Genomic DNA, 47,977 nt, shown 5'->3' with positions numbered 1-47,977 from the left:
TAACCTAATGTGGTTTGAGGCTCTAACACAGTGTGTTGGAGCCTCACCCGTTTAAGCCGTAGTTTCGGAAGACAGGATCCGAGACTCAATGCTAGGCTCTGGAAATGCGCCGACTCGTTTACTGTGTTGCTTCCACCCTCGACGGATTCATCGCCGGCCCAGACGGTGGCGATCCCACAGGCCCCGATGGCTTCTGGCCTGTTTCAGCCGACTACCTTCAATATCTGGTGGCTACCTACCCTGAGATTCTACCTACAGGGGCGAGAACTGCTCTCGGCGTGGAAGCTGCAGGAACGCACTTTGATACTGTCCTCGAGGGAAGCCGAAGCTACCGCATTGGACTAGAGGTTGGAGTGGTGGACGCCTTTGAACACCTTCGGCATATTGTCTTCTCCAACAGCCTGCCGGCATCGGAGCAGGTAGAGATCGTCGATGCTGATCCGCTCGAGACCGTACGGAAACTCAAAGCGGATGAAGGCAAGGACCTGTGGCTGGTAGGAGGGTCAAGCATCGCCGGAACCCTGTACCCAGAAATTGACAGCCTTATCCTCAAACTGGCTCCGCTGACTATTGGGTCCGGTATTCCGCTGTTTGGCAAAGAATTCGAGCCGACCTCATGGACATTGCGAGATACGCACCAGACTGAGAGCGGTGCACTGTTCCTTACCTACGACCGGCAGCCATCACAGTAGCGGGATCGACATACCCCTAATTTCTCGCATGCTCAAGGACTGACCGCGTAGCGTAGGAGATATGGACACGCTCTTCTACGCACATCGCGGCAGCTCCCACAAATTCTCTGAAAACACCCGTGCCGCCTATCTTCAAGCCATCGATGAAGGTGCTGACGGAATTGAATGCGACGTCCACCTGAGCAAGGACGGGATCGTCGTCTGCCACCACGACCCCACCGTAGACCGCACCTCAGATTCAACGGGGCTGGTCGCCTCCCGAACACTCGAAGAACTCAAAGCCTTGGATTTCACCAATGTAGTTCCATCGGTGATCCCCGAACAATATGGCAGGGACAACGAGCAGCTGCTGAGCCTAGCGGAACTGCTCCACCTCATCGACACTCGAGGCGTGAGCATCGGGCTCGCGGTGGAAATCAAACATCCAAGCCCCTTTGGCCACCTGCTGGAAGACGGCGTCCTGAAGGTACTGCATGACTTCAACTTCGACCCGCAGACGGGCCTGGCGGGAAGAAATGCTCAGATCTCGGTCACGCTGATGAGCTTCGAACCTGAATCGCTGCGCTACCTTGCACGCACGGTCAATAAGGACCTACTGTGCCAACTGATCACCGAAGTTGATGGAGAATGGGTAGAGGAACTTCTCTCCACTGGTCAAGTGGGGAGAGCGGCGGTCTACGAGGTCTTGTATCGATCGGTGGCCGAAGGCATAGAGCTGATCAATGCCGGAGGAGCCGGAATCATCGGACCCGGTGTTGCCTGGACCCGCGCCAATGAGCATCTAGTGCGACAGTGGCTGGGACAGGGGCTCAAGGCACGAATCTGGACCGTTGACCGCCCGGCCGACGCGCTATACCTGACAAAGCTCGGCGTTGGTCAGCTGACCAGCAACCGGCCGGCAGAATTACGTAGAGAACTGGAACTGAACTAACTATCATGAGCACCTCAACCGCGACCCAGGACAACCTGTACCTGGAGGACACCTACCGCTTCACTGCGGAAGCCACCGTGATCGCCGCCGGCACCGACGAGGACGGAGCATGGGTGGCAGTGAGCCCCAACATCTTCCATCCCCGCGGCGGCGGACAGCTTGAAGACAAGGGAACCATCAACGGCGAAGAAGTCAACGTCGGCCGCAACGAGGACGGACTGGTGATCCTGCACGGCGCCGCAGATCTGGCAGTCGGGGATGCAGCCTCCTGCGCAGTGGATGAAGAGTCACGCCTACTCAACGCGGCCCTGCACACCGCAGGTCACATCCTTGGCTTCGCAGGGGAAGACCGCGGATGGCAGCACAAGGGTCACTCGCACTTCCCGGGCCAGTCGCGCCTGGACTTCGACCCAGCCAGCGTCGACCTGCCGCTGGGAGATGACGCTGAACGCGCCGCAGCCAAGGCTTGGCTGCAGGAGCGAGTGAACGAACTGATCGCCAACGGCGGAGCGGTCAGCGCCGTCATGGACGAGCGGGGAGTCCGCACGGTCACCATCGAGGGAGTCAACGCAGAGCCCTGCGGCGGCACCCACGTCAACAACGTGAATCAGCTGGCCGACGTCGTCATCGGCGAAGCCAAGGTCAAGCGTGGAGTGTACAAGGTAAGGTACGATGCCCGCCACGCAGGCTAAATGGCTGACTCCGGCAACCAAGATGGGCCTGTCCATCGCCATTGCCACGGGTCTTTATGGAATCTCCTTCGGAGCGCTGTCCATCGCCGCGGGCCTGAATCTCTGGCAGACGGTCGCACTGAGTGCGCTGATGTTCACCGGCGGATCCCAGTTTGCCTTCATCGGCGTGATCTCCGGCGGAGGAGCTGCCTCGGCGGCGTTCTCCGCCGCCTCGCTGCTGGGCATCCGCAATGCCGTTTACGGGATGCAGATCAAGCAGACCCTGCGGCCCACCCCAAGGTGGGTTCCGTGGATGGCGCAGGTAACCATCGACGAGTCCACCGCGGTGAGCCTGGGGCAGTCGGACATAGCAGAGAAGAAGCGCGGCTTCTTCACCGCTGGCGTTGGCGTTTACGTGCTGTGGAACCTGTTCACGCTCGTCGGCGCACTGCTCGGCGAACGGATGGGAGACCCCGCCGCCTGGGGCCTGGACGGGGCGGCGGTGGCGGCGTTCATCGGGCTGCTGTGGCCAAGGCTCAAAGCGACCGAACCGGTACTCATTGCCTTGGCTGCGGCGGTGGTCACCGCCATCGCCGTACCGTTGACGGCGCCGGGCCTGCCGATCTTGATCACCGCAGCCTGTGCGGCGTTGTACGCGGTATTCACCGCCAAGCGAGCGCCGTCCGCCACGGAACACGGGGACTTGCAAAGCGTGAATGTGGATGAAAGGGAGAAGCCATGAGTGAACTCAGTTGGTGGATCCTCGCAGCCTGCCTTACGGCCTACGCTGTGAAGCTCTGCGGCTACTTCGTTCCACGCAAGGTTCTGGACTCGCCCACGATGTCTCATGTGGCTGCCACGCTGACCATTGCACTGCTTGCTTCCCTGGTCACCGTCAACGCGGTGACCAGCGGGCAGCAGCTGGTGATCGATGCGCGCATCGGAGCCTTGGGCGCAGCCATTGTTGCCCTGATTTTCAAGGCGCCATATCTGGTGGTGGTGATCGTCGGAGCATTGGCCGCCATCGCGTTGCGCGCGACCGGCCTTGCCGCCTGAACCGCGGCTGCATCCCGTCTCCTTCGAGGCGGGATGCAGATTTTTAAGCGGCCTTAGTGGGTCGGTCGGGTGGTACGCCAGAATCCGTTGATGGCGATGACAAGAATCGTCAACAGACAAATGACTGCCACCGCCGCAAAGATTCCTGCAACGCTGGCCAGTGCACCGATTTGTGACACCGCAAAAGATGCAATGGTGAGAATCAGAAGAAGCAATACGAGGATCTTCTGCCGCCTGAGGACGCGCTGTTCGTGAGTCATTGTGTTGATCCTTCCTTTGAGAGCAGTACCTGATTCTGCCTGGCGGGGGCGGCCGTGCACGACGAAGCGATCAGCTGCTCCTGCCTGTTTTCACCATAGCCCCGCCCGGAAGTTTCGGATAGGGCGCAACACATTGGAAAAACCAGATCGACGGTGGGAAAGTTGAAGCATGATCGTAGCTTTTTCTGTAGCACCCAGCAATGACAACCCAGATGGCTCGGTGCATGACGCTGTGGCCGAAGCAGTGAAGATCGTCCGCGAATCCGGCCTGCCCAACCGCACCAGCTCCATGTTCACCGAGATTGAAGGTGAATGGGATGAAGTTATGGACGTGGTCAAACGTGCCACATTCGCCGCCGGAAAGTTTGGCTCGCGCGTTGCCTTGGTCCTGAAGGCAGATATCCGCCCGGGCTACACCGGCGAGATCGACGGTAAAATCGAGCGCCTTGAAAAGGCCATCGAAGAGTCGGAATAGTATCCCAGTGGCGGTGTGAAAACACCACGTCCAGAAAGATCACCTGCGTTGGCATGCTGGCCAGCAGGTGATTTTTCTGTATTACGAGGGTAAATCGGATTACGGCGTGCTGGTATCCAGCGAAATGATCTCGAGGCGTACATTCTCACTCTCTAAAGGCTGAGCCCTTGGGTAACCTGCGTAGCTATGCCACAGTTGGTCGTGAACAAGGAGCCAAGCCTCGAGATTTCAGAGATGACGCAGTGAGGGGACGCATATGGTTTCCGACGCCAAAATTGTCCATGACACGATCCATGCAAGCCAGCTGGTCAATGTTCCAATAAGCGAAATTTGGGATGCCTACGAAGATACGTCTCGGCGTGCCATCTGGGGTGTTCCCGACGGTGACTCGATCATTTATGAAGAATCAAGATTCTATGAAGGCGGACAGGACCGCTATCGCTGCGGCCCCGCCGACTCGCTACGCTATTGCGTTCAATTAGAGTATGTGAAGATTGTTCGGGGGGAGCTCATCGTTTATACAGAAACGGTCAGGGACGGCGGGTGCACGCTATCTTCATCCTTGGTGACTTGGGATTTCACGCAACGTGAAGGCGGCATCGCAGTTTCTATAACCTGCCAAGTTGTTTCATTCATTGGACGCGAAATGATTGATGGGAATCGCAATGGTCATGAAACGACGCTGGAGCAGCTGGTGTCGTACCTTGGTGAGGGTACCTAGGTGCAATTTTCCCATGGAACGAAGAACTCGAGATCTGCTGAAAGTTGTGGCCTTGAAAATAGATGATTTCATCTTCGCTCCCGCAGTGCGTGGAACGTTCTTTCGTGCGGTAGATCCGAACTATCGCACATATGCATTATCTGGCTCTAGAGCGGCCGGGCGATATTCCCGCGCGGAACAGCCGACGCTTTACCTAAGCTCGTCCCTAGCAGGGGTTGAGGCCGCAATGACCGCGCACAAAAATGCACGATCGGCTGAGCTCCAAACGCTCCAGATGGATGTTGCAGCGTCGAGAATTATTGACCTGCGTGATGTACAAGCATTGTCGAAGATTGGCATTGATCTCGAGGATGCCATCGCACCTTGGCAGGATGTTGTTGCCCGGGGTGGAATTCCCAGTTCGTGGTTGGTCCGAGATCGGCTGATCGATGTGGGCGCCAACGGGATTATTGATCCATCCCGAACCAAACCCGGTCTGTGGCATCTGGTGCTATTTCGCTGGAATGAGCATGATGCACCGACAGTCCGCCTGACGCACCCGGAATGACCGATTAGAAGTGTCCATAATTTGCTGCAGATGACTGTGAAACAGCGGAGTTTACAGCTTCGAAAACTTCACACTTTGGTCAAACATCAGCCGTCTAGATTTCCTATCAATTTAGGGCATCAGCTGAGTGGTGGCGAACCGCTGGTGCCTCTTTTAGTTTTGAATCAGGTGCTGCCAGCAGGTTCGTTCTTTGAGGGTGGGCGGCGGCAATATTGGCGAATCTTTGGGCTGTGGTTTACAACCTGCCACGACGATTTTAACCAGTGATTTTGCGGCCGAACTGCCCAAGGAGCTACTTACTCCAGCAACGCCCAGGATCGCCAGCTGAATATGCAGCAAGTATTCGTTGTCCAGGTCTGCTCGGACCACTTCGGCGTCCCTAGCGAGGGCGAGTATTCGCTGCGCACCGCGGATGGTCTGCGCGTGCAGCTCACCGAATCTGCATGAACCGTCCAAGGGTTCAACCAGCAGTTGCGCGAACGCCGCATCGCATCCTTGGGCTTCTGCAAGATCGTATAAGTAGGCCTCGAAAGCTCCCCATGGATCGGTTTCGCCCATTGCTTCCAGATTCTTAACTCTGATGGCCCACTGGCTGAAACGTTCTCCGAAAAGTTCGTCGATTAGTGCGTCAAGAGTGGGGAACCGCCGATAGACGGTGCCCACGCCCAGTCCGGCTTCGGACGCAATCTGCTCGAGGGTTACTTCCATGCCTTGGCGGGCAAAAAGCTGGCTCGCGGTGTCAAGAATGATCTGCTTGTTCTTTGCTGCGTCTGCGCGCAACGGACGCTGGGCGGTGGACTGCTGACGGTTGGCGTTGATCACCACTCAAGCGTAGAGTATGTGGAATATTTCTTCCACATAGATCTGGCTCATCCCAGAATCACTGAAAGTCAAAGGTGTGAATTTATGCCACAGGCAGCCATCTATCGCCGGTTCGGAGACAGCAGTGTCCTCGAAATCGTGGACCAGCCATGGCCGGAGCCAGGGCCCGGCATGGTCCGAGTTCGTGTTGACTACACGAGCGTCAATCCGGTGGATATCAAGTACCGTTCGGGCGTACTGAGGGAGGCTGCAGAACTTGAACAGCCTGCCATCACAGGAATGGATCTGTCCGGCGTCATTGACGCCGTGGGGGAGTACGTGGACGGCCTGAATGTTGGAGACCGTGTGGCGGGCATGGCGCCTGGCGGCTCCGCCGCAGAGTATGTCAGCACTTACGCGGCTGCCTTGACCAAGGTGCCGGTATCTCTGGAATTGAAGCTGGCTTCCACCATCGGCGTAGGAGGTAGCACTGCGGTGCGTGCGCTGGGCCTGGCCAATGTGGGCGATGGCGATCTGATCTTCGTCGACGGAGCTACCGGTGGAGTTGGTACGTTCCTGACTCAGCTGGCGCTGGCAAACGGTGCGAAGGTCGTGGCCACTGCCTCGGCGCGCAACCAGGAGTATCTGGCCTCCCTAGGTGCAACCGCGATCGACTATGCGGGGGACTGGGAGGCCGAGGCTCTCGCCGCGGCAGGCGGCGAAACCTACGCCGCCGCATTTGATCTGTCCACCGGGGGAAAATTCGAAGCGTTGCAGCGCCTGACCGGGGATGCATCCAAGGTAGTGACCCTGGTTGATCCGGCAGTGGCGCAGGGCGGCGGCATCCTCGTGTTGGGAACCGAACCAGGCTTCGAAGGGGCCTTGGATCAGGTTGTCGAGGCCGTCGACTCTGGAAAAGTCAGCGTTCCGATCGCCGCAGAATTTGAACTGGCCGACATCGCCAAGGCCCAGGACATGGTGGCTGAAGGCCACGTTCGAGGCAAGGTCCTCGTGCGAATCTCCAAGTAGCGTTTCCCGGATGGCGGCGTGGACTGCACTATTTTCTGGCGCAGCCCACGCCGTTGCGGTTCGGGGTTGATCTGTGCAGATTCTGATCTTCCTGCCGTTGACCCCAATGAGGTTACGTTCACCGCTAGCATTCTGAATAGAGACATGGAGCGAGGAGAACAATGCGGATCTTGGTACCGGGCGCAACTGGCATGGTTGGGCGTCTCGTCGTGGAACAAGCACTAGAGCGCGGCCACGAGGTGATTGCGGTCGCCCGCAATACGCAAGGGCTGAGCATCCAGCACCAGGACCTGCGCATCGAAACCGCCAGCATTCTGAACCTCGAAGCCATTAGCCCGCTGCTCTCCGGCGTTGATTCGGTCATCAGCTGCGTCGGGATTGGAACATCCAAGGAACCTACGACCCTGTACTCCCAAGGAACGCGAAATCTCATTGCGGGCATGAACGAGCACGACGTGAGCCGGCTTATCGTGATTTCTTCGGAGGTTGTCGATCAGTGGTCAACGAAGGGCTGGTTGAAACGCTGCGTTGTATTTCCGCTGCTGCAGAAATTTCTGGGCGCCACCTACGATGACATGCGGCGTATGGACGTCGTGCTCTGGGAGAGCGGCGTGCGGTGGACCTCGGTGAGATCGCCCCGCATCACCGCTGCGGTTCCCAAAAACGGCTACCGCTTCAGCGCCGAAGGTCCGCTGAAGAATGGATGGCAGATCACCGCCCCTGACATGGCCAACGCGCTGTTGGACCTCGCCGAGCGTGATGATGTGGACCGGCGGCAGGTTTATGTAGCCAATTAGCGGCTAGCTCAATTGCCGTGCCAAAATCCGAGCAAAATTGAGCTCGCCGCACTACACAGCGAAGCATCCTGCTGATAGGCAGCGAACCATCGTCAAGGAGGTGGGAAAAATCATGGAAGCAAAGGTTGCACTCGTTACCGGAGGATCCTCGGGCATCGGCGAAATCGCAGCGAAGCAGCTCAAGGAAGCTGGATTCACCGTCTACGCAGCGGCCCGACGCGTAGAGAGAATGGAAGCACTTTCGCATTCGGGAATTAGGACCCTTGAACTAGATGTCACCGATCAAGAGTCGGCTCGGGATGTTGTCGCGACAATTTTGGATGAACAGGGGCGCATCGATGTGTTGGTCAACAATGCGGGGTATGGATCCTATGGCGCCTTGGAAGAAGTGCCACTGAGCGAAGCTCAATCGCAGCTCGACGTTAATGTTCTGGGCCTGGCCCGGATGACGCAGCTAGTGCTGCCTCATATGCGCAGGCAGGGGACGGGAACCATTATCAACATCAGTTCAATGGGAGGCAGATTCTCGACTCCACTGGGCTCCTGGTACCACGCCAGCAAGTACGCCGTGGAAGGACTCAGCGACGCAATGCGATTGGAACTCAGGCAGTTCGGTATCGACGTAGTTCTGATAGAGCCGGGTGGCATTCGCAGCGAATGGGGGACTATCGCAGCCAAGCATCTGAGGCAGACATCTGGCGATGGTCCATACAGCAAGCTTGCCGCTGGCATGGCGTCCACTCTGGATGCCAGTTCCAAGCCTGGCTATAGGTTGGCCTCGGAACCGGAGGTCGTTGCGCGAACCATCGTCAAGGCGGCCAGCGCCGACAAACCTCGTACCCGCTATGCGGTGGGAATCGGTTCCGCCCCAATGATCGCCTTGAGCAAAATCCTCCCCAATCGCCTCTTTGACCGGCTCATTTCTCAAGCGACAAGAATCTAGTTCCAGCGGTGCGATGATTCGTGCTGCTGCGTTGATTGGATTGGGACGACGTCATCACGAAATTGCCGGGAGCTGAAACATAAGGCTGTCGAGAAAAACTCACTGCCTTTGTTCAGAGAACGGACGTAATCTGAAATTGGATAACCTGTGTCCATCGGAAACGAGGGGCGAAGGAGGAGCGGTTCCGGCCGTGTCCTAATCCGATTCTCGTTTCTCTTTAAACCAGAACTTTGCCATGACTGAAACCGGTGCCAACGCTGGTGGGAGGAGCTAAATGGCAACAGCAGGCTATCGAGAATAGTGAGGAGAATCAGGAATCATGATCCATCATTTGGCAGACCATGAAAGTCCGGCAGTCGACGCCTACCTGAACTCAGCTCTCGGTTTGGAAGTACCTGAGCTGGAGGCCGGTCGTGAACACGCACACAATGCGGGATTGCCGCGTATCGAAATCAGCACCGCACAGGGAAAGTTTCTGCAGTTGCTGGTAGAAATCAGCGGCGCCAGCAGCGTTCTGGAAGTTGGAACACTTGGCGGCTACTCCACCAGTTGGCTCGCTCGAGGAGTGGGCGCGAACGGACACGTCGTCAGCTGTGAAGTTGAGCCGCTGCACGCATCGGTGGCGAGGGAGAACCTGCAGCGGGCAGGCCTCTCAAGCCGTGTCGAAATCCGGTTGGGGGAGGCGGTGGGAACCCTCGATGCACTCGTTGATTCTCGGACAAAGCCCTTCGACCTGATCTTTATCGACGCAGATAAACGCAACAACGTGGCTTATCTGCAACGCGCATTAAAGCTTTCCAGGCCGGGGACTGTGTTAGTCGTGGACAACGTCATTCGGGCAGGAAAAATTCTTGACGATCCGTCGCAGCATGGGCTGCAGGAAGCAGATATCCGAGGGACTCAGGAAGCGCTGCTCTGGCTGCGCGATTCGCAACAGGTTTCGGCAACCGCGCTGCAAACCGTCGGCTCAAAGGGGTGGGATGGCTTCGCCCTAGCTAGAGTCCTGTAATTAGTAGTGGGAAGTTCTGTGCGAACTTTCAAGTAAATCCTCTCCCGGGTCTGACTCACCGTCAGCGAAGGGAGGGGATTTTATGATGAGCAAGTAGGCCGCGGCTCCGCATAAGAGTCCAACTGGGATTCCCAACCAACCGGCATAGTCGCCGCCGCGTAGCAAACCACCGATGGTTGGACCGAGGACCATCGGAAAGACATAGTGGTAGGTCCCGGAATCGGTTGGACCCCACGCGCGGTCAAGTTTGGCCAGCACGCTGAATCCGATGACCAACAATAGGCTGCCGAGCAGGATCACCCAGAAGCTTGGAGACAGACTGACGACGATGGTGAGACCAGCGATGACGGAAGCTGTGAGGCTCGCAAAGATTTGGTTTCGAAGCAACCCGAAGCTTCCTTTCACTCAGTCTTTTGCAGGTAATTGATTTATTTTTTCAAAGAACGGGTAAGGCCGCAATCGTACTTTAGTAGGAGGGGTGGGGCGTTGGCGGTGCCAGTTACCGCCCTGCCGTAGGCTAGTTAAGTGCCTGAATTGAACGACTATCGGATCCGCGTGGCGAGCCTCGAGGATGTACGCCCGGCCCTCGAAATGAAACTGGAAGCGTGGCGACAAGCCTATAAGAACTTCCGAGACGAGGACTTCTTCCTCTTCCACGAACAGCAGCTGGAAGCGCAAGTTGCGTGGTGGGAACGGGGACTGGCCTCCGGCGCCCAGTTCATCATCGCCGAGAACACCTCTGGCGAGATTATCGGCCTTGCCGGTGGGACGCCGAGCATTGATGAAGACCAAGACGCGGGCGTCGACATCGAACTGGGCATGCTGTACATCCTCGAAGACCACTATGGCAGCGGTCTTGGAGGGCATTTATTGGATGTGGTGCTTGGCCAGCGCCCTGCTTTGTTGTGGGTGCTTGAAGGCAACGACCGGGCCATTGCGTTCTATCGCAAGCACGGTTTCGAATTCGATGGAACCAGTGAAGAACTCACCGGTTCCTGGCGGGGCCTGACCGAGCTGCGGATGGTGCGCCGCAATGGCTAAAGACACCAAAACTTCGCTGGTGGGAAGCTATCCGATTGATACCGGTACTGCCGAGATAGAAGCCGATCCCTATGGAGCGAACCGTTATATCCTCAAGGTCAACGGCGTGCCTTCCTCACACGTTGACCTAGACGACCCCACGTACCTTGACTTCGAATATATGCGCTGGATGGAACCCATCTTCGCCATTGGCTTCCCGGCCGAAGATTTCGATGGCCGGGCGCGCAAGCTGCGTGTGCTGCACCTAGGCGGCGGCGGATGCTCCATGGCACGGTGGGTGGCCGCGACATATGAAAATGCGCGTCAGGTAGTGGTGGAGCTGGATGCAAAGCTCGCCGAGCTGGTGCGCACCAACTTCGAGGTACCCCGCGCACCGCTGGTCCGTTTGCGTGTTGGGGACGCGGGCCAGGTGCTTCCGACGCTGAGCGATGACAGCCGTGACGTCGTCATCCGCGACGTGTTCGCCGGCAGCACTACGCCGCGCCAGCTAACCACCGTCGACTATGCGCGGCAGGCGCAGCGAGTGCTGGATGCCGGCGGCGTCTACGTCATGAACTGCGGGGACACCGCGGACCTGGCCGGCGCCAAGGCCGAGGCGGCCACGCTGCTGTCGGTGTTCGAGCATGTAGCCCTGATCGCCGATCCACCCATGCTCAAGGGGCGGCGCTATGGCAACATCGTCTTCCTTGCCAGCGACGAACCGCTGGCACTCGGCCCGGCCTTTGAACGGAGCCTGCGCACGGCACCGCTGCCAGCGCAGCTGGTTTCAGGTGCGGCCGTCGCCCGCTTTGCCGGCGACGCAGCACCGATCGTCGACTAATCTGAACCCAACTGGTAGCTTGAGCCGTCGGCCGTCCTGAGCAGCAGTCCATGGTCCACCAAATAGCGGCGGATCAGCGCAGTATCCGGATGGAACACGATTATGCGTTCATTGAGCTGATCCTCGCGCAGTGTCTGCCCCGGGGCGATGACGGCATTGCGCACGTACAGCAGCACCTCGCGCCGGTCGGCCGGCTTGGACGGCAGCGTGTGCAGTTGAGGGCCGTCGAAGAAGCGCAGGATTCCGCTGCGGTCGGCCTTTGCTTCGCCCGCCGCTGATAGGGTATCGCTCAGCAGCTGCTCGTTGACCTGCCAAGTTCCAGCCTCGTTTTGGGCCAGCAGCCCAATGTCGGCCCAGCGCTGCAGCGCCTTGGCGGTTTGTTTGGCTCTGGCATCGATTTCAGCGGTGCCGCCGGCCAGCACCTGCCCCAATACGCGCCGCATCTGCGGGTTCTTCAAACCCGCTGCGACTTGGATCCACGTTCCTGCGCTGTGCTGTTCAGACATGATCCCATGCTATACACAAAGCAGCCCGCACCCAGGGGTGCAGGCCGCTTTGAGCAGGTTGAAGCGTGCTTAGGCGACGCCGGTCCAGTCCTCGATCAGACCGATGCCGAAGAACAGGACGAAGGCAGCTGCCACAACCCACATCAGCGGGTGGACTTCCTTCGCACGGCCCTGGGTGGCGCGGATGAAGACATAGGAGATGAAGCCAGCGCCGATGCCGTTCGCGATCGAGTAGGTGAACGGCATCAGGGTGAAGGTCAAGAATGCAGGCAGTGCCACACCCCAGTCGTTCCAGTCGATCTTGGTGATCTGGGTGATCATCATGAAACCGACGACCACCAGCGCAGGAGCCACCGCCTCGAAAGGAACGAGGTAGATCAGCGGGCTGAGGAACATCGCAACGATCATCAGCAGGCCGGTGAACACCGAAGCCAGGCCGGTGCGGGCGCCTTCGCCGATGCCTGCGCCGGATTCAACGAAGATTTGAGCGGAGGAGCTCGAGGTACCGCCGCCAACGATGGCGCCCGCGGCATCCACCAGCAGGACCTTGTCAACGTTGGGGATCTGGTCGTTCTCATCGACCAGGTCAGCCTCGGCAGCCAGGCCCACCATGGTGCCCATGGCGTCGAAGAAGATCGACAGCAGGATTACGAAGGCCAACAGCGAAGCAGCCGTAGGGCCGAGCTTGGCGAAGGCGCCGAACAGGTTGACGTCGCCGATCAACGACAGGTCGGGCAGGTGCCAGCTTGGCATCGAAGGAACCACCAGCGACCAGCCGTTGGCCTGAGACTCGCTGACGTGGAAAACAGCCTCGAAGATGTTCGCAACGATGGCGGAGACGACGATGCCGATGAGGATTGCACCCTTGACCTTGCGGACCACCAGTGCCATGGTCAGCAGCAGGCCGATGACGAAGACCAGAATCGGCCAGCCCATCAGTCGGCCGTCGAAGCCCAGACCCACGGGAACGGTGGTGTGGGCCGCATCCGGGATGCGCTGTACGAATCCCGCGTTGACCAGACCGATCAGCGCGATGAACATGCCGATGCCCACAACGATGGCGGTTTTCAGTCCGGCCGGCACCGCGTTGAACACGGCTGTTCTAAAGCCCGTGAGCACCAAGATGAACATCACGATGCCGGCGATGACCACCAGTCCCATGACGTCGGCCCAGGTGAGTTCCGGGTTCGTGGCAACGGTGATGGCCACGAAGGCATTCACACCAAGGCCCGTGGCCATGGCAAAGGGGCTGCGAGCCCAGATGCCCATGATGATGGTCAAGATGCCGGAGACCAACGCCGTCACCGCTGCAACGCGCTGGATGCCCAGCTCGCCACCGGAAGCGTCGGCACCGGAAAGCACCAGTGGATTCAGAACCACGATGTAGCTCATGGCGAAGAACGTGGCGATGCCGCCGCGCAGTTCGGTGGAGAAAGTGGAGCGTCGCTCCGAGATCATAAAGTAGCGGTCAATGCGTTCGCGCATACTAATCGGTGGCGCGCTTTTAGTGGAGGAGGGCATAGAAAAATTCTAGGTGCTTTTGCGCTCATTCTCATATAGATCTTTGCCCTGAGTAGGCTCTGCGTGAAATCTTTAGACCCAACTCACATACCGGCGCGCCAACGAGTACATTGGGTGTAAGGGGGATCACGCCCCGAAAATAACCGAAAATAGTTGAGGAGCGAGTCAGATGAGTGGCGAAGCACCAGTCGCAGCTGAAAAAATTGAAGGTATTGTCGTTGGCGTTGATGGATCCCAGCAGAGCAAGTGTGCACTGCGCTGGGCCGAGCGTGAAGCGGTGCGTCGCGGAAGCGTGCTGAATATCGTCTCGGCCTACACCATTCCCGTCTTCGCGGCCTCGTCTATGGATGCAGGATACTCGACCTTGGATGATGATTTGATCCGCGGCGGGGCAGAGGACATCGTCCGTCAAGCCCGTGCAGATCTTGAGGGCAGCAAGGCGACGATCCGCACCTATATCGAATCTGGCGATCCATCGGGCGTCCTGTTGGACCTCAGCAAGGATGCGGACCTAGTAGTCGTGGGTACCCGCGGCCGCGGCGGCTTCGTCGGCCGCCTGCTCGGCTCGGTGTCCTCGGCACTGCCGGCCCACGCAAAGTGCCCGACGGTGGTTGTGCCGCTGTCCATGGCCAAGGAGCAGGAGGGTGACGCGGAGGCCGCCGCAGCGGCCGACCGCAAGGCGATCGTCGTTGGCGTCGACGGTTCCGATCGAGCTCGTGCGGCAGTGCTTGCCGCGGCCGATGCCGCGGTTGCCAGCGGGTTGACGCTGCGGCTGATCTGCGCGGTGGCTCCGGTGGGAGCGGCGTTGGCGTGGATGCCTGCCACGGTGGACCAGGAAGCAGTGCTGGAGGACGTCCGCTACCAGATGAGCGTCGGCGTCGCCTGGCTGACCTCGCACTACCCGAATTTGAAGCTGGAAACCGACGTTGTCAGCGGCCCGCCGGTTGAGGTGCTGATCCGTGAATCTGAGCACGCAGTGCTTACCGTGACAGGATCGCGCGGCCGCGGCGGATTCGCCGGGATGCTGCTCGGCTCCACCTCCCAGGGCGTGCTGCACCACTCCAAGGGCCCGGTGATGGTTGTTCCCGACTCGGACGATCCACGCCTAGCTGATCGAAAGAACTTCGATACGCGGGCACAGGAGCAGTAAGGGCGAAGGGCCGGACCAGTTGAACTGGTCCGGTCCTTCACTTGTACAGAAGCCCCGCCGCCGGCATGGCGGTGAGCGATCTTAAAAACCTATGGCCCGCCAAGGCGGGCCATAGGTTTTGCAGCTTAGTAGCGTGCAGCCTTTGGGTAGATGTTGTTGACCCAGCTCAAAGGCGTGGTGGAGATGCCGACGCTTGGGTTGCGGGCATGCACTACCTGGCCATTGCCGATGTAAATTGCAACGTGGTAGAACGAGGAACCGCCGTTGGAGCTGGAGAAGACCAGATCGCCGGGACGCAGTTCGTTCAGCGATACGTACTGCGGAGCCGAGAAGAACTGCTGGGTTGAGGTACGTGGGAGGCTGATGCCCGACTGGCCGAATGCGCGCTGCGTGAAGCTGGAGCAGTCAAATGCATTTGGACCGTTGCCGCCGTAGACGTAGTACTTGCTAGGGTCGTCGGCAGTCTTCAGCGCCCACGAAATGGCTGCACCGTAGCTTCGGCTGCTCTGTGGAGCAATCTCGGCTTCTTCCTTCGGAGCCTGAGTCTTCTTTGGAGCTTCAGTCTTCTTTGGCTTTGGGGCCTCGGTCTTCTTCGGCTTCTGGGTTTCCTTTGGAGCTTCGGTCTTCTTTGGCTTTGGGGCCTCGGTCTTCTTCGGCTTCTGGGTTTCCTTTGGAGCTTCGGTCTTCTTTGGCTTTGGGGTTTCCTTAGGGGCCTGAGTTTCCTTTGGAGCCTCGGATTCCTTTGGCTTCTCGGCCTCCTTCGGAGCTTCGGTGTCCTTAGGGGCCTCAGTTTCCTTCGACTCTACTTCGGCATAATCAGGTGCGGCCGATGCGGGGTTATCGACGGAGTTGGCCTCGGTCTTTGGCTTGACGGTCGGCTTTGCAGTCGATTCATCAACTTCGAGCTCCTGCGGCTTCTCGACCGAGAGAGGCTTGATTTCCGCAGCCGATTCACTAGGTTCAACAGCGGTGGCGGCGCTTGCGCTGATGGTCTCTTGAAGCTTCGCTTCCTGCTGCGCGTCTTCCTGCTTCTGGACTTCAGTGCGAACCTTTGCCTCGTCCTGGTCCTTCAGCTTTGCAAGGTTGCCAATGAGCTCATCGCGGAGATCTTGCTCTGGCTTCACCGAGTCCTGGTAGGAAGCGAGGGTGGTATTCGCGGTGGTTGCAGCCTTGTCGAAGTTTGCCGTGGCTTCCTGGGCTGCGGTCTGCGCGGCATCAGCGTAGGACTGCCAAGCGGAAACCAATGCCTTGGCTTCGGTAGCCGAGTTCACCGACTGAACCTGCTGCTGGCTCAGGGTGTCAATGGTTGCTGCCTTGTAGAAGAGATCGTTGGAGTCATTGCTGTTGAGCAGAACACCCAATGTCGAATTGCCGGCGCCGTTGCGGTAGATATCCGATGCGATGGCGCCGAGATCAGCTTGGCTCTGGTCGAGGTACTGCTTGGCGTATTCCAGCTGCTTGACCGCCTGCTCTGCCTCGGCGGTACGCAGATCGCGCTCTTCGCCAGCACTCAGCAGGGACTCTTGGGCTTCGGCTGCCGTAGTTTCAGCCTGAACCAATTCGGTGCGGCTAGAAGCAAGCGAAGCTTCAATGCGTGCAATCATCGCATTGGTTGCATCCTTATCCTTTTTCGCCGCGGCAATTTCTGCGGCGGAAGGCAAATCAGAAGAGCGCTCGCTTGCTACGGAGATAGCAGAAGGTACCGAGGTAGGGGTTGCTGCTGAGGCGGATGCGGCACCTGCTAGGCAGGAGACTGCCAGGGCCAAAGTGCTTGCTGCAACACCGAGCGTGTGGCGATAAGCCATTTCGTTCCTCACTAAGTCCAAGAGATGACGTTGGATGATATTCAAACCGTGATGACTTCGAATCGTTTGGTCACGATTTGGATAAGCTCCAAATAGCACACTAGGGCAATTAAGACATCGTTGGCAACAGTGGTCACACCAGTCACACAAATTACATACATGTAATTCCGAGCTCGGAATTCTTGGTGATGTGGGATAACGCGCCAGAATGGGCGCTAAAGCCAGTTATTAGGTGTTGTTGAAAAATTTTTCTGAATGCTTGGAATCGCCGAGCGAAGTCACGTTCGGTGACGGTTCGATAACAGTTCGATACGGCCTTGAGCTGCACGAGAATTTTGACCTCTTAAATGAACCCCCTAAAACGAAGCTGCTTTGCGTTTCTGGGTGCAGGAATTTGGTGTCGTTTCTGGAAGCTTCCGCATTCGAATTGCTGATTGCAGGGAGCGGGTCAACAAAATCGGTGGATTGGCTGACTATCCGACTGTGACCTCAGTCATTATCTTTTGACCCGGTGATTAAAAATTCCTCTAATTTGTGATGCACGTCTCAAGGAAAGTTTTTGGTATTTTTTGCTCAACCCCACCCGAGTTCGTCCAATTTGGCATCGTCAATTCCGAAGTGATGGGCCACTTCATGCATGACCGTGATGCCAACTTCTCGGACGATTTCTTCACGCGAATTGCAGGCTCTAAGCGTCGGGTTTTTGAATATGGTGATCCGGTCGGGGAGGGAGCCGGCGGCCCAATCCAGGTCTCGTTCAGTCAGGGCAACACCTTCGTAAAGCCCTAATATCTCGTGGTTTTCCGGCTCTCCAGGCAGTGGTTCGAAATCATCTTCAATGAAGAAAATGACATTGTCCATCATGTTGAAAATGTGCTCGGGAATGGCATCGATTGCCTGCTGGACGAGTGCTTCAAACTCGTCGTCCGAGATCTGTAAATCCATGATTTCAGCCTATGGCCCCGGGGGTGGTTTTGGTTGGTTTGAGACGGGGTGGATCTCGATTTTGCAAAACTCAAAAACCTCCGTATAGTTATTGGAGTCCGCAGCGGAGAAGCAAGAAACCGCTAAGGAACATAGGCCCCCATCGTCTAGCGGCCTAGGACACTGCCCTTTCACGGCAGCGGCACGGGTTCGAATCCCGTTGGGGGTACAAACAACCAATTTATTGGTTGTCAGATGGAGAAATCCATTGGCTTGCGAAAGCAAGGCCCTGTAGCGCAGTTGGTTAGCGCGCCGCCCTGTCACGGCGGAGGTCGCGGGTTCAAGTCCCGTCAGGGTCGCTCAGTTTGCTAGCAATAGTAAATTAGGTGTCCATTTCTTATGGCGCCAGGCTCTGTAGCTCAGTTGGTAGAGCGTTCGACTGAAAATCGAAAGGTCACCGGATCGACGCCGGTCGGAGCCACGCAGGCCCTCGGTTTACCCGGGGGTTTTACTGTGTGAATTGAGAATATCTCAAAACACCAGGCCCTGTAGCGCAGTTGGTTAGCGCGCCGCCCTGTCACGGCGGAGGTCGCGGGTTCAAGTCCCGTCAGGGTCGCCACAGAGAAATTCCCTAGAAGCTAAGCTTCTAGGGAATTTTTATTTTCTGAGCCCTGACGCCGCTGAGTGATGGGATGAAAATTAGTTAGCGCGCCCTAGCTGACGAGGACCGATCCAGCGGTTGCTCAATCGGCGGTAGGCCGCGGCCGCTGAAGTCATGTCGGAATCCTCTAAGGCCTGAATTCCGTGCATGAGGTCATTAACCGAGTCGTCAGGCCAGACGATCTCGGCCAAAAGCCCATAATCTAACTCGATCACCGACTGCGGATCAAAGGATTCCAGCCATCCGCCCAATGTGCCGAGTTCCTCGAATATCGGGGCTGCGGGCGCGTGGGCTGCCATGGCCTGCACTGCCCAGGCGAGGCGATCGATCGCCTGCTCAAAAGGAACGTAGAGGCGAACGGTTTTCAGGCGCTCCTCTGCGTAAACGATTTCTGCCTCGTCGTCATCGCGGAAGAGTGCAAACCAGCTCAGTGGAATACCCCAGGTGGAGGTCCTGGTGTGAAGGTGGGTGAGGTCGGCGGCGAGCCTGTCGGTATCCATGCGCTGTCCATTGGCGCGGCGCGCGGCAGGCGGCACTAAGAGATCGAAGACTTCCGCTCGCATGGCCTCTTCGGCCTGTTCGGCGGCAAGCAGGCTGCGGGCCTGAATCTGTCCGGGGCAGTACCTAGTGTATTCGGTACCCTGATAGTCCACCATTTTCACCGAACGGAAGAATTCGTCGTCGGCGTGGGGGAATGGGTCTGAAACGTCGCGCAGGGTGCGTTCCCAGAGCTGCTGATTTTCCAGCCGGTCGCACTGGCCCGAGCTTAGGCGCGGTGAGTTCAGGATGATTGACTGGGCCCAGTCGCTGAAGGAGCTCAGCGGTTCGTAAACGCGCAGGTGAGCTGTCGCTGCGGTGAGCTCTTCCAGGGGCCCAGTCATCTTCATGCTCACACTCTAATCGGCTAGCTCGACAATAACAGGTGTGTGGTCACTGGCTCCCTTGCCTTTTCGCTCTTCGCGATCAATGCTGGCGCCGACGACGCGAGCAGTGAGAGCGGGGGATGTCAGGGCAAAGTCGATGCGCATGCCTTCGTTCTTGGGGAAGCGCAGCTGGGTGTAGTCCCAGTAGGTGAACTGGCCATCGGTATGCGGGCGGACCACGTCGGTGAAGCCCAATGCTTCGAAGGCGGAGAACGCCGCGCGTTCAGGGGCCGAGACGTGAGTCATCTGGTTCTCAATGAAGAAATCGATGTCCCAGACGTCCTCATCCTTTGGCGCAATGTTCCAATCGCCCATCAGCGCGATCTGGGACTCCGGGTTCTCCTGTAGCCAGCCGTTGGCATCCTGCTTGAGGATGTCGAGCCAATTCAACTTGTAGCCCATATGCTCGTCGTCCAGTGCGCGGCCGTTGGGAACATACAGGCTCCAAATGCGAACGCCGCCGCAGGTTGCAGCGATGGCGCGCGGCTCCTGGATGGGATTTTTCCCGCCCTTGCCGAACTCCGGCTGGCCAGGGAAGGTTCGTTCGACGTTCTCTAAACCAACGCGCGAGGCAATGGCAACACCATTCCACTGATTGACGCCAAAATGCGCCACTTCATAGTCGTTGTTCTCAAACAACTCCCACGGGAAGTTTTCGTCCTTACACTTCGTTTCCTGGATAGCCAGGACATCCACGTCGGCGCGGCGCAGCCAGTCCTCAACACGGTCGGCTCGGGCGCGCAGCGAGTTTACATTCCAAGTCGCAATCTTCACCTCTTCAACCTATCAAGAATGGCCGATTGAGCCACTTCAATTTAGTTGGAAGTCCGAGTATATTCTTGACTGAAGGTGACCCCGATCACTAGGAGGATGATCTCTTGGCAGAGGTCCTGACGGAACGCCGTGGGCATTTGGGGTTGATTACCCTCAACCGGCCTGAATCGCTCAATGCATTGAACACCAACATGTGTCGGGTCATCCTCGACGCGTTGCTAACATGGCGCGACAACCCACAAATTGCCCAGGTTGCCGTCGTCGGCGCAGGAGACCGTGCCCTGTGCGCCGGGGGAGATATTGTTGCGATCTATCGCGACATCCTTGAGCGCGACGGTTCATCGGAGCAATTCTGGCGTATTGAGTATCAGCTCAACGTGTTGATCGATGAATATCCCAAACCGTACCTGGCGTTCATGGACGGCATCGTGCTCGGTGGAGGAATTGGCATTTCGGCGCATGGCAGCCACCGCATCGTCACCGAAAACAGCCGCTGCGGAATGCCCGAGGTTGGGATCGGCTTCTTTCCCGATGTAGGAGGGACGCATCTTCTCTCACATGCGCCTCGGGCCGCGGGGCGGTTGGCGGCGCTCACCGGAATGAAATTCGGTGCCGCCGACACCATCGCGTTGGGCTTGGCCGATACCTTCGTTCCGGCCGTCGATCTGGACAACTTGCTCTTGGACCTTGAAACGCTCCCGGCGGACATGGCAATTTCACGCTGGTCGAGCATCCCCGAGCGCGGATACCTACACGAAGAATGGGTTCAGGCATTCGCCGAATCCAGCACTCCTGCCATCCTCGATGCGCTGGGCCGATTCGACAACCCACAGGCAAAGGCCGCGCATCAGGCGCTGCTCGCCGCGTGCCCCAGTTCCGTGAGGCTCGTCGGGGAACTCATGCGTTCGGCCGGCCGCGACCTGCGAGAGGACCTGATCAGGGAGTTTCGAGCAGCCGTGCACCGGCTTGACGACCCGGATTTTGCCGAGGGGATCAGGGCTGCGGTCATCGACAAAGACCGCATGCCGCAGTGGATTGAGCTGGTGGAGGGAATGACCCCCGAGCAGCGTACCGCAAGGCATTTCGAAGAATTGCCGGGAGCCGAACTGAATTTTGCCCTGTTGGAGCAGGGCATGCGTGAAAAGAGTGGACGATGAGCAAGCTGCCAACCATCGGATTTCTGGGACTTGGCCATATGGGCCTGCCCATGGCAATCAATCTGCATCGGGCCGGGTACACCCTCAAGGGGTTTGATGTTGTCCCCGCCGCAGTTCAGGCTGCGGGCGATGCAGGCATAGAAACCGTGGCCACCGGCGCGCAGGCGGCCACCGGCGTAGACATCGTCCTTACGATGTTCCCCTCGGGGCAGCATGTTTTAGACGCCTACCGAGACTATCTATTGGAGTCGGCGGCGCCCAATACCCTGTTTCTTGAATGTTCGACCATCGATGTTGCCCAGGCGCGCGAGGCGGCGGCCCTGGCGCTGGCGGCGGGTCATCGCAGTGCCGACGCCCCGGTGTCCGGAGGGGTGGTGGGAGCCGAGGCTGGAACCCTGACCTTTATGCTCGGTGCCGAGCCGGAAGATTTGGAAGAGATTACCGGCGTGCTGGAGCATATGGGAAAGCGCATCGTGCACTGCGGCGGCCATGGCTCGGGTCAGGCGGCGAAGATCTGCAACAACATGCTGTTGGGCATTTCCATGATTGGCGCCGCCGAGGCCTTCGTCCTCGGAGAACGGCTAGGGTTGGAGCATCAGGCGCTGTTCGACGTCATTTCCACCGCTTCGGGCCAGTGCTGGTCGGTGACGACCAATTGCCCAGTCCCCGGCCCGGTGCCAGCGTCCCCCGCCAATCGCGATTACCAGCCCGGATTCGCCGCCGCACTCATGGCCAAGGATTTGGGGCTGGCCACCAACGCGTTGCAGCACACCGACACCGACGCGCACCTAGGTGCCCTCGCCGCGACGCTATATCGAAAGTTCAGCGACGAGGGGAATGCGGGCGTCGACTTCTCGGGCATCATCAACGCCATCAGGGGCGGGGATCTATAAGAAGTCTCCCTGTGAATGCCGGAAGCGGGAAAGGATCTGGGACAGGTCCTTTGCATCCGCTTCCGGCATTCCACTGTTTGAAAACAGTTGTACATTCAAATCCTGCCGCGCATCGATCAGCACACCCTTGCCCTTGGTGGTGAGCTCCAGCAGCCGGGTGCGGCCATCGGTGGGGTGTTGAACGCGTCGCACCATTCCCGTGGCTTCGAGTCGATCGACGGAATTCGTCAGGCTTGTGGCATGGACCTGCAAGAGGCGACTTGCCTGGTTCATGGGCAGTGAGCCGCGCTTCGAAAATCCAAGCAATGCCAGGACTTCGAACCGTGCGAAGGTCAGTCCGTGCGGTTTCAAGATCGCGTCGGCGCGTTGGAGAAATATCGATGCAGAGCGCATGAGCGCGGTGATGGCCGCCATGGAGTCCGCTTCTGCGGCCCAGCCGTGGGAAATCCATTGATCTCGTGCTTGAGCAATGGGATCACGGGGTAACGGAGAAGGCATATGCGCTCCTAAGTGCCGACCTAGAGCAACAATATACTTGGACATCCTAATGTTTGGAAGAGTTCTGCGTCTCTTGTTGCGGCTGTCTGGTTGGCTGATATTGCGCTCATCGAAAGGCTGAATCTGACGCAAAGAAAGTACTTGCCAAAATGGAAACTACTTGTTACATTTGAAGCAGTTGAACAGCAGAGCGGGCGAGCAAGGAGCTGGGTCATGAAAATGTCATTCACTGCGTGGTGCGTCGCGGCAATCATCGCTGCGGGCCTTGCCTTCTTTGGGCTTGCGCTTTTCTCCTACTTCAGTGGCCAGAATTTCCTGCTCTTCGTGGGCATGAGCATCTTTATGGCGGTGGCTATGACGTTCACCAGCCTCATTGCGCAGCATCGTAAGCGGGTGCAGGCGTCATGAATCCGGACCAGCCGCTGACACCCGAGCAGCAGCTTGAGGCGCTGAGCCGGGCTCAGGCTGACATGGACCGTGCCATTGGCTACGGATCAACACTTCTGGGCTGGTACAGCATCGTCGTCGGTTTGGCACTGGGAGCGATCGCGGCGATTCTGCAGCTGAACCGTCCCGATGAGCGACCAATAGGCTTCGCCATCATCATGGGGCTTTACGTGCTGGTGATTGTCGGCGCATCGCTGGCCTACCGTAAGCTCTACCGCACCCTGCCGGGTGGGTATTCGAGGCGCTATGGCGTTGCCTTCGGCATCAGCATGGCACTGTATGCAATTTCAATTGCACTGCTGCCGCTTGAGCTGTCAGCGCTGCCGGTCTTGCTCTTAATTTTCATCCTCGTAGCGTCCCCGCTGGTCGTGACCGGAATCAAGATGGTGCGCGCATGAAGGCCCATGCACGACAGCGTCTTAACGATGACTTTGCCAACCCGGTGCGGCTTTCGCTGATGGGTGCGTTGCAATCCGTCGACGAAGCCGACTTCAAGTCATTGAGGGAGGCGCTGGAGATCTCCGACTCGGTCCTCTCGCGCCAGCTCAGCGCCCTGGAAGCGGCCGGCTACGTCCAAATCCGCAAGGGATACGTCGGCAAGCGACCTCGAACCTGGGCCAAGCTCAGCAAGCAGGGACGGCAGTCGTTCGCCGGGCACGTTCAGGCGTTGAAGGAAATTACCGGAATCTCCTAGTGCAACAAGTCCTCACGTGACGCGAGGTGTCGATAGTTAAGGCTTGATCAGTGATTGTGCATGGTGGGATAGCTGCGCAGCGACCTGCCCGGCTGGTGCGATTCCAAACTTCTGGCCCGGAAAGCGCAGCCCCTTGAAATACATATTGGTATGCGCAATTATCTGTTCGGCGGAGATCTGTACTCCGTCGTGCATCGCGTTGGTGGTCGTATGGCAGTCGGAGATCAACGTGACATCGTAACCGTGCACGGCGGCGGCCTGTGTTGTGGTGCGGATGCAGTAGTCGCTTTGAGCTCCGGCTACCAGAAAGTGGCGAACGTCGAGGCCATGCAGGATCTGCTGTAGGTCGGTTCCGGCGAACGAGTCGCGATAGGTCTTGTGTATTACAGGTTCACCGTGGACAGCGGCCAAGCCGTCGGCCAAGTGCCAGTCGACAGTGCCGACAGGAAAGTCGCCGTGGTCCTGTACTCAGAGCACCGAAAGACCCGAGGCACGGGCCTGACTCACCAGCTGGGAAGTACGTTCAACGATGCCGCCTACATCGTGGCAGTCCTTCAAGATCCCGCGCTGCAGGTCGATGACCAGCAGCGCGGCGTGCTCGAGGATCAGCTGCGCCACCAGGAATCCAGATACGTGGCGGGTACGGTGCGCTTATGGCGTGAAGCGAGGAAGCGGCGCTCGATCGATTCGGCGGCCGCCTCTTCGATGTCCCTGCCCTCGAGGTAGTCGTCGATCTGCTGGTAGCTCAGCCCCAGTTCGTCTTCGTCGGTGCGCTGCGGCTGGCCGTCGAGCAGGTCGGCGGTGGGTGCCTTGGCCCAAAGCAGTTCTGGTGCTTTCAGCTCGCGCAGCAGCGCCTGGTTCTGGCGCTTGTTCAAGCCTGCCAGCGGCAGCAGGTCGGCCCCGCCGTCGCCGAACTTGGTAAAGAAACCGGTGACAGATTCCGCTGCGTGGTCGGTGCCGATCACCAGCATGCGGCGGTCCCCGGCGATGGCATATTGCACCACCATGCGCATGCGCGCCTTGGCGTTGCCGCGAGTGAAATCGCTCATCGGCACGTGGCCGGCGTCGGCCAGCGCCTCGTCGAGTCCCGCTACCGGTTTGGAGATGTTCACCTCGTATTCGGTGTCTGCCGCGATGAACTCCATTGCCGCTTGGGCATCCGCAGCATCGTGCTGGACTCCATGAGGCAGGCGCACGGCGATGAAACTTGCCTCGCCGCCGTCCTGGCGGATCTCCTGCACGGCGAGCTGGGCAAGGCGGCCTGCCAGCGTCGAGTCGATGCCGCCGGAAATGCCAAGGACAAAGCCCTTGGCGCCGGTGGCGGCCAGATAGTCCTTGAGGAAATCCACGCGGGTGCGGATCTCTTCGGCCGGGTCGATGGCCGGCTTGACGCCGAGCTCTTGGATGATCGCTGCTTGCAGTTCTCGCATGTACCAATCCTAGGCATAGGCTGGCGCAGCCAAGGACGCTGAGGACTGCCGGATGGCGAATGTTAATCTGTTCTCAACATTCGCCGCGGCGCCTAGTCGTCGTTGTCGTCTGGATTCCAGCCTAGGTTGCGGGCCATCTTCTCCAAGGTGGCGACAACAGCGTCGTATTCCGAACCGTCGAGGTCCTGACCGGATTGGGTGCGGATGCGTTCCACCAGTTCGCTGAGTTTCAGCAGCGACAGATGCCCGCGGTCCGTGATGGAATATTCGCCGTCGGACTGCGCAATCCAACCGGACTCCACCAATTCGCTCAGGTGTTCGGCGACCGAATCGGGCTCGTCCGGCGACGCAAAGAAGGGGGAAAGATCGGCGTTCAGCTCCGCCTCGGTAGCAGGCTGCTGCTCCAAAAGATTGAGCACCTGCCACTGGCGACGCGTCACACCGTGTTCTTCCAAGGTCGCAGCAAACTGCTCGTCAATCAGCGAATCCACCAATTTCAACCAGTAACCCAGGGGGCGTGTAGCGTTCATGGGAACAGCCTAGCCATGATGCCGACTAGAATCGAGGGTATGAGCGAAACCGGCGCCCGCGCGCGACTTAAAGAACTGATCCAGGAACTTGCCATTGTCCGTGGCAAGGTCATCCTGTCTTCCGGCAAGGAAGCCGACTACTACATCGACCTTCGTCGAGTGACCCTGCAGCAGGAAGCTTCGGGCCTGGTTGGCGAGGTCATGCTTGACCTGCTGGACGAGGCACAGCTTGAATTCACCAACGTCGGCGGCCTGACCATGGGTGCAGACCCAGTGGGCACCGCCATCATGCACACCGCACGCGCCAACAACCGTGCGATCGACGCATTTGTGGTCCGCAAGGCGCAGAAGTCCTATGGCATGGGTCGACAGGTCGAGGGCCCAAGCGTTGAAGGCCGCAACGTCATCGTGCTGGAAGATACCTCCACCACCGGCGGCTCCGCGTTGACCGCTGTCGAGGGCGTGCGCAAGGCAGGCGGCAACGTCATTGCAGTTGCAGTGATCGTCGACCGCGACACCGGCGCCAAGGAGCGCATCGAGGCCGAGGCTGGCGTTCCCTACCTGTTTGCCTACGGCAAGGACGAACTGGGATTGTAAATTTGCACCCAGCAAGCTAGAAAGTCTGCTCACGGCGGGGCCTGGAGAACCACTGGATTCTCCGGGCCCCGCCGTTATTTGCCTAGAGAGAAATAACGTCAACTTTCATTGACGCTTTATTGGGCGTCAACTAACGTTGACCTTATGGATGACTCACTGAGAACTGCGGTGGATGCACAAGATTCAGGTGGCCCGATCGCGCAGTTATACCGATTGGCGGCCGCGCATAAAGAGTTGGCGCGTGAACAATCTGCACAGGTTCGCGCCGCTAGAAGTCAAGGCTATTCATGGCAGGCAATTGCCACGGCGCTGGAAATTTCCAAGCAGGCGGCGCACAAAAAATACGGTCGCCAATAGCCATTGCGGGCAAGGCTTTCACGGAGTTCTGCGGCGAAGCGTCAACGACCCAATGACCAAGGCAACAGCGATCCACGCAATGATGATAAACAGGCTGGCTACTGTTGAGGAGTCCTCGGTGCCGGCTGAAATTGCAACCAGTGCATCAATGGCGTGGGACAGGGGAAGCCAGTTGCCAATGGCTTCCAACACCTCGGGAAGTTGGTCGCGGGGAAGGATAATTCCGGCGAGGAGGAACTGCGGAAAGATCAGCAGCGGCATGAACTGGATGACTTGGAATTCGGTCCGGGCAAAGGCGCTGGCCATGAGCCCGAGGCTGGTGCCGAGCAGGGCGTCTAAGGCAGCGACAATGAATAGCAGCCACATGTTGCCGGAAATTTCCAAGCCGCAAACCCAGACGGCAAATGACACGGCGATAGATGTCTGAACAATGGCAATGAGCGTAAATGCCATTGCATAGCCAAGAATGAATCCGCCCTTGGTTAGCGGCATGCTCAACAACCGCTCCAACGTTCCGCTGCGTCGTTCGCGCAGCGTAGCGATGCTGGTTACCAAGAACATCACTACGAAGGGGAAGAGCGCGATCATGGCCGGGCCGATCTGCGCAAAAATTGGCGTGTCGGTATAAATCCAGGCCATGAGCCCGATCAGCATGCTTGGAACCACCAACATCAACCCGATGGTTCGTGGATCGTGGCGAATCTGCAACAGCACGCGTCCGGTAGTCGCAAAGGCCGAGTTCATTGCTGTTCTCCCTTCGCGCCCGCGCGGTGCCGCCCGTGTGAAGAGCCTTGGTCTTGAATTCCAGGGCCTTGGCTGTCTACTGCAATTAGCCGCAGGAAGGCCTCTTCGGGATCGCTCGATCCGGTCTGCTCGAGTAAATGTTGGGGCGTGATCTGGGCTAGGAGTTTCCCTTCGCGCAGCAGCAGGATTTCATCACAGCGCATGGCTTCGTCCATGACATGGCTGGAGATCACCAAACACATTCCAGTCTGGGCAAGCTGGGCGAATAAATGCCAGAGCTCTGAACGCAATACAGGGTCGAGCCCCACTGTCGGTTCGTCGAGGATCACAATCTTGGGGGAGCCGAGTAACGCTATGGCGAGGGAAACGCGGTTTCGCTGACCCCCTGAAAGATCCATCACCAGCTGATTGGATTGCGCGCCCAAATCGGTGGCTTCGACGACACGGGTAATTTCGCTCTTTGGCTGGCCCATGATTTTTGCGAAGTAGGAGATATTTTGCAGAACCGTTAGGTCGTCGTAGACGCTGGCGGCCTGCGTCATGTATCCCACATGGCGTCGCAGCGATTTATCACCGGCTGGCATGCCGAGGACCGACACCGAGCCGCTGCTGGTGATTTGGTTGCCGACAATGCTGCGCAGTAGCGTGCTTTTGCCGCTGCCACTGGGCCCGAGCAGCCCGATAATCCGGCCGGGCATGAGGTTGAAGTCGATGTCATGGATGACCAGCGACTTTCCTCGTTTGACGTTCAATTGCTGAACTTCGATGCACGGTAACATTTCGCTCATGGTTTCAGCGCCGTTTCACCCAGAGACCGACTACCAACACCAAATAGGCCAATAGGATGAAACCGAAGACTCTATGATCTCCCCACACCACGGTGTTGCTCATGGAGCAATGCAAATCGGCCCCCGGGCCAAGGCAGGAATTCAGGCCGTAGTTCACCGCGATGAGCAACGTCAGTCCCAAATACAGCCCCACAGCGATCAGAACGAACTTCCACACGCGCCGCGGAGATTGCGCCTTTCCCATGCCACCTAGTATCCGCTGATTCCCTACCAGTTCAAGAGGGCAGGCTACTCGGTGCTTTCCAACTGCTCATTCTGCTCGAATGGGGGCTCGGCGGCTGACGCGCCCTTGTAACCTTCGATGAATCGCCGGACGGCAAGAATGACGAGCGCAACTAGCGCCACCAGCAGAATCACTACGATTCCAATAACCAAGTGCCACAGTTGCATTTCACAATCCTTTGTTCAATTCATGAGATTATCCATCGGCTGAAATGGAAGTGCCAGCTAGATGACTTGCACGTGTCGTTGCAATTTCCTCCTGGATATTCGGCAAGGCCCACAAAAGTTAGAAGCGATAGCAGCATTTGCTGCTATCGCTTATAGGGACAACTACTTTGAATTGCTCTTCGGGGAGGAGTCTTCCTTGCCCTTGACCAACTCCGCATGAAGGCTGACCACCGAGGGGTACTTAAGGTCAGGACGGAATGGGAAGGTGCCCATATCGTCTGGCGAGGTGATGCCCGAATAAACCAGGGCGGTCAGCAGGCCAGCTTCCATGCCTGCGATGATGTCGGTATCCATGCGGTCGCCGATCATTGCAGTGGTTTCAGAGTGGGCATCGATGCGGTTCAGGGCCGAACGGAACATCATAGGGTTCGGCTTTCCAACTACGTACGGTTCGCGATTCGTTGCCCGGGTGATCAGGGCTGCGATGGCACCGGTGGCAGGCATGATCCCCTCGGTGGAAGGGCCGGTTGCATCGGGGTTTGTTGCAATAAACTTGGCGCCGGCTTCGATCAGTCGGATGGCCTTCGTAATTGCTTCGAATGAGTATGTCCGGGTCTCGCCCAGGACCACGTAGTCGGGATTCTGGTCGGTCATGATGAAACCGGCATCGTGCAGTGCCGTGGTCAGGCCTGCTTCGCCAATGACAAACGTACGACCTCCCGGGCGCTGGCGTGCCAAGAACTCCGCGGTCGCCATGGCCGACGTCCAAATGTTTTCTTCAGGAACGTCCAGCCCCGAAGCTAAAAGCCGCGCTCGCAGATCGCGTGGGGTGTAGATGGAATTATTGGTCAACACCAAAAAGCGCAGATTGTTATCCCGCCAGTACTTGAGCAACTCTGAGGCGCCCTTGATTGCATGGTTCTCATGGACAAGTACGCCGTCCATGTCCGTAAGCCAGCATTTGATGTCGTGAACGGTACGTGCAGCTCGGTTTGCGAGGGTCACTAGGTGTCAGTCCTTTGTAGGCGGTAGGTGGCGGACGACTATCGACGCTGAAAGCATCCCTATATGAGAAAGCGTACACAGCATTGCTGAAGCCTGCTATGAAACGCGGCATGCTCGGGAAACAACTAACCTTAGAAGAGTGAGTGACGAAGTAACGCATGACGCAGATAAATCCGCCGACCATGTCATCGGTGTGGGCCCATGGGAAGGCGAACTGCCAACCGATGAGAAGTACGACCCACAGCTCTTAGCTGATGGGGACCGCAGGAACGTCGCGGATAAATACCGTTACTGGACCATGGATGCGATCATTGCCGATTTAGATGAACGTCGCCATGATTTCCATATCGCCATTGAAAACTGGCAGCACGATATGAATATCGGAACTGTCGTGCGTACCGCAAATGCATTCCTGGCAAAAGAAGTACACATAATCGGGCGGCGCCGCTGGAATCGCCGTGGTGCGATGGTTACAGATCGTTACCAGCACGTTCGCCACCACGCGACGGTCGAAGAATTTGTTCAGTGGGCAGAGAACGAGGGCCTGGCAATTCTGGGAATTGATATTTTCCCCGACTCCGTTCCTTTGGAAACTTTTGAATTGCCGCGGAATTGTGTATTGGTATTTGGCCAAGAAGGACCCGGTTTAAGTCCTGAAGTTCATGCTGCCGCACAAGCTACCTTGTCCATTGAACAATTCGGTTCCACACGCTCCATTAATGCCGCCTCTGCGGCGGGAATTGCAATGCATGCATGGATTCGTCGACATGTGTTTGGGCAAAAAGTAAGTTAACAACAAACTTAATACTGATGAGTTTAGTCGAGCGTCTGGATTAGTTGCCGTTTTCGCCTTAGGCTGGGAAATGGTTATGCAAATGTGATCTGGGAGATATGAGCCGTGAAACGACGTCATCAGGTGAATCACGACATGCTCCTGCCCGGATTACCCAAAAAACGCAATCGGTTATTGATCTGGAGCGTTTCCGCGGTTTCAGCCGTTGCATTAACGGGTGCTATTGCAATTCCCATCGTTGCTCAGCCTGCTGATCCGCGTAGCGGCGACATCCCTGTTGCTATTGATGCGTTGTCGGACCCCGGGCTTTATAACGATCCGGTTGCTGTCAGTGTGGATGCACCGTTGAATGTTTTTGGCGGTTCGGGCAAAGAACTTGCTATAGACGGGCGTCCGCTGGGCATGGTTGCCGGGGCCGACGAATCTGATGAATCCGAAGAGGAAAGCGCCGACGAAGCCAATACGCTGCTTGCCGGTGAGGTTGGTCAGGTTGGTGAGCTGCCTGGTGGTTTGCAGTTGATGCATCCGGTGACGACGCGGACGATTTCTAGTCCTTATGGTTGGCGTGCGAATCCTACGGGCGCGGGTAATCAGGTGCATATTGGTCAGGATTATCCGATTGCTTGTGGTTCGCCGGTGTATGCCAGTGAGGCGGGGACCGTGGTGGTGTCCGGGTGGGCTGGGCATTCGGGGAATCGGGTGACGGTAGATCATGGTAGTAATGTGCAGACCGGGTATAGCCATAATTCGAAGTTGTTGGTGAAGGTGGGGCAGCAGGTGCAGCAGGGTGAGTTGATTGCCTTGGCTGGTACGACGGGTAATTCCACTGGGTGTCATGTGCATTTTGAGGTGATTATTGATGGGCGTTGGCATGATCCGCGGAATTATTTGCCGGTGATTCCTGGTCAGCGTCAGGCGATGATTGATTCTTCGCGGTTGACGGTGAATGCTGGGACTGCTCCGCGGGGTAATGGTGGGCAGCCGCCGGTGCGTGATGGTGAGGATACGAGCAGCAACCCAGATGTGGTGGTCCCCAAGGACGACACTCCTGTAGTACCGAAGCCAACCACAAAACCAAAACCAAAGGACTCAACTAAACCGTCGCAGTCCCACAGCACCCAACCGAGCGAATCTGAGTCCAAGTCTCCGAGTACCTCGCCGACAACCAAACCAAGCCAATCGGAATCGCCAAGCGATAAAGAAAGCGCATCGCCCAGCGTGAAGCCGACGAAGCCGAGCGAAACGAAAAATTCGTCTAGCCCGGCACCTGATACGAGCAATGATGACTCGCCGTCGGCAAGCTCATCGGCACCGAAGGAAAGCAGCACCCAGAGCGAGCAAAGTTCCTCACGGACTTCGTCATCAGACACCAGGCAACCGACTGGAACCGGGAGCTCCAGCTCGTCCTCAGGAACAGCCGGGGCCACCGGCACGAAATAGCAACCGCAACAACCCCGGCCCGCCACATCTCGATCGAGATGCGACAGGCCGGGGTTCGCTGCATGAAGGTCGGATTTCAACGTGTCACTTATCGAGAATTAGGACCTCGAGCACTATTGAGCCGATAGGATAGACATGAAGTGCCGTCGATGGCGACGCATGAACCCCCGCTAGTCACCACAGGAGTGAAAGCATGCCTATCGCAACCCCCGATAAGTACAATGCAATGATCGATGCTGCGAAAACTGGCGGATACGCCTTCCCAGCTGTTAACGTCACCAGCTCGCAGACCCTGAACGCCGCTATCCGCGGTTTCGCCGAGGCTGAGTCCGACGGCATCATCCAGGTTTCGACCGGTGGCGCAGCCTACTGGTCTGGCGCTTCGGTGAAGGACATGGTTGCTGGCTCCCTTGGCTTCGCGGCCTTCGCCCGCCAGGTTGCCAAGAACTACGGCGTGAATATTGCACTGCACACCGACCACTGCCCAGCTGACAAGCTCGATGGATTCGTGTTGCCGCTGCTGGCAGCCTCCGAGGCTGAGGTCGCAGCTGGCCGCGACCCATTCTTCAACTCCCACATGTGGGACGGCTCGGCAGAAACCCTTGAGGAAAACCTGCGCATTGCGGCAGAACTGCTTCCACGCACCGCTGCAGCCAAGCAGATCCTTGAAGTTGAAATCGGCGCAGTGGGCGGCGAAGAAGACGGCGTAGAAAACGCCATCAACGACAAGCTGTACTCCACCGTTGAGGACGCGCTGGCAACCATCGATGCGCTCGGTGCGGGCGAAAAGGGCCGCTACATCACCGCTTTGACCTTCGGCAACGTGCACGGCGTCTACAAGCCGGGCAACGTCAAGCTGCGCCCGGAGATCCTGAAGGACATCCAGGCCCAGGTCGGCGCAAAGATCGGCAAGGCCAACCCGTTCGACCTCGTATTCCACGGCGGTTCGGGGTCCACCGAGCAGGAAATTGCAGATGCAGTCTCCTACGGCGTCATCAAGATGAACATCGATACCGACACCCAGTACGCATTCACCCGCCCGGTGGCAGGTCACATGTTCTCCAACTACGACGGTGTGCTGAAAGTTGACGGCGAAGTCGGCAACAAGAAGACCTATGACCCACGTGTGTGGGGCGCCAAGGCTGAAGAGTCTATGGCAGCTCGCATCGTCGAGGCTGCACGCCAGCTGGGTTCGGCTGGAAAGTCGATCAAGTAACCATGGTCGGAGAGAACCTTCTAGGCATTCCAGAAACCCTGCTGCCCGAAGAAACTAAAGTCATCGCGCGCTTGGACGCGGGCGACGAGCCGGTGGATTTGGCAGCCCGTTTCCCGTCATCTTCCTTGGTATGGGCCCTGCTCGCCGACGAAGCGCATGGCGAAGGCCGCACCGTGGAGTCCTATGCGTTTGCCCGCGTCGGCTACCACCGCGGCTTGGATGCACTGCGCAAGGCCGGTTGGCGCGGCCAGGGCCCGGTGCCGTGGCGCCACGAGCCAAACCGCGGTTTCCTGCGTTCGCTGTATGCCCTGGGCCGTGCAGCCGCCGCCATTGGAGAGGTTGAAGAGGTCGAGCGCATCGGCAAGTTCCTCAACGATTCCGATCCAAGTGCCCGCGCAGCCATCGAGGCCGGAGCCTAATTAGATAACTTCGCTCAAACGGCGGTGCTTCTCAGCTGGAGAAGCGCCGCCGTTGGCGTTGGCTCTGCGATGAGTCCGGTGGCTATCAAAAGATTGATTCTCAGGGCCCAGTGAAGAAAAACGAATAGTTGGGTAAACCGGAGCGTTGGGAGCAAAACAAGACCGCCGGGTAGTTGCCGGTAGGCGTGAGTCGTAGAACCTGTTCTCAGCACATCTCATTGTTAAAATAAAAATGTATTGAACCAAGCATTTATCTGTAGTTACTTACTTTTGTAAGAAGAAATATTAGAAGTCTCTCATCATTTTCTCCTAATAGTTTCATTAAGGATTCTTAGCGTTAGAAGGGTCATCAACTTCGCCCACATTGGAGAGTCCATAATGATTTCCTTCTATTCCGCTTTAGCCGCCAACTGCCTGGGACTGGCAGTGTTGGTCTATTTCGTCTACTTCCGCCGCCATCACCGCCGCGACCTGGTGCTCGCCTACATGGCCCTAGGCACCGGTATTTTCGCGGTGACAATGCTGCTCTCCAGCAGCGCCGCAGGAATGGGCTTGGGACTTGGTCTGTTCGGCATCCTGTCGATCATTCGTTTGCGTTCGGATACCTTGACCCAGGAAGAAGTTGCTTATTACTTCGTTTCCCTGGCCATCGGCCTTGTTAACGGTCTGCATCCGGATCCGGCCTGGCTTTCTCCCGCGGTGACCGCAGCGTTGGTTGCCGTCATGTTCATCGTTGACCACCCGGGATTTGCGCGACGGACCGAGCGACAGACCATCACCATGGAACGTGCCTACCCCAAGCAGGAAGACCTGCACGCCGCCCTGGATGAGCTCTTGGGTGCACAGATCCTGCGAACCGTGGTGCTTGAGCTGGACATGGTGCGCGATCTGACAATCGTCGACGTCCGCTTCCGGGTGCGTGCCGGCAAGCGCAATGCCGCAGCCGCCGAACCGCAGATTGTGGAATTGGCGGATGAGCCACGAGCCACCGCTGGGACGTGGGCCCGGTGAGCACAACCGCTACGGCAGTTGATGAACTCATCCGAGCTGCAGACAGCCGTGATGCCATCGGTCTTGACGAGGTGATGTCGGAGACGGCGCTGCAGTCGCGGATAGATAGAAAATACCTGTTGACCGCCCAAGAGCTGCGTGAGTTCGTCCTGTTGATGGACGCCGAGTACCGGATTCTGCAAATTGGGCAGCGGCGGCTTTTCGGTTATGAGTCGGTCTACTTCGATACGGCCGATTACATGGGGTACCGCGACCATCGGCAGGGGCGGCGACGCCGCTTCAAGGTCAGGTCGCGAACCTACACGGATACCGGCCTGTCCATGTTTGAAATCAAGACCAAGGGTTTGCGCAATATGACGGTGAAGCACCGCATGGAGCAGGATCATTTGCTCGCCGATCGCATCAGCGCCGAGGCCCAGGTATTTCTCGACTCCACCATCGCCAAGGAATACGGCGAGGCGGTTCCCGAGCTCATTCCGGTAATGCGCAACAGCTACCGTCGGGCGACCTTCGTTGCACCCGCGTATTCCGAGCGAGTGACCTGCGATGTCCAGCTGAACTTCAGCAACACGGGCGCCGCCGTGGCGGGCCCCGATGCGGTGGTTGTTGAGACGAAGAGCCTCAACGGCCGCGGAGTGGCAGACCTAGCCCTGAGGCATCTGGGGATCCGCGATGTATCAATGAGCAAGTACTGCGTTGGCATGGCATTGCTTCATCCTGAGCTGCCTGCCAATAAATGGGACCGACTGCTGCGCCACCGTTTCGGCGCGGTGCGCGCTTAGCCTAGCGGCGGCAGATGAGTCGGTAGCCGACGCCGCGGACAGTTTCCAGCCGCTCTGCGCCGAGTTTAGCGCGCAGGTATCTGACGTAGACGTCGACGACGTTGGACCCAGGGTCGAAATCATAGCCCCAAACCCGGGACAGGATCTGCTCACGACTGAGCACCTGTTCCGGGTTTCGCATAAACGTTTCTGCCAAGGCGAATTCCCTGGAGGACAATTCAACTTCCGCCCCGTCCACCAGCACCGTGTGGCGCAGCAGATCCATGGTGAGCCCGTCGTATTCGAGCACCGAGCTGGTCGAATTCGCGTCATTGGGCCGTAGCCGCAGCCGCACCCGGGCCAGCAGCTCATCGAAGTGGAAGGGCTTGGACATGTAGTCGTCCGCACCATTCTGCAGGCCCATCACGGTGTCGTGGACGCCGTTTCGGGCGGTAAGAATGATCACCGGGGTGGTCATTCCGACGGCGCGCAGCCTGCCCAGCAGGGAGAATCCGTCTTCATCCGGCAGCCCCAAATCCAAAATGATCAAGTCAAAGGTGTTGGACGCGGCAAGCTCGTAGCCCGCCGCCGCATTCTGCGCCGTGGAGGTGGTCAGGCCAGCAGATTTCAGCCCCTTGGCGATGAAGGCGCTGATGCGCTGTTCGTCCTCGATGATTAGCACGGTGCTCAAACGGTGGCTCCTGGTTGTCTAACTGGAATTTCAAGAAAAACTTCGCACCCGGCTCCGGGCCGGGAAATCACGTGTAATTCGCCGCCGTGGGCCTCGGCGATGGCCTGGACGATATTCAGCCCGAGCCCCGACCCGTCGGTGCGCACCGCATTGCTTCCCCGCCCAAACCGTTCAAAGATCCGCGGCAGGTCTTCGGCCCGGATGCCGCAGCCCTCATCGGTGACGCTCAGGCGCAGCAGCTTGTGGTCCTGACGCTCTACCCAACGGGTATCCAGGGTGATCTTGGTGCCGGGTTCCGAGAACTTCACCGAGTTTGCACACAGCTGCAGCATTGCCTGGGTGATGCGCAGCGGATCCAGTTGGACATCGGCGTCGACCCTTCCGTTGATCCTGAAGTGCCGATCGCCTAGGGCTCTGGCCTTGTCGAGGATCTCGTCGAGCAAGATGCCGACCGGGGTGGGCTTGGGTATGGCGAAATCTGGTCGGTTCGATTTAGCCAGCGTCACCAGGTCTTCAATGAGCAGGGACATGCGATTGAGCTCGTCCAGTGCGATTTCCCGTGAGGCCCTCACATCCTCGGGATCTTCGGGCTCCATGAGCTGAAGATGACCGCTGATGATCGTTGTGGGGGTTCTCAGCTCGTGCCCGACATCGTCGAGCAGTTGGCGCTGGGTGCTCAGCGCGGTTTCCAACCTGTCGAGCATCTCGTTGATGGTCCCTGCCAGGTGGGCGAACTCGTCGTTGCCGACGATTTCAACGCGCCGGGCAATGTCCGTATCGCTGATGAGTTTCGCGGTGTGCTGCAGCTGGCGGATCGGCCTGAGCATGCGGCTGACGAAAAACCACGAGGCGCCGGCGGCAATGGCCATGGCCACCGCCCCTGCGGCGCCGAAGATCAGCATATTGCGGTTGATCTCTGCGATTTCGGCGGAATAGTCGAAGGCGACGACGAAGCTGCTGTAGTCAGTGTCGGCGGACAGCTTGACCGGGACGATGATGGCGCGATAGGTGGTCGCATCGGTGGGGATCGTTCGCAGCGCAATTTCTTGTTCCGGGGCACTGCTGTTCACCGCGTCCATGAGCTGTTGATCGCCCTCGAGCCTGAGCGCCACGACATCTGGAGCGGTCCAGGTGACGGTTTTCCCATGGAGGCCCACCATTCCCTGATGCAGCGCCGGCATGGTGCGCTGCATGGCCCGATAAATCAGGTCCTGGGCCTTGTCATAGGGGCTCAAGGTGCTTGGTGCGATCCCCGTATCGGAGAGCACCTGCAGCTCTTGGGCCGAGCGGACCAGCTCATCATCGAGGCGCTCGTTCAGCGCGTGGCGCTGCACGATGTATCCGGTGGCACCGGCGATCAGCAAGGTGAGGCTGACCAACAGGAGCATTCCGGAAATGAGGCGGGCCCGGATGGAATACGGCCTAGTCCTCGTCTTCGTCATCGTCTTCTACATCATCGCTGTCGTCGTAGTCGTCGTCATCGTCGAAATCATCCTGGTCCTCCTGCTCCGCAGGCGGCAGAGGGGTCACCGTACGGCGCGTTGGGGCCGGAGGTTTGGTCGGCGCAGTCCGGGAGGTTTTCGTCGCGGTGGTGGTCTTTGCAGGGGTGGGGGAGTGCGGCCGGGCCGCAGGGGACTGCGGGGTCTTCTCATCGGCCGGGGCTTTCGTGGCGCTGGGTTGTGGTTCGGCCGGCGTCTTCGAAGCCGTTGGCGCAGGAGCTTCAGAGTGCTCGACGATGACCCCGGCGCCGAGATCCCGATCCGGCGGCGCGGCAAGGGTGGTATTCAATCCCCACACGCCTAAGCTCGCCAGCAGCGCCAGCGCGAGCACGGCCAGGGTCTTCTTGTATGTGCGGGGAGTCATTTACCCATTGTGCATAGGGTGGATTAAATTTAGATGAGAATTACACGTTATTGCGTCGTAAATGCTCGAAGATGATGCTCGTTTGGGTTGACGAAAAGACCCTGTTGGAGCCAAGGTGGGTGGCCACAAAACTACGCAGATCCTCGATGCTTCGGGTGGCCACCCTGACCAGCAAATCCGGTGTGCCGCCGAGGACGAAGACGTCTTTCACCTCGGGCAGCTTCTGCAGCGATCTGGCCGATGCGAGCAGCCTGTCGCGGGCGTTGGCAGCCACCACGATAGAGATCATCGCGTTGACGTTCACGCCCAGCAGAGACTCATTGATGCGGGCATGGTAACCGGTGATGATTCCGGCCTTGGACAGGGCCTTGACCCGTCCCAGGCAGGTGGAGGGCGCCAACCCCACCTGCGCGGCGAGGACGTTGTTGGCAATTCGGGCGTCCGACTGCAGCGCACTCAGGATCGCCAGGTCTGTCGAATCGACGCGAACCGGGTTCGGCAAAGCATCGCCTTGAGCCATCCATAATGAATCTGACACGGAAGATCTCCAAAATTTTTTAGAATAGTTCGGATTCACTCGTAGTTTTGTGTTCTGAATTCTACCCTTGGTGGTGGATGTTGCCATCGCAGCGTCAGTCGGGAACGAGAGCGGAGAAACGATGTCTGAGGAATTAACGCGTGAAGTACTGGCGGAACTGGACGCCAGCGACCCGCTGACCCGCTTTGCCGACCGCTTCGAACTGCCCGAGGGCGTGATCTACCTTGACGGCAACTCTCTGGGCGCTTTGCCCAAGGGTGCCGCGGCACGCGCTACGCAGGTGGTCGATGAAGAGTGGGGCAAGGGTCTGATCCGTTCCTGGAACACTGCAGGCTGGTTCGACATGCCGCTGAAGCTGGGCGACAAGCTGGGCAGGCTGCTGGGAGCGAACCCCAACGAAACCGCCATCACGGATACCACCAGCCTGAACCTCTTCAAGGCTCTGGCCTCTGCGTTGCGCACCCAGAAGGCAGATGCCCCGCAGCGCCGAGTGATCATCACCGAACGGGACAATTTCCCGACCGACATCTATATCGCCGAAGGCCTTGCCGACCTCGTCAACTCGCTGTCCCAAGAAACCGGAATTCCCTATGAGGTGCGCCTGATTGACGATGAGGCATCGCTGCGCGCTGCACTGGGAGAGGATACCGCGGTTGTTGCACTGTCGCATGTGAACTACCGAACCGGCGCCATGTGGGACATGGCTGAAATTACCGCATCAGCCCACCGGGCGGGCGCCCTGATCGTGTGGGATCTGGCTCATGCGGCGGGTGCGGTGCCGGTGGACCTGAATGGTGCCGACGCGGATTATGCGGTGGGCTGCACCTATAAGTACCTTAACGGCGGGCCGGGCTCACCGGCATTCATCTGGGTCAACCAGCGTCACCACGACCGCTTCTGGCAGCCGTTGTCCGGCTGGTGGTCGCACAACGCCCCATTTGCCATGGCCGAGCATTACACCCCCGCAAATGACGTGCGCCGCTTCATGTGCGGCACCCAGCCGGTGACTTCGCTGGCAATGATTGAGGTAGGCCTGGACATCGCACTGGAGACGGACATGTCCGCGGTGCGCGCGAAGTCCTTGGAGCTGACCGACCTGTTCATCGAACTCGTGGAGACCCGGTGCGCTGAGTACGGGCTTGAGCTGGTCACTCCGCGCGACCATGAGCGCCGCGGAAGCCATGCAAGCTTCCGCCACGCCAATGGCTACGAGATCATGGCGGCGTTGATCGAACGCGGCGTGATCGGCGACTACCGGGAGCCCGAAGTACTGCGCTTTGGCATCACCCCGCTGTATCTCTCGCGTTCCGAGATCTGGGACGCGGTGGAAATCCTGCGTGACATTCTGCACACAGGGTCCTGGCAGCGCGAAGACTTCGCAGTGCGAAACGCCGTGACCTAGCACCGGCACCCACAGCCCCGAGTATCCAGTGCGATATTCGGGGCTTTGTGCTCTGCGAGTACGCTTATACGCAGCGCAAGCGGAAGCTTGCAGGCGGTAAACGTAGATCAAGGGAGCATCGTTGGCGAAGAAGCCGGGAGATACCACAGAAGCAGGAACCGGACTGAAAAAGGCGCTGACTCCCGCGCAGATGGCCATGATAGCGCTGGGCAGCGCTATCGGCACCGGCCTTTTTGCCGGCAGCAAACTAGCCATCATGCTCGCCGGCTCCTCGGTTATTCTCAGCTACGTCATCGGCGGAGTAATAGCACTTCTGGTCATGGGTGCGTTGGCCGAAATGACGGTCAGGCTGCCGGTGGCGGGTTCCTTCGGCGTCTACGCCGAAAGGTATCTGGGAAGCTTCGCAGGCTACTTGACCAAGTACATGTATTGGTCCGCACTGATTTTTGCCGTGGGCACCGAGGTCAGCGCCATTGGCGAATACATGCAGTTCTGGTTCTCCGATATTCCCGGGGTGCTGTGGGTCCTGCTCTTCTCTGCGGTGCTGTTGGCGGTGAACTTCTCCAGCGTCAAGGTTTTCGGCACCACCGAATACTGGTTCTCCGCAATCAAGGTCTTTGCCGTGATTGCCTTCATCATCATTGCCGCGTGGCTGGTGTTCCACGACCCGAACGACCAATTCAGTTTCTCCAACTACACCGCCGAATCGGGGTTCTTCGCCAACGGACTGGGCGGCACCTGGAGTGCGGTGATCGTCGCGATTTTCTCCTACATGGGCATCGAAGCGATCTCCATTGCCGCGGCCGAGGCCCACAACCCGAAGCAGGCGGTGCGCAAGGCGTTCAAGGTCTCCTTCCTGCGCCTGCTGCTGTTCTACGTCTTGACCATGGCATTGATCCTTGCCATTGCACCGACCTCTGAGCTGGTCTCCGGTGCTTCTCCGTTCGTCACCGTGATGTCCCAGGCGGGCATCCCCTTCGCCGACTCCGTATTGAATTTTGTGTTGATTGTTGCGGCGCTCTCCGCCATGAACGCGCAGTTGTATGCGGCGACGCGCATGCTGCACTCGTTGGCTGATGCAGGACACGCCCCGCGGTTGGCCCACCGGACCAACAGCAAGGGCGCACCGCTGCATGCCGTGTGGATGTCGGCCGGTGGCATCGCGGTAGCTGCCATCGTGTCCGCACTGGCACCGGAGGGCGGATTCGGACTCATGCTTTCCCTGGCGACCTTCGGTGCACTGGCCACCTGGTTCATGATCCTGGTGACCCACGTCAGTTTCCGTCGGAAGGTGCAGCTGGAGGATGCGCCGCTGGAATTCAAGCTGCCCGGCTACCCAGCCGCGTCATTGATTGGAGCACTGCTCCTAGCTGCCCTGCTGGTGACCACCTTCTTTGTTCCGCAGTTCAAGTACACGCTGGTCTTCGGCATTCCTTTCGTGGCAGTGATGTCTCTGCTTTATGCGCTGGTCTTTGCACGGAAGAAGCCCGTCTCCGGCAATTAGACATGCAGCCTGAAGAAGGAAGTTCCGGCGATCTGGTGAGCGCCGGGAATCAGCGCAATTTTCAGGCCTGGATTGAACTCACCGCGCAGTTGCTCCCCCTCGGAGAGGACCGAGGCGAGTTTTGCCGATTCAACCGGCTCAAATAGCCATTCGTGGGGACCGGCCCCAATATGCAGCAGGTTGGTATCTTGATCGAATTGAAGCCATGCGCTGATCCAGTCGTTGGCAAAGCGCGGCAGCGGATTATCTGCTGAAAAGCGCTGTCGAGAAGCTGCAAGCGTTGCGTTGTGCATAAGTACACGCCCTTCGGGTCGTTGTTCTTGCCTGCCGCGCGGTAGTGCACAGCAGACCGCTTCGTCATCCGAACCACCCGCCGTACAACTGTGTGGGGTTGGTGCCTGGCTAGTCGGAGCTTGCCGCCAGGTCTCGTGAAGCTGATTCAATGCTAGGCAGGGATGTCTGCGCAGGGGAAGAGAAAACAGCGGTTTTCATCGAAGGCGTTCACCGCGCGTCGTGATGCGCAACGCAGCGTCATTTATCGACACCTGCGGACGGCTAAGATCGAAGATGGTCTGCGCACCGCAGACGCTGGGAATTCGAAGGGATGAACGTGGCCAAACTGTATTTCCGATACGGGGCAATGAATTCGGGAAAGTCCACGAGTCTATTGCAGGCCGCATTCAACTATGAGGAGCGCGGGCAGCGCATCCTGCTGGCCAAACCCGGCGTCGACACCAAGGGTGAAAGCGCCATCGTCTCCCGGCTGGGATTGAGCCGGGAAGTTGACTTTACCGTTGCCCCCGACGAGAACATGCGGGAAAAGTTTCAGGAAGCCGCCGCGGGAGATGATCCCAACGCGCTGGTGACCCATGTTGACGCTCCACCGGTGGCCTGCCTACTGGTCGACGAGGCCCAGTTCTTCACCCGCGAACAAATCGACGACCTGCTGCGCATTGCAGTACTGGACGATGTACCGGTCCTTGCCTACGGTATTCGCACCGACTTTAGGACCCGGGCTTTCCCGGGTTCGGCCCGCCTGATGGAATTGGCGCATTCCCTCGAAGAGCTGAAAACCATTTGCCGCTGTGGACGCAAGGCAATGTTCAATACCCGCCGCATAGGGCAGAGCGTTGTGTTCGACGGTGACCAGGTGGCCATCGACGGCGAGGACGTTTGGTACGAGTCGTTGTGTGCCGCGTGCTACCTGGAGCTGTCCGGCGGGGAGCTGGGCTAGCAGAGGTTAGGCGGTCAGCCCCGAGACGGTTCGCTGCAGGGCCCAGTCGAAGCCGTCGCTTTCATTGGAGTCGACGTCGAGTTGGACCAGGTTCTGGCGGTAAGCCACCGAACCGAGCACATGGTTCAGCAGCAGCTGCTGCCCAAAGCGGGCCTGTTCTTCCGAGAGGCCTGATTGTTCCAATAGGCTGCGCAGCTGCAGGACCGGGTTCAATTCGGTGACCTGCATGGCGGAAGCGACCTCTATAACTTCCGGGCTGTCCTGAATGGGCAGCAGTGCAAGATATAACTTGCGTGATAAATGCAGCACCGCATCCGCGGGCGTCGCAAATTCCTGGGCCTGAACGGTCAGCTCCGGGGTGTTTAACAGTTTTGCCGCAACCTGAGCCAGCAGTTCCTGCTTGTTTTTCACATGCCAGTACAGGGCCCCAACCTGAACGTCGAGTTCCTTGGCCAGGCGGCGCATCGACAAATCAGCCAGTCCAAACTGTTGCAGGATGTCGACCGCGGTATCCACGACCGTTAACTGAGTCAATGCCATGCTCCCAGTCTAGACGTTGGGCCAAGGGCCGCGGTCAACCGGCAATCGCACGTACGGAACAGCAGTAGACTGATCTGTCTATATAGACTAATCTGTCTATATCTACGTCGGAGCCACCGGAGGCTGTCATGCCAGGACGAATCAACGCCCGCACTAAATTGCTCGATGCCGCAGCCCGGCTGTTCTACGCGAACGGCATTTCGGCCACGGGAATCGACGCTGTCGTTGCCGAGGCAGGGGTGGCGAAAATGAGCCTCTACAACAACTTTGAAAACAAGGCGGGACTGGTCAGTGCCTATCTGGAGGCCAGACACGAAGAATGGCTTGAGCTGTATCGGGTCCGCCTGGCCGCCTCTCAGGGAGCCGAAGCGGGCGTGCTCGCGGTGGTCGACGCCTACATCGACCATGCAGAAGCAGGGTATGAGCATGGCTTTCGCGGATGCGGCCTGCTCAACGCCGCAGCAGAACTTCCCGCGGGAGAGCCCGGACGACAAGTGGTCGCGGGGCATAAGGAACAGGTCGAAGGCATTATCCGCTCGCACCTTGAAGCGCTGACCACGCAGCGTCAAGCCGCGGCGCTCGCCGAACAGGTGTCATTTCTCCTGGAGGGGGCCATCAGCCGTGCGGGCTTGGAGGGAAACAGCGAACTGCTGCATCGCGCCAAGGCGATGATCGCCTCCATGGTGCGCGCGCTGTGAGCACTGGGGGTGCGCAGGGCACGCGCGGAGCCATCATGATGCTGCTGATCGCTTCGGTGCTCTGGGGCACGACGGGGACCGCTGCGGCTCAAGCCGCTGAGGTTTCTGCCCTGGCCATCGGCGCGGCCTCGCTCGGTGTGGGCGGGCTTTTGCAGGCGCTGATTGCCATCAGGCCCCTTGCCGTCGCGCGGGATGAACTCAGGGACAACCTGCCGATGGTAGTTCTTGGGGCGCTGGGAATCCTCGTGTATCCACTGGCCTTCTACAGCTCCATGAGACTTGGCGGGGTTGCCCTGGGAACCGTCATATCCTTGGGCGCCGCACCGCTGTTTTCTGGCCTGTTGGAGCGCATCGTTGACGGAACTGCACTGAGCAGGCGCTGGTTCCTTGCGGCATTGTTGGGCATCGCCGGCAGCTGCTTGCTCGGGTTTTCCCGTGCCAGCGCGGACAGCGCCGATGTGGCCGGGGTGATTGCCAGCTGCCTGCTCGGTCTGGCTGCCGGAGCTAGCTACGCGGTTTATTCGTGGGCCGCCGCGCGACTGATGTCCGCCGGCATTGAACGTCGAGCTGCGGTGGGGGCGGTTTTCGGCCTGGGTGGGCTGCTGCTGATGCCGGTCTTGCTGGCCACCGGTGCGCCGCTGCTGGCCAGCGTCCAGAACATGGCGGTAGCGGCTTATTTGGCGTTGGTTCCGATGTTCCTCGGGTACGTCCTCTTTGGCATGGCGCTGAGCAAGGTGAGCGCAAGTACCGCCACCACCGTGACGCTCAGTGAGCCCGCGGTGGCGGCGATACTTGCGGTGGGTTTGCTGGGTGAACGGCTCGGGACCATCGGTTGGGTCGGGGTGGTCCTCATCGCCGCGGCGCTGATCGTCCTGCTGATCAAGCCGCGGACGCCTGAGCCCGAGGCAGCCGAGCTCGACGCAACCGTCCTGGGTTAGCCTGCGTTCGCCGCGCGAACCGGCTGCTGCAGTTCGGTGACCCAGTCCTGCTGATCGGCGGAGTCGGAGCGGACGTAGAGTTCGCGGCACGGACCATCCGGTACATAGCCGCGCGCCAAGAGGTGGTCATGCACTTCTTGCCAGCTGGCTGCGATCCGATCCATCGATCCCAGATGAATGCCGCAGATCGCCAATGGCTGTCCAGGCACTTCTAGGATCTCAAAACCGGGCTCTGCGGGCTTGTCGAACTCGTAGCCCGCCACGATGCGAATGCCTTCTTCTACCGCAAGGTACTGGGCAATGGGCATGCCCAGCTCGTGACCGGTCAAAACATCCTCGATCTTGCCGAAGAGCGGGCCGACTGCTGGACCAACCAGGGCCTGTTCTGCGACGGTTTGCGTGCACACCGCCAGTCGCAGTGCCGGAAGCGGCTTCTCAATGATTTCGATGGTGGACATGGAGTGTTCCCTTTCAATCAGTTGGAGCCGCAGCTGGACATCGACCAGCCGTGCGGCGGCAACCTGATGTTCCTGTTCGACCTCCGCGCGCCGCACCCGCAGCAGTTGTTCAATGCGCTGTGCGTCAACGCCCTGCTGCATGAATTGGTGGATGTCGTCGAGCCCAAAACCCAGTTGGCGCAGTGCAACAATGCGATGCAGCTGCGCAAGCTGGGAAGGATCGTAGGAACGGTAGCCGCTGAACTGGTCAACGTGCGCCGGCACAAGTACGCCTGCCGAGTCCCAATGCCGCAGCATGCGGTGGGTGACTTGGCCAAGCTGTGCGAAGGCTCCGATGGATAACATATATCTGTTTTCCACCCTTCCACTGTGTGAGGGTCAACTGCTCCGATTAAAAGTCTGCCCCATCTGCAAGATTGTTCGCGGAACGGGATCGGTTCGATTCTCGATATCACCATGCGGGGACACGGGCGCATTGTGGCATTGGATGCCCGAGTAGCTATTCCGTCGGGATGTAGAAGTCCAAGTATGTCAGTGCCGGCTATCTAGATGACGGTCAACTTTCGCATCATGAACTTTCTCTTTCGCTATTCGAGATTTTCTGCTTTTGTGGAAGCAGTTAGAGAACTTTCACATGCCACCGAGATCCAGCTTTCTGAGCGGATCTTGACTCGACAGAATGAGGTTGACCATGAAAATCGGTGTAGTTGGTGCAGGAGGAGTCGGCGCATACTTCGCGGCGGTTTTGGCCCGGGCTGGCAACGAGGTCCACATCCTGGCCACCCCGCGACATGTCGAACCGATTCGTTCCCAAGGCCTCCGAGTCACCACGGGTGACGGCGTCTCCGGTTTCACCATCCAACCCACGAGCGTCACTACCGAAGCGGCAGAAATCGGTGAATGCGAGGCGGTGATCGTCGCCAGCAAAGCAGGACAGGTGCGTGAGGTGCTCGGGCAGGCCGCCGCGCTGATCGGTCCCGATACTGCGGTGCTTCCGCTGCAAAACGGCGTTACTGCGGTAGAACAGATTACCGATGCGGCCGGTGAGGGCCACGCACTGGGCGGCGTCTGCATGATCATTTCCTACCTTGTGGAACCCGGGGTGGTGCATCACGTGGGCGGACAGCCGGCCATCACCTTCGGCGAGCTGGATGGCTCGGTCACCAAACGCCTGCTCGATCTGCAGGTGGCCCTGGAAGAGGCGCGCGTCAAGGCGGTGATCTCGCCGAACATCATGACCGATATCTGGCGCAAATTCATGCTGATCACCTCCTATGGCGGGATCGGCGCACTGTCTGGGGAACCGGTGGGACGTACCCGCAGCAACGAGTTGAGCCGTTCCCTAGTGCGCGACGCCATGGCTGAGGTGGCGGCCCTGGCCACGGCGGTCGGCGCACCATTGGGTGAAGCGGACATCGACGCAATGATGGCGCAATTCGATGCGTTTGAACCGGACAGCACTGCCTCGATGCAGCGCGACCTTGCGGCGGGCCGCCATTCAGAAATCGAGGAACAAAGCGGTGCGGTAGTCAGAATCGCCGCGCAGCACGGCATCCAGACGCCGATTCACCACACGATCTACCGTGCGTTGAAGCTGCATGACGGTGCAGCGCTGGCGGCGACCCGATAGATTCGTAGCACCCGATGATTTCCGACCGGGATTATCGGGCGGGCGACGCCGGCCGCCACGCAGACTAGTAGGTGAAGGGAGCAGCCATGATTGCAGAACTGAACCGGGTGCTGGAAACCATTGATTCGCGGCTTGGCGATGAGCTGGATATTGCACGGTTGGCGGCCTCGCAGGGTACTACCGAATACCACCTGCGCAGAATGTTCTCATCGCTGACCGGAATGCCTCTCTCCGAGTACATCCGGCGGCGGCGCATGAGCGTTGCCGCCGCGGAGGTCATCGGTGAAGACCCGCTTCTGGATATTGCCGTCCGATACGGCTATGGATCCACCGAAGCGTTTGGAAGAGCCTTCCGCGCGGTGCACGGAACAAGCCTGGCGCAGGTCCGCGCCAGTGGCGGCCCCCTTCGAATGCAAGCAAAACTCAGGCTCAGCCTGAAAATCGAAGGGAGCGCAGTGATGGACGCACGAATCATCGAGAAGCAAGAATTCAAGCTGATAGGGCATGCCGCCCGAGTTCCGCTGATCTATGAGGGAGTCAACCCGCACATCCAGGAGCACATTGCCTCGCTGCCGGTCAGCGAACATGCTCGGCTCAAGGAGCTTTCCACTATCGAGCCAACAGGACTGCTGCAAGTCAGCGCGGATGTTGATCCGGATTACGTCGAAGGTAGCGAGCTGACCTATCTGCACGGGGTCGCGGTGGACGCCACCACGCAGACGCCGGACGACCTGGACGAGATTAAGGTTCAGCAAGGGCAGTGGGTGGTCTTCAGCGTCGCAGGAGCGTATCCGGCAGCCTTGCAGGAAGCCTATGCCCAGTCGGCAAGCCAGTGGTTCCCGTCGAACCCGTGGCGCCTGCGTCCGGGCCCCTCGATTGTCGCCGTGTTGGACCGCGCCGCGGACTTCAGCACCGCAAGCATCGAACTCTGGCTGCCCGTGGAGCGCGAGTAGGGGCGGGCGCAACACCCGCGGGAACCGCCGGAATGCCCTCGTGGCGCCGGACGGTTCCCGTTCCCTGCGACCGTTGGATTGCTAATCAAGGTGGCGCAACGCGCGGCCGGGCGTTGGTCATGAGCTCGAGATTCGCCAACCATTTCGGTAAACTTTGGTCGTAAGAGCCCCTAACTCTTGCGCTGCGCAGGAATGGGGCATATTTTTTGCCCGGTACCGTGCCGGGCCGGCGCGAAGCACG

General features: G+C 58.8%; 60 protein-coding genes, 4 tRNA genes, 1 pseudogene and 1 riboswitch. Of the genes and pseudogenes, 39 read left to right on the top strand and 26 right to left on the bottom strand.

Features of this window, described 5'->3' with window-relative positions:
* Nucleotides 1-104: 104 nt before the first annotated feature.
* The 5 genes from RUH64_RS15415 to RUH64_RS15395 all read left to right on the top strand — a co-directional run bounded on the left by RUH64_RS15415 (nucleotide 105) and on the right by RUH64_RS15395 (nucleotide 3,350).
* Nucleotides 105-692 (top strand): dihydrofolate reductase family protein, encoded by a 588-nt coding sequence (locus RUH64_RS15415; RefSeq protein WP_313814562.1) that lies wholly within the window; start codon nucleotides 105-107, stop codon nucleotides 690-692.
* Between the two features lie 61 nt (nucleotides 693-753).
* The gene (locus tag RUH64_RS15410) at nucleotides 754-1,623 is read left to right on the top strand and encodes a glycerophosphodiester phosphodiesterase family protein (protein WP_313814561.1); all 870 of its coding nucleotides are present in this window, start codon (nucleotides 754-756) and stop codon (nucleotides 1,621-1,623) included.
* A 5-nt stretch (nucleotides 1,624-1,628) separates the two neighbouring features.
* Nucleotides 1,629-2,315: a hypothetical protein gene (locus RUH64_RS15405; protein ID WP_313814560.1), complete on the top strand. Its 687-nt coding sequence runs from the start codon at nucleotides 1,629-1,631 to the stop codon at nucleotides 2,313-2,315.
* A complete protein-coding gene (locus RUH64_RS15400; RefSeq protein ID WP_313814559.1) occupies nucleotides 2,296-3,036 on the top strand; it encodes an AzlC family ABC transporter permease in 741 nt (246 codons plus the stop codon). Before RUH64_RS15405 ends, RUH64_RS15400 begins: the two co-directional genes overlap by 20 nt.
* Nucleotides 3,033-3,350: an AzlD domain-containing protein gene (locus RUH64_RS15395; protein WP_313814558.1), complete on the top strand. Its 318-nt coding sequence runs from the start codon at nucleotides 3,033-3,035 to the stop codon at nucleotides 3,348-3,350. Before RUH64_RS15400 ends, RUH64_RS15395 begins: the two co-directional genes overlap by 4 nt.
* Before the next feature lie 53 nt (nucleotides 3,351-3,403).
* Here RUH64_RS15395 and RUH64_RS15390 read toward each other — a convergent pair whose 3' ends face one another.
* Nucleotides 3,404-3,610, bottom strand: a complete 207-nt coding sequence (locus tag RUH64_RS15390) for a hypothetical protein (RefSeq protein ID WP_313814557.1) — start codon at nucleotides 3,608-3,610, stop codon at nucleotides 3,404-3,406.
* Nucleotides 3,611-3,779: 169 nt separating this feature from the next.
* Here RUH64_RS15390 and RUH64_RS15385 point away from each other — a divergent pair, with 169 nt between their 5' ends.
* The 3 genes from RUH64_RS15385 (at nucleotide 3,780) to RUH64_RS15375 (ending at nucleotide 5,353) form a co-directional block, all read left to right on the top strand.
* Nucleotides 3,780-4,085, top strand: a complete 306-nt coding sequence (locus tag RUH64_RS15385) for a thiamine-binding protein (RefSeq protein ID WP_313814556.1) — start codon at nucleotides 3,780-3,782, stop codon at nucleotides 4,083-4,085.
* A gap of 256 nt (nucleotides 4,086-4,341) precedes the next feature.
* Nucleotides 4,342-4,806: an SRPBCC domain-containing protein gene (locus RUH64_RS15380; protein WP_313814555.1), complete on the top strand. Its 465-nt coding sequence runs from the start codon at nucleotides 4,342-4,344 to the stop codon at nucleotides 4,804-4,806.
* Nucleotides 4,807-4,819: 13 nt separating this feature from the next.
* On the top strand, nucleotides 4,820-5,353 hold the full coding sequence (locus RUH64_RS15375) for an RES domain-containing protein (RefSeq protein ID WP_313814553.1): 534 nt from the start codon (nucleotides 4,820-4,822) through the stop codon (nucleotides 5,351-5,353).
* 153 nt (nucleotides 5,354-5,506) lie between these two features.
* Here RUH64_RS15375 and RUH64_RS15370 read toward each other — a convergent pair whose 3' ends face one another.
* A complete protein-coding gene (locus RUH64_RS15370; protein WP_313814552.1) occupies nucleotides 5,507-6,175 on the bottom strand; it encodes a TetR/AcrR family transcriptional regulator in 669 nt (222 codons plus the stop codon).
* Nucleotides 6,176-6,259: 84 nt separating this feature from the next.
* Here RUH64_RS15370 and RUH64_RS15365 point away from each other — a divergent pair, with 84 nt between their 5' ends.
* The 4 genes from RUH64_RS15365 (at nucleotide 6,260) to RUH64_RS15350 (ending at nucleotide 9,932) form a co-directional block, all read left to right on the top strand.
* On the top strand, nucleotides 6,260-7,183 hold the full coding sequence (locus tag RUH64_RS15365) for an NADP-dependent oxidoreductase (protein ID WP_313814551.1): 924 nt from the start codon (nucleotides 6,260-6,262) through the stop codon (nucleotides 7,181-7,183).
* A 209-nt stretch (nucleotides 7,184-7,392) separates the two neighbouring features.
* The gene (locus RUH64_RS15360; RefSeq protein ID WP_396276068.1) at nucleotides 7,393-7,980 is read left to right on the top strand and encodes an NAD(P)-dependent oxidoreductase; all 588 of its coding nucleotides are present in this window, start codon (nucleotides 7,393-7,395) and stop codon (nucleotides 7,978-7,980) included.
* Nucleotides 7,981-8,092: 112 nt separating this feature from the next.
* Nucleotides 8,093-8,923 (top strand): oxidoreductase, encoded by an 831-nt coding sequence (locus tag RUH64_RS15355; RefSeq protein WP_313814547.1) that lies wholly within the window; start codon nucleotides 8,093-8,095, stop codon nucleotides 8,921-8,923.
* Between the two features lie 319 nt (nucleotides 8,924-9,242).
* The gene (locus RUH64_RS15350) at nucleotides 9,243-9,932 is read left to right on the top strand and encodes an O-methyltransferase (protein WP_313814546.1); all 690 of its coding nucleotides are present in this window, start codon (nucleotides 9,243-9,245) and stop codon (nucleotides 9,930-9,932) included.
* Here RUH64_RS15350 and RUH64_RS15345 read toward each other — a convergent pair whose 3' ends face one another.
* Nucleotides 9,933-10,319 carry a hypothetical protein gene (locus RUH64_RS15345; protein WP_313814545.1) on the bottom strand — a complete coding sequence of 129 codons (387 nt, stop codon included), beginning with the start codon at nucleotides 10,317-10,319 and terminating at the stop codon, nucleotides 9,933-9,935.
* A 138-nt stretch (nucleotides 10,320-10,457) separates the two neighbouring features.
* On the opposite strand from RUH64_RS15345, the gene RUH64_RS15340 reads away from it, so the two are divergent.
* Nucleotides 10,458-10,973 (top strand): GNAT family N-acetyltransferase, encoded by a 516-nt coding sequence (locus RUH64_RS15340; RefSeq protein ID WP_313814544.1) that lies wholly within the window; start codon nucleotides 10,458-10,460, stop codon nucleotides 10,971-10,973.
* Entirely contained in the window at nucleotides 10,966-11,793 is an 828-nt protein-coding gene (locus RUH64_RS15335; RefSeq protein WP_313814543.1) for a fused MFS/spermidine synthase, read from the top strand. Before RUH64_RS15340 ends, RUH64_RS15335 begins: the two co-directional genes overlap by 8 nt.
* Here RUH64_RS15335 and RUH64_RS15330 read toward each other — a convergent pair.
* Nucleotides 11,790-12,299, bottom strand: a complete 510-nt coding sequence (locus RUH64_RS15330) for a DUF2087 domain-containing protein (RefSeq protein WP_313814542.1) — start codon at nucleotides 12,297-12,299, stop codon at nucleotides 11,790-11,792. The genes RUH64_RS15335 and RUH64_RS15330 overlap by 4 nt on opposite strands.
* A 69-nt stretch (nucleotides 12,300-12,368) precedes the next feature.
* Nucleotides 12,369-13,820 (bottom strand): NCS2 family permease, encoded by a 1,452-nt coding sequence (locus RUH64_RS15325; RefSeq protein ID WP_313814540.1) that lies wholly within the window; start codon nucleotides 13,818-13,820, stop codon nucleotides 12,369-12,371.
* A gap of 169 nt (nucleotides 13,821-13,989) precedes the next feature.
* Between RUH64_RS15325 and RUH64_RS15320 the strand changes: the two genes are divergently transcribed.
* Complete coding sequence (locus RUH64_RS15320; RefSeq protein ID WP_313814539.1) at nucleotides 13,990-14,970, top strand: universal stress protein; 981 nt, start codon at nucleotides 13,990-13,992, stop codon at nucleotides 14,968-14,970.
* Between the two features lie 125 nt (nucleotides 14,971-15,095).
* On the opposite strand, the gene RUH64_RS15315 is transcribed toward RUH64_RS15320, so the two are convergent.
* Both RUH64_RS15315 and RUH64_RS15310 read right to left on the bottom strand, forming a co-directional pair.
* The gene (locus tag RUH64_RS15315; protein ID WP_313814538.1) at nucleotides 15,096-16,775 is read right to left on the bottom strand and encodes an NlpC/P60 family protein; all 1,680 of its coding nucleotides are present in this window, start codon (nucleotides 16,773-16,775) and stop codon (nucleotides 15,096-15,098) included.
* Between the two features lie 573 nt (nucleotides 16,776-17,348).
* Nucleotides 17,349-17,720 (bottom strand): metallopeptidase family protein, encoded by a 372-nt coding sequence (locus RUH64_RS15310; protein WP_313814536.1) that lies wholly within the window; start codon nucleotides 17,718-17,720, stop codon nucleotides 17,349-17,351.
* A gap of 135 nt (nucleotides 17,721-17,855) precedes the next feature.
* Here RUH64_RS15310 and RUH64_RS15305 point away from each other — a divergent pair.
* From RUH64_RS15305 to RUH64_RS15290, 4 genes are all read left to right on the top strand, one after another.
* Nucleotides 17,856-17,928: transfer RNA gene (locus RUH64_RS15305), tRNA-Glu, on the top strand.
* Nucleotides 17,929-17,984: 56 nt separating this feature from the next.
* Nucleotides 17,985-18,058, top strand: a tRNA-Asp gene (locus tag RUH64_RS15300).
* Nucleotides 18,059-18,107: 49 nt separating this feature from the next.
* Nucleotides 18,108-18,180 (top strand) — tRNA-Phe (locus tag RUH64_RS15295).
* A gap of 61 nt (nucleotides 18,181-18,241) precedes the next feature.
* A tRNA-Asp gene (locus RUH64_RS15290) sits at nucleotides 18,242-18,318 on the top strand.
* Nucleotides 18,319-18,398: 80 nt separating this feature from the next.
* Here the strand turns inward: RUH64_RS15290 and RUH64_RS15285 are convergent.
* Nucleotides 18,399-19,247 carry a hypothetical protein gene (locus RUH64_RS15285; protein WP_313814535.1) on the bottom strand — a complete coding sequence of 283 codons (849 nt, stop codon included), beginning with the start codon at nucleotides 19,245-19,247 and terminating at the stop codon, nucleotides 18,399-18,401.
* Between the two features lie 9 nt (nucleotides 19,248-19,256).
* A complete protein-coding gene (locus RUH64_RS15280; protein WP_313814533.1) occupies nucleotides 19,257-20,057 on the bottom strand; it encodes an exodeoxyribonuclease III in 801 nt (266 codons plus the stop codon).
* A 104-nt stretch (nucleotides 20,058-20,161) separates the two neighbouring features.
* Between RUH64_RS15280 and RUH64_RS15275 the strand changes: the two genes are divergently transcribed.
* Entirely contained in the window at nucleotides 20,162-21,214 is a 1,053-nt protein-coding gene (locus RUH64_RS15275) for a 3-hydroxyisobutyryl-CoA hydrolase (protein ID WP_313814532.1), read from the top strand.
* Entirely contained in the window at nucleotides 21,211-22,107 is an 897-nt protein-coding gene (gene mmsB / locus RUH64_RS15270) for a 3-hydroxyisobutyrate dehydrogenase (RefSeq protein WP_313814531.1), read from the top strand. Before RUH64_RS15275 ends, mmsB begins: the two co-directional genes overlap by 4 nt.
* Here mmsB and RUH64_RS15265 read toward each other — a convergent pair.
* A complete protein-coding gene (locus RUH64_RS15265) occupies nucleotides 22,102-22,605 on the bottom strand; it encodes a MarR family transcriptional regulator (protein WP_313814530.1) in 504 nt (167 codons plus the stop codon). The two genes, mmsB and RUH64_RS15265, sit on opposite strands and share 6 nt — an antisense overlap.
* Nucleotides 22,606-22,818: 213 nt before the next feature.
* Between RUH64_RS15265 and RUH64_RS15260 the strand changes: the two genes are divergently transcribed.
* Genes RUH64_RS15260 through RUH64_RS15250 form a run of 3 tightly spaced genes read left to right on the top strand, consistent with a single transcriptional unit; the run spans nucleotide 22,819 to nucleotide 23,746 of the window.
* Nucleotides 22,819-23,013, top strand: a complete 195-nt coding sequence (locus tag RUH64_RS15260) for a hypothetical protein (RefSeq protein ID WP_313814529.1) — start codon at nucleotides 22,819-22,821, stop codon at nucleotides 23,011-23,013.
* The gene (locus RUH64_RS15255) at nucleotides 23,010-23,450 is read left to right on the top strand and encodes a hypothetical protein (protein WP_313814528.1); all 441 of its coding nucleotides are present in this window, start codon (nucleotides 23,010-23,012) and stop codon (nucleotides 23,448-23,450) included. The genes RUH64_RS15260 and RUH64_RS15255 overlap by 4 nt, the downstream gene beginning before the upstream one ends.
* Nucleotides 23,447-23,746: a transcriptional regulator gene (locus RUH64_RS15250; RefSeq protein ID WP_313814527.1), complete on the top strand. Its 300-nt coding sequence runs from the start codon at nucleotides 23,447-23,449 to the stop codon at nucleotides 23,744-23,746. Before RUH64_RS15255 ends, RUH64_RS15250 begins: the two co-directional genes overlap by 4 nt.
* 36 nt (nucleotides 23,747-23,782) lie before the next feature.
* Here RUH64_RS15250 and RUH64_RS15245 read toward each other — a convergent pair.
* The 4 genes and pseudogenes from RUH64_RS15245 to RUH64_RS15230 form a co-directional block, all read right to left on the bottom strand.
* Nucleotides 23,783-24,193, bottom strand: a pseudogene (locus tag RUH64_RS15245) (isochorismatase family protein); the annotation flags it as partial.
* Between the two features lie 21 nt (nucleotides 24,194-24,214).
* The gene (locus RUH64_RS15240) at nucleotides 24,215-24,364 is read right to left on the bottom strand and encodes a hypothetical protein (protein ID WP_313814525.1); all 150 of its coding nucleotides are present in this window, start codon (nucleotides 24,362-24,364) and stop codon (nucleotides 24,215-24,217) included.
* Nucleotides 24,352-25,176: an ammonia-dependent NAD(+) synthetase gene (gene nadE, locus RUH64_RS15235; protein WP_313814524.1), complete on the bottom strand. Its 825-nt coding sequence runs from the start codon at nucleotides 25,174-25,176 to the stop codon at nucleotides 24,352-24,354. The genes RUH64_RS15240 and nadE overlap by 13 nt, the downstream gene beginning before the upstream one ends.
* 92 nt (nucleotides 25,177-25,268) lie before the next feature.
* A complete protein-coding gene (locus tag RUH64_RS15230; protein ID WP_313814522.1) occupies nucleotides 25,269-25,706 on the bottom strand; it encodes a MarR family transcriptional regulator in 438 nt (145 codons plus the stop codon).
* A 39-nt stretch (nucleotides 25,707-25,745) separates the two neighbouring features.
* Between RUH64_RS15230 and pyrE the strand changes: the two genes are divergently transcribed.
* Nucleotides 25,746-26,303 carry an orotate phosphoribosyltransferase gene (gene pyrE / locus RUH64_RS15225; protein WP_313814521.1) on the top strand — a complete coding sequence of 186 codons (558 nt, stop codon included), beginning with the start codon at nucleotides 25,746-25,748 and terminating at the stop codon, nucleotides 26,301-26,303.
* 144 nt (nucleotides 26,304-26,447) lie between these two features.
* On the top strand, nucleotides 26,448-26,660 hold the full coding sequence (locus RUH64_RS15220) for an AsnC family protein (RefSeq protein ID WP_313814519.1): 213 nt from the start codon (nucleotides 26,448-26,450) through the stop codon (nucleotides 26,658-26,660).
* Nucleotides 26,661-26,678: 18 nt separating this feature from the next.
* Here the strand turns inward: RUH64_RS15220 and RUH64_RS15215 are convergent, their stop codons facing one another.
* The 5 genes from RUH64_RS15215 to RUH64_RS15195 form a co-directional block, all read right to left on the bottom strand.
* Nucleotides 26,679-27,404, bottom strand: a complete 726-nt coding sequence (locus RUH64_RS15215) for an ABC transporter permease (RefSeq protein WP_313814517.1) — start codon at nucleotides 27,402-27,404, stop codon at nucleotides 26,679-26,681.
* Nucleotides 27,401-28,192: an ABC transporter ATP-binding protein gene (locus RUH64_RS15210; RefSeq protein ID WP_313814515.1), complete on the bottom strand. Its 792-nt coding sequence runs from the start codon at nucleotides 28,190-28,192 to the stop codon at nucleotides 27,401-27,403. Before RUH64_RS15210 ends, RUH64_RS15215 begins: the two co-directional genes overlap by 4 nt.
* Before the next feature lie 4 nt (nucleotides 28,193-28,196).
* Entirely contained in the window at nucleotides 28,197-28,436 is a 240-nt protein-coding gene (locus RUH64_RS15205; RefSeq protein WP_313814514.1) for a hypothetical protein, read from the bottom strand.
* Nucleotides 28,437-28,480: 44 nt separating this feature from the next.
* A complete protein-coding gene (locus RUH64_RS15200) occupies nucleotides 28,481-28,642 on the bottom strand; it encodes a hypothetical protein (RefSeq protein ID WP_313814512.1) in 162 nt (53 codons plus the stop codon).
* A 162-nt stretch (nucleotides 28,643-28,804) separates the two neighbouring features.
* On the bottom strand, nucleotides 28,805-29,647 hold the full coding sequence (locus RUH64_RS15195) for an HAD-IIA family hydrolase (RefSeq protein ID WP_396276067.1): 843 nt from the start codon (nucleotides 29,645-29,647) through the stop codon (nucleotides 28,805-28,807).
* A gap of 139 nt (nucleotides 29,648-29,786) precedes the next feature.
* On the opposite strand from RUH64_RS15195, the gene RUH64_RS15190 reads away from it, so the two are divergent.
* From RUH64_RS15190 to RUH64_RS15165, 6 genes are all read left to right on the top strand, one after another.
* A complete protein-coding gene (locus RUH64_RS15190) occupies nucleotides 29,787-30,440 on the top strand; it encodes an RNA methyltransferase (RefSeq protein WP_313814510.1) in 654 nt (217 codons plus the stop codon).
* A 105-nt stretch (nucleotides 30,441-30,545) separates the two neighbouring features.
* Nucleotides 30,546-31,880, top strand: a complete 1,335-nt coding sequence (locus RUH64_RS15185) for a M23 family metallopeptidase (protein WP_313814509.1) — start codon at nucleotides 30,546-30,548, stop codon at nucleotides 31,878-31,880.
* Nucleotides 31,881-32,073: 193 nt separating this feature from the next.
* Nucleotides 32,074-33,096: a class II fructose-bisphosphate aldolase gene (gene fbaA, locus RUH64_RS15180; RefSeq protein ID WP_313814508.1), complete on the top strand. Its 1,023-nt coding sequence runs from the start codon at nucleotides 32,074-32,076 to the stop codon at nucleotides 33,094-33,096.
* A gap of 2 nt (nucleotides 33,097-33,098) precedes the next feature.
* The gene (locus RUH64_RS15175) at nucleotides 33,099-33,515 is read left to right on the top strand and encodes a DUF3151 domain-containing protein (protein ID WP_313814507.1); all 417 of its coding nucleotides are present in this window, start codon (nucleotides 33,099-33,101) and stop codon (nucleotides 33,513-33,515) included.
* Nucleotides 33,516-33,893: 378 nt separating this feature from the next.
* Nucleotides 33,894-34,526 (top strand): DUF4956 domain-containing protein, encoded by a 633-nt coding sequence (locus tag RUH64_RS15170; protein ID WP_313814505.1) that lies wholly within the window; start codon nucleotides 33,894-33,896, stop codon nucleotides 34,524-34,526.
* The gene (locus RUH64_RS15165) at nucleotides 34,523-35,308 is read left to right on the top strand and encodes a polyphosphate polymerase domain-containing protein (RefSeq protein WP_313814504.1); all 786 of its coding nucleotides are present in this window, start codon (nucleotides 34,523-34,525) and stop codon (nucleotides 35,306-35,308) included. Before RUH64_RS15170 ends, RUH64_RS15165 begins: the two co-directional genes overlap by 4 nt.
* 1 nt (nucleotide 35,309) lies before the next feature.
* Here RUH64_RS15165 and RUH64_RS15160 read toward each other — a convergent pair whose 3' ends face one another.
* Genes RUH64_RS15160 through RUH64_RS15145 form a run of 4 tightly spaced genes read right to left on the bottom strand, consistent with a single transcriptional unit; the run spans nucleotide 35,310 to nucleotide 38,379 of the window.
* Complete coding sequence (locus RUH64_RS15160) at nucleotides 35,310-35,978, bottom strand: response regulator transcription factor (RefSeq protein WP_313814502.1); 669 nt, start codon at nucleotides 35,976-35,978, stop codon at nucleotides 35,310-35,312.
* On the bottom strand, nucleotides 35,975-37,420 hold the full coding sequence (locus RUH64_RS15155) for a HAMP domain-containing sensor histidine kinase (RefSeq protein WP_313814500.1): 1,446 nt from the start codon (nucleotides 37,418-37,420) through the stop codon (nucleotides 35,975-35,977). The genes RUH64_RS15160 and RUH64_RS15155 overlap by 4 nt, the downstream gene beginning before the upstream one ends.
* Entirely contained in the window at nucleotides 37,401-37,841 is a 441-nt protein-coding gene (locus RUH64_RS15150) for a hypothetical protein (protein WP_313814498.1), read from the bottom strand. The genes RUH64_RS15155 and RUH64_RS15150 overlap by 20 nt, the downstream gene beginning before the upstream one ends.
* Before the next feature lie 40 nt (nucleotides 37,842-37,881).
* Nucleotides 37,882-38,379 (bottom strand): Lrp/AsnC family transcriptional regulator, encoded by a 498-nt coding sequence (locus RUH64_RS15145; RefSeq protein WP_313814497.1) that lies wholly within the window; start codon nucleotides 38,377-38,379, stop codon nucleotides 37,882-37,884.
* 121 nt (nucleotides 38,380-38,500) lie between these two features.
* Here RUH64_RS15145 and kynU point away from each other — a divergent pair, with 121 nt between their 5' ends.
* On the top strand, nucleotides 38,501-39,781 hold the full coding sequence (kynU, locus tag RUH64_RS15140) for a kynureninase (protein ID WP_313814496.1): 1,281 nt from the start codon (nucleotides 38,501-38,503) through the stop codon (nucleotides 39,779-39,781).
* A gap of 121 nt (nucleotides 39,782-39,902) precedes the next feature.
* Nucleotides 39,903-41,285: an amino acid permease gene (locus RUH64_RS15135; protein WP_313814495.1), complete on the top strand. Its 1,383-nt coding sequence runs from the start codon at nucleotides 39,903-39,905 to the stop codon at nucleotides 41,283-41,285.
* On the opposite strand, the gene RUH64_RS15130 is transcribed toward RUH64_RS15135, so the two are convergent.
* The gene (locus RUH64_RS15130) at nucleotides 41,282-41,578 is read right to left on the bottom strand and encodes a hypothetical protein (protein ID WP_313814494.1); all 297 of its coding nucleotides are present in this window, start codon (nucleotides 41,576-41,578) and stop codon (nucleotides 41,282-41,284) included. The two genes, RUH64_RS15135 and RUH64_RS15130, sit on opposite strands and share 4 nt — an antisense overlap.
* 18 nt (nucleotides 41,579-41,596) lie before the next feature.
* Nucleotides 41,597-41,719: riboswitch (SAM riboswitch) on the bottom strand.
* Between the two features lie 176 nt (nucleotides 41,720-41,895).
* Here RUH64_RS15130 and RUH64_RS15125 point away from each other — a divergent pair.
* A complete protein-coding gene (locus RUH64_RS15125; protein ID WP_313814493.1) occupies nucleotides 41,896-42,519 on the top strand; it encodes a thymidine kinase in 624 nt (207 codons plus the stop codon).
* A gap of 6 nt (nucleotides 42,520-42,525) precedes the next feature.
* Here RUH64_RS15125 and RUH64_RS15120 read toward each other — a convergent pair whose 3' ends face one another.
* Nucleotides 42,526-43,059, bottom strand: a complete 534-nt coding sequence (locus RUH64_RS15120) for a helix-turn-helix domain-containing protein (RefSeq protein ID WP_313814492.1) — start codon at nucleotides 43,057-43,059, stop codon at nucleotides 42,526-42,528.
* Between the two features lie 128 nt (nucleotides 43,060-43,187).
* Between RUH64_RS15120 and RUH64_RS15115 the strand changes: the two genes are divergently transcribed.
* Nucleotides 43,188-43,757, top strand: a complete 570-nt coding sequence (locus RUH64_RS15115; protein ID WP_313814491.1) for a TetR/AcrR family transcriptional regulator — start codon at nucleotides 43,188-43,190, stop codon at nucleotides 43,755-43,757.
* A complete protein-coding gene (locus RUH64_RS15110) occupies nucleotides 43,754-44,695 on the top strand; it encodes an EamA family transporter (protein ID WP_313814490.1) in 942 nt (313 codons plus the stop codon). The genes RUH64_RS15115 and RUH64_RS15110 overlap by 4 nt, the downstream gene beginning before the upstream one ends.
* Here RUH64_RS15110 and RUH64_RS15105 read toward each other — a convergent pair.
* Nucleotides 44,692-45,498: a MerR family transcriptional regulator gene (locus RUH64_RS15105; RefSeq protein ID WP_313814489.1), complete on the bottom strand. Its 807-nt coding sequence runs from the start codon at nucleotides 45,496-45,498 to the stop codon at nucleotides 44,692-44,694. The two genes, RUH64_RS15110 and RUH64_RS15105, sit on opposite strands and share 4 nt — an antisense overlap.
* A gap of 346 nt (nucleotides 45,499-45,844) precedes the next feature.
* On the opposite strand from RUH64_RS15105, the gene RUH64_RS15100 reads away from it, so the two are divergent.
* Both RUH64_RS15100 and RUH64_RS15095 read left to right on the top strand, forming a co-directional pair.
* Nucleotides 45,845-46,783: a 2-dehydropantoate 2-reductase gene (locus RUH64_RS15100; RefSeq protein ID WP_313814487.1), complete on the top strand. Its 939-nt coding sequence runs from the start codon at nucleotides 45,845-45,847 to the stop codon at nucleotides 46,781-46,783.
* Between the two features lie 86 nt (nucleotides 46,784-46,869).
* Nucleotides 46,870-47,736: an AraC family transcriptional regulator gene (locus tag RUH64_RS15095; RefSeq protein ID WP_313814486.1), complete on the top strand. Its 867-nt coding sequence runs from the start codon at nucleotides 46,870-46,872 to the stop codon at nucleotides 47,734-47,736.
* Nucleotides 47,737-47,977: the final 241 nt, after the last annotated feature.

The organism is Glutamicibacter sp. (assembly GCF_032154645.1).
GTDB lineage: Bacteria > Actinomycetota > Actinomycetes > Actinomycetales > Micrococcaceae > Glutamicibacter.
The sequence above is the reverse complement of the archived record's forward strand: the minus strand, read 5'-3'. Positions and strand labels throughout refer to the sequence as shown.

Excerpts from the sequence above, each read along its gene's own strand:
- RUH64_RS15415 (WP_313814562.1), top strand. The coding sequence starts at position 105 with ATGCGCCGACTCGTTTACTGTGTTGCTTCCACCCTCGACGGATTCATC.
- RUH64_RS15410 (WP_313814561.1), top strand. The coding sequence starts at position 754 with ATGGACACGCTCTTCTACGCACATCGCGGCAGCTCCCACAAATTCTCT.
- RUH64_RS15405 (WP_313814560.1), top strand. The coding sequence starts at position 1,629 with ATGAGCACCTCAACCGCGACCCAGGACAACCTGTACCTGGAGGACACC.
- RUH64_RS15400 (WP_313814559.1), top strand. The coding sequence starts at position 2,296 with ATGCCCGCCACGCAGGCTAAATGGCTGACTCCGGCAACCAAGATGGGC.
- RUH64_RS15395 (WP_313814558.1), top strand. The coding sequence starts at position 3,033 with ATGAGTGAACTCAGTTGGTGGATCCTCGCAGCCTGCCTTACGGCCTAC.
- RUH64_RS15390 (WP_313814557.1), bottom strand. The coding sequence starts at position 3,610 with ATGACTCACGAACAGCGCGTCCTCAGGCGGCAGAAGATCCTCGTATTG.
- RUH64_RS15385 (WP_313814556.1), top strand. The coding sequence starts at position 3,780 with ATGATCGTAGCTTTTTCTGTAGCACCCAGCAATGACAACCCAGATGGC.
- RUH64_RS15380 (WP_313814555.1), top strand. The coding sequence starts at position 4,342 with ATGGTTTCCGACGCCAAAATTGTCCATGACACGATCCATGCAAGCCAG.
- RUH64_RS15375 (WP_313814553.1), top strand. The coding sequence starts at position 4,820 with ATGGAACGAAGAACTCGAGATCTGCTGAAAGTTGTGGCCTTGAAAATA.
- RUH64_RS15365 (WP_313814551.1), top strand. The coding sequence starts at position 6,260 with ATGCCACAGGCAGCCATCTATCGCCGGTTCGGAGACAGCAGTGTCCTC.
- RUH64_RS15355 (WP_313814547.1), top strand. The coding sequence starts at position 8,093 with ATGGAAGCAAAGGTTGCACTCGTTACCGGAGGATCCTCGGGCATCGGC.
- RUH64_RS15350 (WP_313814546.1), top strand. The coding sequence starts at position 9,243 with ATGATCCATCATTTGGCAGACCATGAAAGTCCGGCAGTCGACGCCTAC.
- RUH64_RS15335 (WP_313814543.1), top strand. The coding sequence starts at position 10,966 with ATGGCTAAAGACACCAAAACTTCGCTGGTGGGAAGCTATCCGATTGAT.
- RUH64_RS15330 (WP_313814542.1), bottom strand. The coding sequence starts at position 12,299 with ATGTCTGAACAGCACAGCGCAGGAACGTGGATCCAAGTCGCAGCGGGT.
- RUH64_RS15325 (WP_313814540.1), bottom strand. The coding sequence starts at position 13,820 with ATGCCCTCCTCCACTAAAAGCGCGCCACCGATTAGTATGCGCGAACGC.
- RUH64_RS15320 (WP_313814539.1), top strand. The coding sequence starts at position 13,990 with ATGAGTGGCGAAGCACCAGTCGCAGCTGAAAAAATTGAAGGTATTGTC.
- RUH64_RS15315 (WP_313814538.1), bottom strand. The coding sequence starts at position 16,775 with ATGGCTTATCGCCACACGCTCGGTGTTGCAGCAAGCACTTTGGCCCTG.
- RUH64_RS15310 (WP_313814536.1), bottom strand. The coding sequence starts at position 17,720 with ATGGATTTACAGATCTCGGACGACGAGTTTGAAGCACTCGTCCAGCAG.
- RUH64_RS15285 (WP_313814535.1), bottom strand. The coding sequence starts at position 19,247 with ATGAAGATGACTGGGCCCCTGGAAGAGCTCACCGCAGCGACAGCTCAC.
- mmsB (WP_313814531.1), top strand. The coding sequence starts at position 21,211 with ATGAGCAAGCTGCCAACCATCGGATTTCTGGGACTTGGCCATATGGGC.
- RUH64_RS15265 (WP_313814530.1), bottom strand. The coding sequence starts at position 22,605 with ATGCCTTCTCCGTTACCCCGTGATCCCATTGCTCAAGCACGAGATCAA.
- RUH64_RS15260 (WP_313814529.1), top strand. The coding sequence starts at position 22,819 with ATGAAAATGTCATTCACTGCGTGGTGCGTCGCGGCAATCATCGCTGCG.
- RUH64_RS15255 (WP_313814528.1), top strand. The coding sequence starts at position 23,010 with ATGAATCCGGACCAGCCGCTGACACCCGAGCAGCAGCTTGAGGCGCTG.
- RUH64_RS15250 (WP_313814527.1), top strand. The coding sequence starts at position 23,447 with ATGAAGGCCCATGCACGACAGCGTCTTAACGATGACTTTGCCAACCCG.
- nadE (WP_313814524.1), bottom strand. The coding sequence starts at position 25,176 with ATGCGAGAACTGCAAGCAGCGATCATCCAAGAGCTCGGCGTCAAGCCG.
- RUH64_RS15230 (WP_313814522.1), bottom strand. The coding sequence starts at position 25,706 with ATGAACGCTACACGCCCCCTGGGTTACTGGTTGAAATTGGTGGATTCG.
- pyrE (WP_313814521.1), top strand. The coding sequence starts at position 25,746 with ATGAGCGAAACCGGCGCCCGCGCGCGACTTAAAGAACTGATCCAGGAA.
- RUH64_RS15220 (WP_313814519.1), top strand. The coding sequence starts at position 26,448 with ATGGATGACTCACTGAGAACTGCGGTGGATGCACAAGATTCAGGTGGC.
- RUH64_RS15215 (WP_313814517.1), bottom strand. The coding sequence starts at position 27,404 with ATGAACTCGGCCTTTGCGACTACCGGACGCGTGCTGTTGCAGATTCGC.
- RUH64_RS15210 (WP_313814515.1), bottom strand. The coding sequence starts at position 28,192 with ATGAGCGAAATGTTACCGTGCATCGAAGTTCAGCAATTGAACGTCAAA.
- RUH64_RS15205 (WP_313814514.1), bottom strand. The coding sequence starts at position 28,436 with ATGGGAAAGGCGCAATCTCCGCGGCGCGTGTGGAAGTTCGTTCTGATC.
- RUH64_RS15200 (WP_313814512.1), bottom strand. The coding sequence starts at position 28,642 with ATGCAACTGTGGCACTTGGTTATTGGAATCGTAGTGATTCTGCTGGTG.
- fbaA (WP_313814508.1), top strand. The coding sequence starts at position 32,074 with ATGCCTATCGCAACCCCCGATAAGTACAATGCAATGATCGATGCTGCG.
- RUH64_RS15175 (WP_313814507.1), top strand. The coding sequence starts at position 33,099 with ATGGTCGGAGAGAACCTTCTAGGCATTCCAGAAACCCTGCTGCCCGAA.
- RUH64_RS15170 (WP_313814505.1), top strand. The coding sequence starts at position 33,894 with ATGATTTCCTTCTATTCCGCTTTAGCCGCCAACTGCCTGGGACTGGCA.
- RUH64_RS15155 (WP_313814500.1), bottom strand. The coding sequence starts at position 37,420 with ATGACGAAGACGAGGACTAGGCCGTATTCCATCCGGGCCCGCCTCATT.
- RUH64_RS15150 (WP_313814498.1), bottom strand. The coding sequence starts at position 37,841 with ATGACTCCCCGCACATACAAGAAGACCCTGGCCGTGCTCGCGCTGGCG.
- kynU (WP_313814496.1), top strand. The coding sequence starts at position 38,501 with ATGTCTGAGGAATTAACGCGTGAAGTACTGGCGGAACTGGACGCCAGC.
- RUH64_RS15130 (WP_313814494.1), bottom strand. The coding sequence starts at position 41,578 with ATGCACAACGCAACGCTTGCAGCTTCTCGACAGCGCTTTTCAGCAGAT.
- RUH64_RS15120 (WP_313814492.1), bottom strand. The coding sequence starts at position 43,059 with ATGGCATTGACTCAGTTAACGGTCGTGGATACCGCGGTCGACATCCTG.
- RUH64_RS15115 (WP_313814491.1), top strand. The coding sequence starts at position 43,188 with ATGCCAGGACGAATCAACGCCCGCACTAAATTGCTCGATGCCGCAGCC.
- RUH64_RS15105 (WP_313814489.1), bottom strand. The coding sequence starts at position 45,498 with ATGTTATCCATCGGAGCCTTCGCACAGCTTGGCCAAGTCACCCACCGC.
- RUH64_RS15100 (WP_313814487.1), top strand. The coding sequence starts at position 45,845 with ATGAAAATCGGTGTAGTTGGTGCAGGAGGAGTCGGCGCATACTTCGCG.
- RUH64_RS15095 (WP_313814486.1), top strand. The coding sequence starts at position 46,870 with ATGATTGCAGAACTGAACCGGGTGCTGGAAACCATTGATTCGCGGCTT.